47 protein-coding genes and 1 pseudogene (2 of these 48 only partly in view) are annotated in these 57671 nt (G+C 72.1%); 25 read left to right on the forward strand and 23 right to left on the reverse strand.

Annotated elements, in window-relative coordinates; all coding sequences use genetic code 11:
• The 14 genes from ACFQQL_RS06300 to ACFQQL_RS06365 form a co-directional block, all read left to right on the forward strand.
• A protein-coding gene (locus ACFQQL_RS06300) for an HNH endonuclease signature motif containing protein (protein WP_382392371.1) crosses the window boundary here: on the forward strand, positions 1 to 288 show its 3' end. Its footprint begins 1995 nt before the window's first position; 288 of the gene's 2283 nt are visible here — the last part of the coding sequence; its start codon lies off the left edge, out of view; its stop codon occupies positions 286 to 288.
• Positions 289 to 648: 360 nt separating this feature from the next.
• Entirely contained in the window at positions 649 to 1809 is a 1161-nt protein-coding gene (locus ACFQQL_RS06305) for an NDMA-dependent alcohol dehydrogenase (RefSeq protein WP_382392373.1), read from the forward strand.
• Positions 1810 to 1832: 23 nt separating this feature from the next.
• The gene (locus ACFQQL_RS06310) at positions 1833 to 3320 is read left to right on the forward strand and encodes an aldehyde dehydrogenase family protein (RefSeq protein ID WP_382392375.1); all 1488 of its coding nucleotides are present in this window, start codon (positions 1833 to 1835) and stop codon (positions 3318 to 3320) included.
• A 51-nt stretch (positions 3321 to 3371) separates the two neighbouring features.
• Complete coding sequence (locus ACFQQL_RS06315; protein WP_382392377.1) at positions 3372 to 4490, forward strand: NDMA-dependent alcohol dehydrogenase; 1119 nt, start codon at positions 3372 to 3374, stop codon at positions 4488 to 4490.
• Positions 4491 to 4513: 23 nt separating this feature from the next.
• Positions 4514 to 5062, forward strand: a complete 549-nt coding sequence (locus tag ACFQQL_RS06320; protein WP_382392379.1) for a UGSC family (seleno)protein — start codon at positions 4514 to 4516, stop codon at positions 5060 to 5062.
• The gene (locus ACFQQL_RS06325) at positions 5059 to 6177 is read left to right on the forward strand and encodes a hypothetical protein (protein ID WP_382392381.1); all 1119 of its coding nucleotides are present in this window, start codon (positions 5059 to 5061) and stop codon (positions 6175 to 6177) included. The genes ACFQQL_RS06320 and ACFQQL_RS06325 overlap by 4 nt, the downstream gene beginning before the upstream one ends.
• 56 nt (positions 6178 to 6233) lie before the next feature.
• Positions 6234 to 7340: a zinc-dependent alcohol dehydrogenase gene (locus ACFQQL_RS06330; protein ID WP_382392383.1), complete on the forward strand. Its 1107-nt coding sequence runs from the start codon at positions 6234 to 6236 to the stop codon at positions 7338 to 7340.
• 30 nt (positions 7341 to 7370) lie between these two features.
• Complete coding sequence (locus tag ACFQQL_RS06335) at positions 7371 to 8420, forward strand: amidohydrolase family protein (RefSeq protein WP_382392385.1); 1050 nt, start codon at positions 7371 to 7373, stop codon at positions 8418 to 8420.
• Positions 8421 to 8551: 131 nt separating this feature from the next.
• A complete protein-coding gene (locus tag ACFQQL_RS06340; RefSeq protein WP_382392386.1) occupies positions 8552 to 10354 on the forward strand; it encodes an ABC transporter substrate-binding protein in 1803 nt (600 codons plus the stop codon).
• A gap of 40 nt (positions 10355 to 10394) precedes the next feature.
• Positions 10395 to 11363, forward strand: coding sequence for an ABC transporter permease (locus tag ACFQQL_RS06345; protein ID WP_382392388.1), 969 nt, complete (start codon positions 10395 to 10397; stop codon positions 11361 to 11363).
• Positions 11350 to 12240, forward strand: a complete 891-nt coding sequence (locus ACFQQL_RS06350; RefSeq protein ID WP_382392390.1) for an ABC transporter permease — start codon at positions 11350 to 11352, stop codon at positions 12238 to 12240. The genes ACFQQL_RS06345 and ACFQQL_RS06350 overlap by 14 nt, the downstream gene beginning before the upstream one ends.
• Complete coding sequence (locus ACFQQL_RS06355) at positions 12237 to 13391, forward strand: ABC transporter ATP-binding protein (protein WP_382392392.1); 1155 nt, start codon at positions 12237 to 12239, stop codon at positions 13389 to 13391. The genes ACFQQL_RS06350 and ACFQQL_RS06355 overlap by 4 nt, the downstream gene beginning before the upstream one ends.
• Positions 13388 to 14461: an ABC transporter ATP-binding protein gene (locus ACFQQL_RS06360; protein WP_382392394.1), complete on the forward strand. Its 1074-nt coding sequence runs from the start codon at positions 13388 to 13390 to the stop codon at positions 14459 to 14461. The genes ACFQQL_RS06355 and ACFQQL_RS06360 overlap by 4 nt, the downstream gene beginning before the upstream one ends.
• 56 nt (positions 14462 to 14517) lie before the next feature.
• A complete protein-coding gene (locus ACFQQL_RS06365) occupies positions 14518 to 14724 on the forward strand; it encodes a DUF5302 domain-containing protein (protein ID WP_382392396.1) in 207 nt (68 codons plus the stop codon).
• Between the two features lie 68 nt (positions 14725 to 14792).
• On the opposite strand, the gene ACFQQL_RS06370 is transcribed toward ACFQQL_RS06365, so the two are convergent.
• From ACFQQL_RS06370 to mftA, 3 genes and pseudogenes are all read right to left on the reverse strand, one after another.
• Entirely contained in the window at positions 14793 to 16349 is a 1557-nt protein-coding gene (locus ACFQQL_RS06370; RefSeq protein ID WP_382392398.1) for an HNH endonuclease signature motif containing protein, read from the reverse strand.
• 313 nt (positions 16350 to 16662) lie between these two features.
• Positions 16663 to 16950: pseudogene (mftB, locus tag ACFQQL_RS19160) on the reverse strand (mycofactocin biosynthesis chaperone MftB); the annotation flags it as partial.
• The gene (gene mftA / locus ACFQQL_RS06380) at positions 16947 to 17066 is read right to left on the reverse strand and encodes a mycofactocin precursor MftA (RefSeq protein ID WP_382392402.1); all 120 of its coding nucleotides are present in this window, start codon (positions 17064 to 17066) and stop codon (positions 16947 to 16949) included. The gene mftA and the pseudogene mftB, both read right to left, overlap by 4 nt.
• Positions 17067 to 17161: 95 nt before the next feature.
• Here mftA and mftR point away from each other — a divergent pair, with 95 nt between their 5' ends.
• Both mftR and ACFQQL_RS06390 read left to right on the forward strand, forming a co-directional pair.
• Positions 17162 to 17830 (forward strand): mycofactocin system transcriptional regulator, encoded by a 669-nt coding sequence (gene mftR, locus ACFQQL_RS06385; protein WP_382392404.1) that lies wholly within the window; start codon positions 17162 to 17164, stop codon positions 17828 to 17830.
• Positions 17827 to 19467 (forward strand): GMC family oxidoreductase, encoded by a 1641-nt coding sequence (locus tag ACFQQL_RS06390; protein ID WP_382392406.1) that lies wholly within the window; start codon positions 17827 to 17829, stop codon positions 19465 to 19467. The genes mftR and ACFQQL_RS06390 overlap by 4 nt, the downstream gene beginning before the upstream one ends.
• A gap of 15 nt (positions 19468 to 19482) precedes the next feature.
• Here ACFQQL_RS06390 and ACFQQL_RS06395 read toward each other — a convergent pair whose 3' ends face one another.
• Both ACFQQL_RS06395 and ACFQQL_RS06400 read right to left on the reverse strand, forming a co-directional pair.
• Positions 19483 to 20487 carry an SDR family NAD(P)-dependent oxidoreductase gene (locus ACFQQL_RS06395; RefSeq protein ID WP_382392408.1) on the reverse strand — a complete coding sequence of 335 codons (1005 nt, stop codon included), beginning with the start codon at positions 20485 to 20487 and terminating at the stop codon, positions 19483 to 19485.
• A 4-nt stretch (positions 20488 to 20491) separates the two neighbouring features.
• On the reverse strand, positions 20492 to 21466 hold the full coding sequence (locus ACFQQL_RS06400) for a hypothetical protein (RefSeq protein WP_382392410.1): 975 nt from the start codon (positions 21464 to 21466) through the stop codon (positions 20492 to 20494).
• Positions 21467 to 21566: 100 nt separating this feature from the next.
• Between ACFQQL_RS06400 and mftC the strand changes: the two genes are divergently transcribed.
• Complete coding sequence (gene mftC, locus ACFQQL_RS06405) at positions 21567 to 22817, forward strand: mycofactocin radical SAM maturase (protein WP_382392412.1); 1251 nt, start codon at positions 21567 to 21569, stop codon at positions 22815 to 22817.
• Positions 22818 to 22865: 48 nt separating this feature from the next.
• On the opposite strand, the gene ACFQQL_RS06410 is transcribed toward mftC, so the two are convergent.
• Positions 22866 to 23729, reverse strand: a complete 864-nt coding sequence (locus ACFQQL_RS06410) for a GH25 family lysozyme (protein ID WP_382392414.1) — start codon at positions 23727 to 23729, stop codon at positions 22866 to 22868.
• A gap of 215 nt (positions 23730 to 23944) precedes the next feature.
• Here ACFQQL_RS06410 and mftD point away from each other — a divergent pair, with 215 nt between their 5' ends.
• From mftD to mftF, 3 genes are read left to right on the forward strand one after another with little or no spacing between them, the layout of a single operon-like run.
• Positions 23945 to 25192: a pre-mycofactocin synthase MftD gene (gene mftD / locus ACFQQL_RS06415; protein ID WP_382392416.1), complete on the forward strand. Its 1248-nt coding sequence runs from the start codon at positions 23945 to 23947 to the stop codon at positions 25190 to 25192.
• Positions 25193 to 25885, forward strand: a complete 693-nt coding sequence (mftE, locus tag ACFQQL_RS06420) for a mycofactocin biosynthesis peptidyl-dipeptidase MftE (protein ID WP_382392419.1) — start codon at positions 25193 to 25195, stop codon at positions 25883 to 25885. It abuts the gene before it with no gap.
• A complete protein-coding gene (mftF, locus tag ACFQQL_RS06425; RefSeq protein ID WP_382392421.1) occupies positions 25885 to 27294 on the forward strand; it encodes a mycofactocin biosynthesis glycosyltransferase MftF in 1410 nt (469 codons plus the stop codon). Before mftE ends, mftF begins: the two co-directional genes overlap by 1 nt.
• Positions 27295 to 27315: 21 nt before the next feature.
• Here the strand turns inward: mftF and ACFQQL_RS06430 are convergent, their stop codons facing one another.
• The gene (locus tag ACFQQL_RS06430; protein WP_382392423.1) at positions 27316 to 28335 is read right to left on the reverse strand and encodes a LacI family DNA-binding transcriptional regulator; all 1020 of its coding nucleotides are present in this window, start codon (positions 28333 to 28335) and stop codon (positions 27316 to 27318) included.
• Between the two features lie 388 nt (positions 28336 to 28723).
• Between ACFQQL_RS06430 and ACFQQL_RS06435 the strand changes: the two genes are divergently transcribed.
• The 4 genes from ACFQQL_RS06435 (at position 28724) to ACFQQL_RS06450 (ending at position 33717) form a co-directional block, all read left to right on the forward strand.
• Positions 28724 to 29572: an ABC transporter permease gene (locus tag ACFQQL_RS06435; protein ID WP_465254025.1), complete on the forward strand. Its 849-nt coding sequence runs from the start codon at positions 28724 to 28726 to the stop codon at positions 29570 to 29572.
• Between the two features lie 65 nt (positions 29573 to 29637).
• Positions 29638 to 30501 (forward strand): carbohydrate ABC transporter permease, encoded by an 864-nt coding sequence (locus ACFQQL_RS06440; protein WP_382392427.1) that lies wholly within the window; start codon positions 29638 to 29640, stop codon positions 30499 to 30501.
• A gap of 61 nt (positions 30502 to 30562) precedes the next feature.
• Positions 30563 to 32203 (forward strand): extracellular solute-binding protein, encoded by a 1641-nt coding sequence (locus tag ACFQQL_RS06445; protein ID WP_382392429.1) that lies wholly within the window; start codon positions 30563 to 30565, stop codon positions 32201 to 32203.
• A gap of 119 nt (positions 32204 to 32322) precedes the next feature.
• Entirely contained in the window at positions 32323 to 33717 is a 1395-nt protein-coding gene (locus tag ACFQQL_RS06450) for a sulfatase family protein (RefSeq protein ID WP_382392431.1), read from the forward strand.
• A 51-nt stretch (positions 33718 to 33768) separates the two neighbouring features.
• Here ACFQQL_RS06450 and ACFQQL_RS06455 read toward each other — a convergent pair whose 3' ends face one another.
• The 9 genes from ACFQQL_RS06455 to ACFQQL_RS06495 form a co-directional block, all read right to left on the reverse strand.
• On the reverse strand, positions 33769 to 34794 hold the full coding sequence (locus ACFQQL_RS06455; protein ID WP_382392433.1) for a LacI family DNA-binding transcriptional regulator: 1026 nt from the start codon (positions 34792 to 34794) through the stop codon (positions 33769 to 33771).
• Between the two features lie 41 nt (positions 34795 to 34835).
• Entirely contained in the window at positions 34836 to 36413 is a 1578-nt protein-coding gene (locus ACFQQL_RS06460) for an arylsulfatase (RefSeq protein ID WP_382392435.1), read from the reverse strand.
• A gap of 13 nt (positions 36414 to 36426) precedes the next feature.
• Entirely contained in the window at positions 36427 to 37908 is a 1482-nt protein-coding gene (locus tag ACFQQL_RS06465; RefSeq protein WP_382392437.1) for a sulfatase-like hydrolase/transferase, read from the reverse strand.
• Complete coding sequence (locus ACFQQL_RS06470; protein ID WP_382392439.1) at positions 37908 to 39380, reverse strand: extracellular solute-binding protein; 1473 nt, start codon at positions 39378 to 39380, stop codon at positions 37908 to 37910. The genes ACFQQL_RS06465 and ACFQQL_RS06470 overlap by 1 nt, the downstream gene beginning before the upstream one ends.
• Positions 39381 to 39397: 17 nt before the next feature.
• Entirely contained in the window at positions 39398 to 40858 is a 1461-nt protein-coding gene (locus ACFQQL_RS06475; protein ID WP_382392441.1) for an ABC transporter substrate-binding protein, read from the reverse strand.
• 84 nt (positions 40859 to 40942) lie between these two features.
• Positions 40943 to 42790 carry a glycoside hydrolase family 2 protein gene (locus tag ACFQQL_RS06480; protein WP_382392443.1) on the reverse strand — a complete coding sequence of 616 codons (1848 nt, stop codon included), beginning with the start codon at positions 42788 to 42790 and terminating at the stop codon, positions 40943 to 40945.
• Positions 42787 to 44241 (reverse strand): sulfatase-like hydrolase/transferase, encoded by a 1455-nt coding sequence (locus ACFQQL_RS06485; protein ID WP_382392445.1) that lies wholly within the window; start codon positions 44239 to 44241, stop codon positions 42787 to 42789. The genes ACFQQL_RS06480 and ACFQQL_RS06485 overlap by 4 nt, the downstream gene beginning before the upstream one ends.
• On the reverse strand, positions 44238 to 45002 hold the full coding sequence (locus ACFQQL_RS06490) for a carbohydrate ABC transporter permease (protein WP_382392447.1): 765 nt from the start codon (positions 45000 to 45002) through the stop codon (positions 44238 to 44240). The genes ACFQQL_RS06485 and ACFQQL_RS06490 overlap by 4 nt, the downstream gene beginning before the upstream one ends.
• A gap of 173 nt (positions 45003 to 45175) precedes the next feature.
• Positions 45176 to 46138 (reverse strand): carbohydrate ABC transporter permease, encoded by a 963-nt coding sequence (locus tag ACFQQL_RS06495; protein WP_382392449.1) that lies wholly within the window; start codon positions 46136 to 46138, stop codon positions 45176 to 45178.
• Between the two features lie 133 nt (positions 46139 to 46271).
• Between ACFQQL_RS06495 and ACFQQL_RS06500 the strand changes: the two genes are divergently transcribed.
• The gene (locus ACFQQL_RS06500) at positions 46272 to 47885 is read left to right on the forward strand and encodes an alpha-L-arabinofuranosidase C-terminal domain-containing protein (protein WP_382392451.1); all 1614 of its coding nucleotides are present in this window, start codon (positions 46272 to 46274) and stop codon (positions 47883 to 47885) included.
• A gap of 6 nt (positions 47886 to 47891) precedes the next feature.
• Here ACFQQL_RS06500 and ACFQQL_RS06505 read toward each other — a convergent pair whose 3' ends face one another.
• The 7 genes from ACFQQL_RS06505 to ACFQQL_RS06535 form a co-directional block, all read right to left on the reverse strand.
• Positions 47892 to 48737: an SDR family NAD(P)-dependent oxidoreductase gene (locus ACFQQL_RS06505; protein WP_382392453.1), complete on the reverse strand. Its 846-nt coding sequence runs from the start codon at positions 48735 to 48737 to the stop codon at positions 47892 to 47894.
• A gap of 22 nt (positions 48738 to 48759) precedes the next feature.
• Complete coding sequence (locus ACFQQL_RS06510; protein ID WP_382392455.1) at positions 48760 to 49578, reverse strand: alpha/beta fold hydrolase; 819 nt, start codon at positions 49576 to 49578, stop codon at positions 48760 to 48762.
• A 182-nt stretch (positions 49579 to 49760) separates the two neighbouring features.
• Positions 49761 to 52964, reverse strand: coding sequence for a GH116 family glycosyl hydrolase (locus ACFQQL_RS06515; RefSeq protein WP_382392457.1), 3204 nt, complete (start codon positions 52962 to 52964; stop codon positions 49761 to 49763).
• Between the two features lie 199 nt (positions 52965 to 53163).
• The gene (locus tag ACFQQL_RS06520) at positions 53164 to 53634 is read right to left on the reverse strand and encodes a peptidase inhibitor family I36 protein (protein WP_382392459.1); all 471 of its coding nucleotides are present in this window, start codon (positions 53632 to 53634) and stop codon (positions 53164 to 53166) included.
• 170 nt (positions 53635 to 53804) lie between these two features.
• A complete protein-coding gene (locus ACFQQL_RS06525; protein ID WP_382392461.1) occupies positions 53805 to 54848 on the reverse strand; it encodes an ABC transporter substrate-binding protein in 1044 nt (347 codons plus the stop codon).
• A complete protein-coding gene (locus ACFQQL_RS06530; RefSeq protein WP_382392463.1) occupies positions 54845 to 56260 on the reverse strand; it encodes an FAD-dependent oxidoreductase in 1416 nt (471 codons plus the stop codon). Before ACFQQL_RS06530 ends, ACFQQL_RS06525 begins: the two co-directional genes overlap by 4 nt.
• Positions 56257 to 57671: the 3' portion of a dihydroxy-acid dehydratase domain-containing protein gene (locus tag ACFQQL_RS06535; RefSeq protein WP_382392465.1), read on the reverse strand. It continues 280 nt past the right edge of the window; only the last 1415 of its 1695 coding nucleotides appear in the window; its start codon lies beyond the right edge, outside the window — the gene reads right to left on this strand; it ends in the stop codon at positions 56257 to 56259. Before ACFQQL_RS06535 ends, ACFQQL_RS06530 begins: the two co-directional genes overlap by 4 nt.

Here is a 57671-nt window from a genome sequence, read left to right on the forward strand (position 1 = left end):
ACCACCGACGCCGAGCACTGCGAGCTGGACCACACCATCGCCCGGTCCGCCCACGGCCCCACGGCTGCCGCGAATCTCGGCCCGTTGTGCGGGCGGGACCACGCGTTGAAGACCGTCGGCGCCATGCGCGTCACCCAACCCGTCCCCGGCGTCTTCGAATGGGTCACCCCCTCCGGGCACACCTACCGCCGCGACACGACTGGGACCCTCACCTTCCTCGGCCTGACCACACCACCCCAGCAGCCTGGCGAGACGGAGACCGACGACTACGGCGACCCGCCCTTCTGAGCCGACCGCTCCGCCGGACCACGGACCGGGACGGCGACGACGATGCGGACGACGTCGTGCGAACCGCGGCGACTCTCCCGTACCGACGCAGCCTCGCCAACTGGTGACCGTCTCGCGCCGAACGTTTGCAGCGATCTCGCCGGTCGCGATCTCCTTGGCCGCGATGTCGCCGGCTGCGGCCTAAGCCCCGAGCCCCGACGCCGACCCGGCACTCGCTCTTCCGCGTGACGAAACACCCCGGGTCCGGCGCGCCTCCCACCGGCCACGATGGCCCCAGCAACGGAGCTGACCGCCCGCCCGGCGGATCCGACGATGACGTGGCTCCCGCGCGGCCTGGCCCAGCAGGGGAGAAGGGGACACATGAGCAGCACCGCCGCATCCACCGAAACCTCGCCGGCGCCCGCGGCGCCGCAGCGCATCACCACCAAGGCCGTGGTCTGCCGCGCGCCCGCCACGCCGTGGGAGCTGACCGAGCTCGAGCTGGACCCGCCGAAGGCGAACGAGGTCCGGGTCAAGATCCACGCAGCCGGTCTGTGCCACTCCGACGACCACATCCAGAAGGGCGACGCCCCCATGCGCATGCCGGTCGTCGGCGGGCACGAGGGCGCCGGCGTCGTCGAGTCGGTCGGACCTGGCGTGACCCGGGTCGAGGTCGGCGACCACGTGGTGTTCTCCTTCATCCCCGCCTGCGGCAAGTGCCGGTACTGCTCCACCGGGCGGCAGAACCTCTGCGACGAGGGCAAGAACGCCGGCGTCGGCGTGCTCGCGGACGGCACCTTCCGCTTCCACCAGGACGGTGAGGACTTCGGCGGCCTGTGCGTCCTCGGCACCTTCTCGCAGTACACCGTCGTCTCCGAGTACTCGGTCGTGAAGATCCCCGACGACGTCCCCTTCGACGTCGCCTCGCTCGTCGGCTGCGCGGTCCCGACCGGCTGGGGCACCGCCGTGAACGTCGCGGAGGTGCGGACCGGCCAGACCGTCGTCATCTACGGCGCCGGCGGCGTCGGCAGCAACGCGGTCCAGGGAGCGGCCATGGCGGGCGCCCAGCGTGTCGTCGTCGTCGACCCGGTGCAGTTCAAGCGCGACATGGCCAAGGTCTTCGGTGCGACCCATACCTTCGAGACGGCGGAGGAGGCCCACGAGTTCGTCGTCCGGTCCACCTGGGGCGAGCTGGCGGACCACGCGATCATCACCGTCGGGGTCCTGCACGACGAGGTCATCCACGACGCGATCAACGTCGTCGGGAAGACCGGGCAGGTGACCATCACCGCCGTCGGCGGGGGCTTCATCAACGAGAACCCCGGCATGCTCATCGGCTTCCAGCGTCGCGTCCAGGGCCACGTCTACGGCGGGTGCAACCCGCTCTACGACATCCCGAGGCTCATCAGCCTCTACAAGTCCGGCCAGCTCAAGCTCGACGAGCTCGTCACCAAGCACTACACGCTCGACCAGGTCAACGAGGGCTACCAGGACATGTTGGACGGCAAGAACATCCGCGGCGTCGTGATCATCGACCACTGAACCGGGCCCACCAGGAGCGAGCCATGACTCTCACATCCGAAGACACCGCCCTCGACCCCGACCTGCTGCTGGACGGTGTGCACCTCATCGGCGGCGACTGGGTGCCGGCCCGGTCCGGGCAGACCATCGACGTCGTCAACCCGGCCAACCGGGCCGTGCTGGCCCGCGTGCCGCGCGGCGGGGCCGAGGATGTCGATGCCGCAGTCGCCGCGGCGGAAGGCGCGCTACCCGCCTGGCGCGACCTGGACGCCGCCTCCCGCGGCCGGCACCTCTTCGCGTGGGCGGACCTCATCGACGCCCACGGCGCCGAGCTGGACGAGCTGGAACGCCAGGAGATGGGCCGGCCGAGCTGGGGACCGCCACGGATGGGCGGCCAGCTGCGGTACACCGCCGGGCTCGCGGACAAGGTCCAGGGGCAGTCGCTGCCGACCTTCTCCCCGGACGCCCTCGCCCTCACGCTGCGTGAGCCGTACGGGGTCGTCGGCGTCATCATCCCGTGGAACGCGCCCGGGCCACAGTTCGTCATGGAGGTCGGCGCCGCGATCGCCGCCGGCAACACCATCGTCGTCAAGCCCGCCGAGGACGCGCCCCTCACGCCGCTGGCCCTGGCGAAGCTCGCCCTCGAGGCGGGGATCCCGCCCGGCGTCATCAACGTCGTGACCGGCTACGGGGCCGAGGCGGGCGCCGCGGTCCCCAGCCACCCGAAGATCCGCCGGGTCGGCTTCACCGGCTCACCGGTCACCGGGCGGGCGGTCATGGAGGCCTGCGCGAAGAACCTCACCCCGCTGCACCTCGAGCTGGGCGGCAAGTCCCCGCAGGTGGTCTTCCCGGACGCGGACCTCGAGGCCGCCGTCCCGCAGATGACGTTCAGCATCACGCTCAACACCGGGCAGGTCTGCGCGGCCGGCTCCCGCATCGTGGTGCACCGCTCCGTGCACGCCGAGCTCGTCGACCGGCTCGCCGCCCAGATGCAGCAGGTGACGGTCGGGCCCTGGCACCGGCCGGTGGCCATGGGTCCGCTCATCAACGCCACCCAGCACGAGCGGGTGCTCGGCTACATCGACGTCGGCAAGGAGTCCGGCGCCGAGCTCGTCGTCGGCGGCGGGGTGCCGCGGGGCGACGGGCTTGCCGACGGCTTCTTCGTCGAGCCGACCCTGTTCGACAAGGTCGACCCCGCCTCCCGCATCGCCCAGGAGGAGATCTTCGGTCCGGTGCTGTCGGTCATCCCGGTCGACGACGAGGAGGAGGCCCTCGCCGTCGCGAACGGCACCGAGTACGGCCTCGTCGCGTCCGTCTGGACGCGCGACGTCGGCACCGCCGTGCGCATGAGCCGGCGGCTGCAGGCCGGGCAGGTCGGGGTCAACAGCGTCCTCGGCGCACCCGCGATCGGCGCCCCGTGGGGCGGCTACAAGAGCTCCGGCTTCGGCCGGACGATGGGCGCCGACGCGGTCCTCGAATGGACCCAGGTCAAGACCGTCTCGCTGCGCGACGCCGCGCCGCCCGGCCGCTGACCCCAGCCCCGACCAGCCCGCACGCACGAGCAGACCAGAGAAGAGGAACGCATGGCCACGCTGACCACGAAGGCCGCCGTCCAGCACGAGTACGGGCCGTGGGAGATCACCGACCTCGAGCTGGACGACCCGAAGGAGCACGAGGTGCGCGTCAAGTTCGCCGCCTCGGGTCTGTGCCACTCCGACCATCACATCTCGGCCGGTGACGCCCCGGTGCGCCTCCCCGTCGTCGGCGGGCACGAGGGCGCCGGAACCGTCGAGTCGGTCGGGGAGAACGTCACCCGGGTCAAGCCCGGCGACCGTGTCGTGTGCTCGTACATCCCCGCATGCGGAGCGTGCCGGCCGTGCTCCACCGCGCACCAGAACATGTGCGTCAAGGGCCTGAACGCGGGCACCGGCATGTTCCTCGACGGCACCTTCCGGTTCCACAAGGACGGGAAGGACTACGGCGGCTTCTGCACGCTGGGGACGTTCTCCCAGTACGCCGTCGTCTCCGAGTGGGCGGTCGTGCCGCTCCCGGAGGACATCCCGTTCGAGATCGGCTCACTGGTGGGCTGCGGTGTCCCCACCGGTTGGGGCTCCGCGGTCTACGCGGCGGGCGTTCGGGCCGGGGACACCGTGGTCATCTTCGGTGCCGGCGGCGTCGGCTCCAACACGGTGCAGGGTGCTCGGTACGCGGGCGCGAAGAACGTCGTCGTCATCGATCCGGTCGAGCTCAAGCGGGACAACGCCAAGACCCTCGGCGCCACCGCGACCTTCGCCGACGCCAAGGAGGCGCACGAGTACGTCGCCGCCACCACCTGGGGGCAGCTCGCGGACCACGCGATCATGACCCCCAACGCGGTGACCGAGGAGATGGTGAGCGCCGCGGTGATGATGACCGGCAAGGGCGGCAAGGTGACGATCACCGCGGTCGGGCACCTCAAGGAGAAGGCCGTGCACTTCCCGGCAGGCTTCCTCATCGGGTACCAGCGGCAGATCCGCGGCGCCCTCTTCGGCGACTGCAACCCGCTGTACGACATCCCGAAGCTGCTCGGCCTGTACCGGGCGGGTGACCTCAAGCTCGACGAGCTCATCACCCGCACCTACACCCTCGACCAGGTCAACGAGGCCTACCGGGATCTCGTCGAGGGCCGCAACATCCGCGGCGTCATCGTGCACGAGCAGTAGCCCGGCGGCAGGAAGGAGCAGCCATGCCCAACAGCATCCTCGACCCCACCGGCCAGCCGAACGGCCGGGACGCCGCGGCGCGCGAGCTCGCCGAGCGCCGCCGCGACCTGGCGGGCGTCCGCGTGGGTCTGCTCGACAACACCAAGCACAATGCGATGCTCTTCCTGCAGGAGGTCGGCAAGCTCCTGGTGGCGGAGCACGGCGCCGCCGAGGTCAGCGTCGTGGAGACGAAGCGGAACTTCTCCGTCCCGGTCGACCAGGAGATCGTCGCCCGTTACCGGGACGGCTGCGATGTGGTGGTCACCGGGATCGGGGACTGCGGCTCGTGCAGCGCGGCCGCAGTGGCGGACGGCATCAACTTCGAGCGCGGCGGGCTGCCGGCCGCCGTCGTGCTGACCGACGCGTTCGAGGCGACCGGCCGGACGATGGCAGGCATCCAGGGGGACCCGGACTACGCGTGGATCACGACCGCCCACCCGGTCGCCGTGCTCTCGCCCGACCAGGTGCGCGACCGGGCCCGCGAGCTGCTGCCCCGGGTCGTGGAGAGCCTGACGGCCGGGGCCGCCGCGTGAGCGACGACGGCGCGGTGGACGACGGCGCGCCGATCGACCCCGACGTCACCCAGCGCACGATCGAGCACCTCTACGAGCAGGGCTGGTCCGACGGCCTGCCGCTGGTCTCGGTCAGCGCCCCGTTCGTCGAGCGGTTCCTCGCCACCACGGCACGCGACCCGCAGCACGTCATCGGCCGCATGCCGCAGACCGGCCGCGTGGTCACCGTTCAGACCGCGGCGATCAACGCCGCGATGGCCGGCTGCCGGCCGGAGTACTTCCCGGTGGTCCTCGCCGCGTGGGACGCCCTCATGGCGGAGCGGGCCGCGAACGGCGGCGGCTGGCAGTCCACCTCCGGGCCCGCGCCGCTCATCGTCGTCAACGGACCCGTCCGGCACGAGCTCGGGTTCAACAGCACCGGCGGTGTCTTCGGCCCGGGCTTCCGGCCCAACGCCACCGTGGCCCGCGCCATCGGGCTCATCGTGCGCAACGCGTTCGGGGTCCGCCCGCACGAGCTCGAGCAGGCCACCCAGGGCGTCCCCGGGCGCTGGTCGATCTGCTTCGGGGAGAACGAGGAGGAGAGCCCGTGGCCGCCGCTGGCGGCCGAGCACGGCATCACCGGCAACGCGGTGAGCACCACGCTGCTGCGCACCTGCGAGTACGTCGACAACCGGCACACCGCCGACCCGGAGCAGCTGCTCGGCGACTTCGCGGACACGGTGGGCCGGTCCGGGTCCTGGATCTTCAAGCACGGCATGGCGGGCCTGGTGCTCTGCCCCGAGCACGCCCAGCGCCTGGCCGACGCCGGCTACTCCCGCCGGGACGTCGCCGCCTGGCTCATCGAGCACTCCGGCCGCACGACGGCGCAGCTCGCCCGGGCGGGCAAGGACCACGCGGACGGGCGGGGCGTGCGGTTCCCGGGCGCCGCGGCGGGCACCGACGGCACCGACGGCACCGACGGCACCGACGGCGAAGCGTTCCAGCGCACCCTGCCCCCCGTGGACCCGGAGGCCGTGCTCATCGCTGTCGCCGGGGCGCGGACCGCGGGGATCTCCATGGTGGTGCGGTACTTCGCCGACTGGTCGGGCACGCCCGTGCCGGTGGAGGCGCCGGTGCGCGCCGAGCAGACGGTGTGACCACCGGGCGCACGAGCCCGGCGCCCGTGAGAAGGACGAGAGGAACGAGGAGCACGATGGTGCGAGCAGCGGTCCAGACCGGGCCACGTCAGATCGAGATGCGGGAGTTCGACCGCCCGGCAACCGGCCCGGACGACGGGCTGCTGCGGGTCGAGGCCAACGGCATCTGCGGCAGCGACGTGGAGATCTTCCGCGGCCACCTCGGCGGCGGTGGCGGCGGGGAGCGTCCGCCGTTCATCCCGGGGCACGAGCCCATGGGCATCATCGAGGAGGTCGGGGAGCGGGCCGCCGAACGGTGGGGCGTCCAGGTGGGCGATCGGGTCGCGCTCGAGGTGATCGTGCCGTGCCGGGCGTGCAAGGACTGCCTCGTCGGCCGGTACCAGGCGTGCCGGTTCCGCAAGTACGGCCACGGCGTCACCGGGATCGACGTCGCGCCCAGCCTGTGGGGCGGGTTCGCCGAGTACCTCTACCTCTCGCCCAACGCCGTCATGCACAAGATCGACAGGTCACTCCCGGTGGAGATCGCCGCCATGTACAACCCGCTCGGGGCGGGGGTGCGGTGGGCCGTCGACCTCGGCGAGGTCGGCCTTGGTGACACCCTCGTGGTGCTCGGCGCCGGGCAGCGGGGCCTCGCCGCCGTCATCGCCGCGAAGGCCGCGGGCGCCTCCCGCATCATCGTCACCGGGTTGGAGTCGGACGAGCACAAGCTCGCCATCGCCCGCGAGCTCGGCGCGGACCACGCGGTGGTGGTCGACGGCCCCGAGGCACGGGACGTCGTCGAGACCGTCCGGGAGGTGACCGACGGGGAGATGGCCGACGTCGCCTTGGACCTCACGCCGATGGCCGCCGCGCCGATCACCGACGCGTTGAAGGCCGTGCGGCACGGCGGCCGGGTGGTGCTGGCCGGGCTGAAGGGGCACCGAGAGATCCCGCTCGTCACCGACCTCATCATCAACCGGGCGCTCACCGTGAAGGGCGCGTTCGGCGTCGACGCGTCCGCCAACCGGCGCGCGATCGAGCTGCTGGAGTCCGGCCGCTTCCCGCTGGAGAAGCTCCACACGCACACCTTCGGCCTCGACGAGGTCGGCCTGGCCATCGACACGCTCGCCGGCGAGGCCGGCGACGGGTCGGCCATCCACGTGTCCGTCCACCCGAACGCCTGACGTCCACCCGAACGCCTGAAGGAGGCCGACGTGATCGTCGACGCCCACGCCCACCTGCTCCCCAAGGACTACCCGGCGGACGCCCCCGAGGGCTTCCCGCACATGGAGCCGGTCGAGGGCTCCGCCGACCGCGAGCTCGTGTTCGGCAAGATGCGGTTCCGCGCCAAGGAGGTCTTCTTCGAGGCCGAACGGCGGATCGAGGCCCAGGACGCCTCCGGCGTGGACGCCGAGGTGCTGAGTCCCATGCCGCCGCTGCTGCGGTACGACCTGCCCGCCGGCGACGGGATGACCCTGGCGCGGCACGTCAACGAGTTCACGGCGGAGCTGACCGCCCACGACCCGGCCCGGCTGATCGGCATCGGCCTGGTGCCCATGCAGGACCCGGACGCGGCGACGGCGGAGCTGGCCGCCGTCAAGGACGCCGGGCTCGTCGGCGTCGAGATCGCCTCGAACATCCTCGGCAGCTCCATCGGCGAGGAGAAGTTCCGGCCGTTCTTCCAGGAGGTCGAGAGGCTCGGGCTGTCGGTGTTCGTGCACGCCATGCCGGCCCCGATGGACCGGCTCCCGATGTCCGCGATGGGGACCTACGTCGTCGGGATCGAGGGCACGCTCGCGGCGGCCTCGATGATCCTCGGCGGCACCGCCGCCGCATGTCCCGACCTGCGGATCTCCTTCAGCCACGCCGCCGGCGGGCTGGCCCTGATGCTGCCGCGCGCCAACTACTTCTGGGGCGGCTCGTGGAACGAGGAGCCGCGGGACCTCGAGCGCGCCGTCATGCCCGACGACGGACCCTCGCCGATCGAGTACGCGCGCCGCTTCTACTACGACTCGATGGTCTTCGACCGCCGGGCCGTCAGGTTCCTCATCGACCTGCTCGGCGCCGACCGGCTCCTCGTCGGATCCGACTTCCCCGCGATGCTGCGCGAGGATCCGGCGGCCCGGACGCTGCGGTCGATGGACCTGCCCGCCGAGCAGTGGGAGGACATCTCCTGGCGCAACGCGTTCCGGTGGCTCGGCCGAGACTCCGACGCGTCGACGACGGAGCCGGCCGGACTACCGGCCGAGGCCACGAATCGATAACCGACGGAACTGATCCTTTCGTCACACGGAAGTGGCCCGGAGGGTGTGCGCGCGGCTCAGCGACACTCCACAGGTCGGCACGGCGCCGACGCGGACAGCTTCTGTGGCCATCGTTCAAAGGGGAACATGACATGAGAAGGACGACTTCGCGCCCCCGAGGTGTGGCACGGCTGCTCGCTCTGACATGCGCGCTCGCGCTCGCCGCCTGCAGCGGCGGCGGCGGTGGCGGCGCCGGTGGGGGCGGGCAGGGCGGTGGCGGCGGTGACGCCGGCGAGCCGGTGTCCGGCGGTGAGATCACCGTGCTGCTCGAGGCCGGTTTCGCGGGCGGGTGGTCAACGGGCCTGGACCCGGCGACCAGCAACACGGTCGGTGCCAACATGGCGCAGAACAGCGCGATCTTCGGCGGACTGTTCACGCTGGAGCCGGACGGCGAGGGCGGTGGGGAGATCGTCCCGAACCAGGCGGAGAGCTACGAATGGTCCGACGACGGGCTCACCCTCACCGTCACCCTCCGTGAGGGCATCGAGTTCACCGACGGCACCCCGCTGGACGCGAACGCCGTGGTGTGGAACTGGATCCGGCAGATCAACTCCGGCAGCACAGGGGCGCCGACCGGCCTGGCCCTCGACCTCGAGATGGAGCCGCCGGAACTGGACCAGGCGTGGGTGGACGACCTGTTCGCGGCGCTGCCCGAGGACGTGGACCGGGACGCGATCATGGCTCAGCTCGGCGCGATCCGTGCGGTGGACGAGCGCACGGTCGAGATGCACCTGGCGGTGCCGAACGGGGCACTCGTCAACGGCATGCCGGCCTCGAACCTCAACCTCATGGCCTCGCCCAGCGCCTACGCCGAGATGGGCGGCGAGGCGTTCCGGGAGACTCCGGTGGGCGCCGGACCGTTCGTCATCAGGGACAACCGCCCCAGTGACCGGCTCCAGCTGGAGCGGAACGAGAACTACTTCAAGGATGGCCTGCCGTACCTCGACGCCCTCACCTTCCAGTCGGTCACCGGTGACCAGAACGTCTGGAACACGCTGCTGGCCGGGCAGGGTGACGTCATCGAGGGGCTCAGCAACACCACGCTGCTGCAGGAGGCGGAGAACAACGACCAGGTGGAGGTCCACTACGGCAGCCCGTCCTCCCCGTACGTGATCCAGCTCAACACCCGCCGGCCGCCGTTCGACGACATCCGGGCGCGTGAGGCGGCGTACTACGCGACCAACTGGGGGGCCATCAACGAGGGCCTGCTGGGCGGCCGCGGGGAGCCGAGCCAGTCGTTCACCGCCTCCGGAGACCTCATCCACATCCCGGAGGTGGAGGGGTACCGCGAGTACGACCTCGAGGAGGCACGGCGGATCGTCGACGAGCTCGGCGGCATCGAGGTGACGTTCAAGACCACCGACACGGGTATCGCGCGACAGGTTGCGACGGCTCTGCAGACGCAGTGGCAGGAGGCCGGGATGGAGGTCAGCCTCGACGCGAAGCCGCTGAACGACGTCATCACGGACTTCACGGCCGGGGAGTGGGAGGCCATCCTGCAGACCGCCGGGGCGTGGGACCCCGCCGTCGGCATCGGCGTCGGCGTGCGGTTCGGGTCGACGTCGCCGTTCAGCGGGACGCCGCTGCCCGAGGGGGCGTCCACCGCCCAGGAGGCGCTCGACCAGGGCTTGTCGACCGAGCTGGACGACATCCTGGAGCGGGCCGCGGGCACCGTGGACCTGGCCGAGCGTGAGGCGGCCTACGAGGAGGCGGCGCGGCTGATCTCCGACGAGGCGTACGGACCCTTCGGGCCGGCGTTCTCCCCGGCGCAGGTGATCCGGACGGGTATCCACGGGCCCGGCCTGGACGACCCGATCCCGTCGCTCGTGGTGAACGAGGGCGTGCTGTACGACCGGGTGTGGATGGAGGAGGGCACGAGTAGTGGCGGCTACTGACGTAGCGGCACCGGCCGGGGCGCGGCCGCAGCGGGCCCGGTTGACCAGCTCGCCCCTCGTGCGGCTCATCGCCCGGAGGGTGCTGGTCGCCGTCCCGCTGCTGCTCGCCGTCAGCATCCTGACGTTCGTGCTCATGGAGGCGATGCCCGGGGACCCGGCGCGCAACATGGCCGGGATGGACGCCACCGAGGCGGAGGTGGAGGCGGTCCGCCGGACCATGGGCCTGGACCGCCCGGCCCCGGAGAGGTATGTGACCTGGCTCGCCGGCTTCGTCACCGGTGACCTCGGGCGGTCGATCGTCAGCGAGCAGTCCGTGGGCCAGCTCCTGGCGGAGCGGCTGCCGGTCACGCTCGAGGTCGTCATCCTGGCGTTCCTGGTGTCGTTCGTCGTCTCGCTGCCGGTCGCGCTGGCCGCGGCCCGCCGGCCGGGCGGGATCGTGGACCGGGTCGTCATGGTGATGTCGGTGACGTTCCTCGCCGTGCCGAACTTCGTCATGGCGATCCTGCTGGTGCTGGTGTTCGCCGTGCTGCTGCAGATGCTGCCCGCCATCGGCTACGTGCCGCTGTCCGAGGGTGTGATCCCGAACCTCAGATCGGTCACTCTGCCGGTGCTCGCCATCGGCATCCCGATCGCCTGCTTCTACGCCCGGTTCCTGCGCGGCGACCTCGTGGACCAGCTGAACTCGGCGGACTACGTGGACACCGCACGGGCCAAGGGGGCCGGACCGTGGCGGGTGCTGTGGCTGCACGCCTTCCGCAACAGCTCCTACGGCCTGCTCACGCTCGTCGGGCTGAACGTCGGTGGGCTGATCGGCGGCACCGTCATCATCGAGCAGATCTACGCGATGCCGGGCATGGGGATGCTCATGCTGCAGGCCGTCGGCTCGCTCGACACGCCCGTGGTGCAGGCATGCGTGTTCATCTTCGCCGCGGTGGCCGTGTTCGCGAACCTGTTCGTCGACGTGATGTACGCCGTGCTCGACCCGAGGATCCGCTATGGCAGCCACTGACACCTCGGCACCGGAGACGACGGCCGGCGTCGCGCCGGTCGCGCCGGACGCACGAGTCAAGCGCTCGCGGCTGCGGCGGCGGCTGCTCATCTGGATCCCCGCCGGGATGGTGGCGCTGCTGTTCGTCGCGTGCTTCGCCGGGCCAGCCGTGCTGCCGATCCCGCGGCCGGTCGGTGGCGACGTCCTGGAGTCCGCGCTGCCGCCCGGGAGCCCGGGGCACCTGCTCGGCACGGACGTCAACGGCAACGACGTGCTCTCCCGGCTGTTGCACGGCGGCCGCTCGTCCCTGGTGGTCGCCATCGTGGTGAACGCCGTCGGGCTGCTGGTCGGCGGCGTCGTGGGCGCACTGTCGGGCTATCTGGGCGGGCGGGCCGACTCCATCATCATGCGCGTGCTGGACGTGCTCATCGCCTTCCCGTCGCTGGTGATCCTCATCGTTCTCGCCCAGGTGCTCGGCGCGAGCATCTCGAGCACGATCCTCGCCCTGACCGCCTTCTCCATACCCGCCGTCTCGCGCATCGCGCGGGGCGCCACCCTGCACGTGATGAGCATGCCGTTCCTGCAGGCTGCCGAGCTCAGCGGCAGCCCGGGTTGGCGCATCCTGCTCCGGCACGTCATCCCGAACATCGCGCCGCAGCTGACCACCTACGCGATGCTCGGGATGGGGCTGGTGATCGTGGCCGAGGGGGCCTTGAGCTTCCTCGGGCTGGGGATCCCGCAGCCCCGGCCGAGCTGGGGAAACATGATCTACGACGCCCAGCAGTCGCTGTCGGCGGCGCCGCTCCTGGTGCTGTGGCCGACGCTCGCGCTCCTGGTCACGGTGCTGTCCTTCAACCTGCTGGGCGAGAACCTGCGAAGCGAGGCCTCCAGCCGATGACGACACCGCTGACCGCCGAGCACAACGGGCCGACCGCGACCGGCTCGCGCCCCGTCCTGCGGGTCGAGGACCTGCGGGTGCGGTTCTCGACCGGGGGACGGACGATCCACGCCGTCAATGGCCTGAGCTACGAGCTGATGCCGGGCAGGACGTTGGCCATCATCGGGGAGTCGGGATCCGGGAAGTCGGTCAGCGTGCGCGCCCTGACGGGCCTGCTGCCGCCCAGCGCCGAGATCACCGGGTCGGCCCGACTGGGTGAGACGGAGCTGGTGGGGCTGGACGAGCGGAGCCTGCGCGGCATCCGGGGGAACGACATCGCGATGGTGTTCCAGGATCCGGCCCGGTCGCTGAACCCCACGATGAGCATCGGCGCGCAGATCGCCGAGGCCGTGCGGATGCACGACCGGGTGCCGAAGAAGGTGGCGATCGAGCGGGCGGTGGAGCTGCTCACGCTGGTGCGGCTGCCCGCGCCGGAGCGACGCATCAAGGAGTACCCGCACCAGCTGTCGGGCGGCATGCGTCAACGGGTGATGATCGCGATCGCGCTCGCCGCGGACCCCAAGGTGCTGATCGCGGACGAGGCGACGACGGCCCTGGACGTGACCACGCAGGCGCAGATCATGGAGCTCCTGGTGGACCTGCAGGAGCGGCTCGGTGCCGCGGTGGTCATGATCAGCCACGACCTGGGCCTGGCCGCGTGCTACGCGCACGAGGTGCTCGTGATGTACGCGGGCAGAGCCGTGGAGCATGCCGAGACCCGGACGCTGTTCAGCAACGTCCGGATGCCGTACACGCACGCGCTTCTCGGGGCGATCCCGCAGCTGACGACGCCGAGTCACGCCCGGCTGACCGTGGTCGGCGGGCATCCTCCGGATCTGGCGTCGTTGCCCGACGGGTGCCCGTTCGCACCGCGGTGCCCTCGGGCGACGGAGCGATGCCGGGTGGAGATGCCGCCGCTCGAGGAGCACGAGCCGGGGCATCTCTACGCGTGCTGGCACCCGGTGGAGGGGCCGCCGGGCGTGGGGCCGGGGGCGGCGGAGACGTCGGGTCGCGCGGAGGCGTCGGGCCATGCCGTGGCCGGGCCAGGCGGCGGAGCCGTCCCCGCGGCCGCCTCGCCGAACGGGGACACCGGTGGGAAGGAGCTGACGTGACCGCCGCCGAGCACGTCGTGGCCTCGAACGGGGTGGCCGAGTCCCAGAAGCAGCCCTTGCTGTCCGTGCGGAACCTGGTCCAGGAGTACGAGACGCGCGGGCCCGGTGGCGTGAAGACGGGTGTCGTGCACGCGGTGACCGACGTGTCGTTCGACCTCATGCCGGGGGAGACGCTGGGGATCGTGGGTGAGACCGGGTCCGGGAAGTCGACGCTGGCGCGCGCCATCATCCAGGCCGAGGCGCCGCGGTCCGGTGCCGTGATGTTCCAGGGGCGCGACCTGGTGGGGCTCCCCAGGCGGGAGCTGAAGAAGGCCCGCGCCGACATGCAGATGGTGTACCAGGATCCGTTCGGCTCGCTGAACCCGCGGTGGCGGGTCGGGGACGTGGTGGCGGAGCCGCTGCTGGGCCATACGAGGATGGACCGGGACGAGCGCCGGGCCCGGGTGGACGAGCTGCTGGACCGGGTGGGGCTGAAGCCGGAGCTGTACCGGAACCGTCGCCCGATGGAGCTCTCGGGCGGGCAGGCCCAGCGGGTGGCGATCGCACGGGCCATCGCGCTGAACCCCGCACTGATCATCTGCGACGAAGCCGTGAGCTCCCTCGACGTGCTCATCCAGGCCCAGGTGCTCAACCTCTTCGAGGAGCTGCGTGCCGACCTGGGGCTGTCCTACGTGTTCATCTCGCACGACCTGGCGACGGTCAAGCAGGTGAGCGACCGGGTCGCCGTCATGCACCTGGGACAGCTGGCCGAGATCGGGCCGGTGGACGTGCTCTACGAGGCGCCGCGTCATCCGTACACCTGGGCGTTGCTCGACTCGATCCCGGTGCTGGACATCGAGACGGGGCTGGCGCGCCGGCCCGTGCCGCTCCCCGGCGAGCCGCCCTCGCCGCTGGACCCGCCGAGCGGCTGCCGCTTCCGGACGCGGTGCCCGCTGGCGCAGGACGTCTGCGCCGAGGTCGAGCCGAGGCTGGTGGACCTCGGCCGCGGTCAGCAGGCCGCCTGCCACTTCCCTCTCGAGCCAGGAGAGGCGTTCGGAGCCCGGCAGGCGTCCGCCGCGTCCAGCCGCTGAGTCGTGTGCCGAAAATGGTCTGGCCGTGCCGACCCTGGTGACCTAGGTTGACGAGCATGACTGGTCGAAAGAAGGCACAGAAGAAGGACCCGAAGGCGGGCTCGGCCAGCGACGAGGTCAAGGCCAAGTTCCGCGAGGCCCTCGAGAAGAAGCAGGCACGCGCGCGTGGTCCCGAGCTGAATCCCGAGGACGGCCGGGGTGTGGGTGTGACGCCGCACGGCCCGGTCGGGGTCAAGCGCGAGTTCCGCCGTAAGTCGGGCTAGCTCCCGGCAGCAGGCCGGGTTGGCGCCCGGCGGCAAGCCGGGCTCATGACCGGCACGGGCCATTTCCGTCAGAACGGTGGTGGCCTGCCGGGGTCGTCGCCGTGCGGTGGCGACCCCGGCGGTCGAGCACCGGGCGGCGGCTGGGGTTCGTACCGGTAGGTGTGACCGGTGGGTGCGCGCCAGCGCAGCGCCCCGCCCTCCCGGCGGGCCGCCCAGCGTCCGGAGGTCTTGAGGTTGTGGTGCCGCCGGCACAGCGGGTGCAGGTTCGCCTCTGTCGTCTGCGGGGCGGTTCGCTCGTCCCGTGCGCGGGCATGGTCGTATGCGGTGATGTGATCGAGGTCCGTGTACCTGGCCGGCTGGCGGCAGCCCGGAAAGGTGCACCGCACGTGTCGGGCCTTCACCGTCCGCTCGAGCACCACGCCGGGGCGGTACGCCCTCGTGCCGAGTGCGGCGAACTGACCGGCGGCGTCGGTGAACAGGCCCCGCCAGGTCGCGTCGGCCGCGAGCTCGCGGGCCAGCTCGGCTGGGATCGGGCCGTGGCCGGCCAGCACCGCGGGCTCCTCGTCCAGGCCGAGCAGCGTTCCCGCGCCGACCGTGACGTGGAGCTGAGTCCGTGACCTGCCCGGCCGTTCGGTGGCGAGTCCGCCAGACGCGGGCTCCTCCTTGATGCGCGCGGCCGGCTCGGCAGGTCCAGCGGCGACGGCGCCGGTGAGCACGTCGACGAACACGTCGGCGCGCCGTTGGTCCACGTTCCGGTCGTCCCCGTCGGTGCGCGCGGCGTCCGCGAGCGAGTCCAGGCTCGCCTTGACCCGCTGGGCGTCGTCACCGCGAAGGTATGCGGACACCCGTGCCATCGCGTCCGGAAGCGCCTCGACGCTCACGCAGCGCCGGGAGTGCTCCTGCTCGCGGCGCAACCGGCCCGCCTCCGGGTCGGTGGCCAGGGCGTGTGAACGGATCCGGTCCCGGAGCCAGGTGGTCGTCCGCGTGCTCGCCTGCGGGAGCAGCTCTTTCGTGAGGGCTCGGTGGTCGCTCTCGGACACGCCGGACTGACGGTCCACCAGCACGGCCGCCTTGCGTGCATCCACCTCTCCGGCTGCCAGCGCGTCGGCGACCTCCGGGTAGGCCTCGAGCTGGATCGCGAGGCCGACCGTGGCCTGGGCGGCCACGCCGGTCTGCCCCAGCCGGGCGCGGACCTCGTCCACCACGCCGTCGGCCGCGCGCGAGCTCGTCCCTCGGCGGGCCAGCAGCTCGCTCAGGCATCGGGACCGGCCCGCCACCGCGGCCGAGGTCAACCGCTCGAACCCGGCGACCGCCTCCAGCAGGGCCGCGTCACTCAGCTCGGCCGGCTCCAGCCCGAACAGCTCCTCCGCCAGCCGGTCCCCGCCACGCAGCGACTCGAGGCGGCACGCCGCCTCGTCGGTCAGGCCGAACCGGGAGAACAGTGGGGCGGCGGGAGCTGGACTCGCGCCGGGGTCGGAGTGGGACGCCCGGGCATCGGCGGGGCGGGCGTCATCCGAGGTGGGGGATGCCGAGGCACGAGTGTCTGACCCGTGCGGCACCGTCGCGGTCGCCGCACGCCCAGCGCCGGCGTTCCCGGCGAGCCACTCCTCGAGCTCCTCGAACATGTGTCCAAACTAGAGGAGGGGTCTGACACCGGCGCCGCGGACCACCGCTGCTGGGGACAGAGCGTCACCTCAGGGCGCCGCACGAGGCGGCGGCCCGGGAGGCCGCCGAGGCAGCCGCCCGGAAGAGCATTGCGCGAGGCACGCCGGCGCCTTATAGCACGCATCGTCACCGCTCGGTGCGACTCATACCGCGTAGCGCGGGCACGCGTACCGATGACTCGGCACGCGATCGACGACTCGGCGCCGGGTTGAGGACCGCTGGTCTCAGGCCCTCACGCACCTTCCTGCACCGCTGCCCCGCGGCTGTTTCGACGTCGTCCCGCTCGACGACCATCTGCGACGCGGCGAGCGTGCTCACGGCCCGGATGTAGGTCGCGGTGGCCTCGGGCGCCACGCCCGCCGCCTCGACCGCGGCACGGACGCTGGGCTGGGCGCCGAGCGAGCGCACGACCTCGAGCAGCGTCCGGTCCTTGAGGAAGGAGAGCTTGCGGGTGCCGAAGTGGTACAGCAGCGCCCCGAACGGCTCGGGACGCACGGCGACCTGCGGATGCAGCTCCCAGGGTCGGTCCGGGTCGAACAAGGCGGGCGCGGGCGCGATCAGTAGACCCCGCACATGCCGTCGATCGAGACCTCTTCGACCAGTGCGTCGGCCTCGACGGGGGACTCGTCCGTCTGCGGCGCGGTCTCGTGCTGCGTGGTGGTCGGCTCAGCCGTCATTGGCTCTCCTCCTGCGCGGTGCGCGCGGCCCCTGGCGGTCCGCGGCGATGCCGACCATGCTAATGGCACCGAGTGCCGATCGAAAGGGGTCACTGGTGACCCGGGACGCCAGCGAACGCGCCCGCGGGCGGGCGCGCTCGACCAGCGCCGCCGAGCTCGGTCGGGTGGGTCTGGACCTGTTCATCGACCACGGATTCGACGCGGTGACGGTGGACGACATCGCAGCCGCAGCCGGCATCGGCCGCCGCACGTTCTTCCGGTACTTCGCCTCCAAGAACGACCTGCCGTGGGGTGATTTCGACGTGCTGCTCGTCAGCATGCGCCTCCACCTGGCGGCCGTCCCGGCGCAGGTACCGGTCTTCGACGCCCTTCGAGACGCGGTCGTCGAGTTCAACACCTTCTCCCCGGACGAGGTGCCGCTGCACCGTCGCCGCATGGAGGTCCTGCTGCGCACCCCGACCCTCGTCGCGCACTCGGCCCTGCGGTACGCGTCCTGGCGCCAGGTGATCGCAGAGTTCGTCGCGGAACGCCTCGGTGTCGCGGCGGACTCGCTGCGCGCCCAGACCGTCGGCTGGGCCTGTCTCGGCGTCAGCCTCGCCGCCTACGACCAGTGGCTCGAGCACGACGGCGAGTCGCTCACCGAGCTCATCGACGCCGGCTTCGCGGAGCTGCGCGAGGTCCTCACCGACACCGACACCGACACCGACACCGGCACCTCCACCGACACCGACACACACGACGGCGGACGGGCCGGCCGTCGATGACCTACGACGTCGTCGTGGTCGGCTCCGGCTCGGCCGGCTCCGCGGTCGCGGCCCGGCTCAGCGAGGACCCGGGGGTGCGCGTCCTGCTGCTCGAGGCCGGGCCGGTCCCGGCCACCGACGACGCGTTCCCGGAGGAGGTCCGCGACGGTGCGACGCTCCGTGCCTCGGTCCCCGGGCACCCGCTCAACTGGTCCTACCTCGGGCACCTCACGCCCGACCTGCCGTACACGATCGCCCGAGGTCGCGTGCTGGGCGGGTCCAGCGCGATCAACGGCGGGTACTTCGTCCGCGCCCGACCCGAGGACTTCGACGCCTGGGCCGCGGCCGGAAATCCCGAGTGGGCCTACGAGCGGGTGCTGCCCGCCCTGCGCGACCTCGAGCACGACCTGGACCACAGAGGCACGGAGGTCCACGGCGGCGCCGGCCCCATGCCGGTGCGCCGCGCCCCGCAGCGCAACCCCGCGGCCCGGGCGTTCACCGCCGCCGCGCACGAGCTCGGGTTCCCCGCGGAGCCGGACAAGAACGCCCCGGGTCCGCCCGGCGTCGGGCCGATCCCGCTCAACGTCGTCGCCGGCGTCCGGCGCAGCACCGGGATGCAGTACGTCAACCCGGTCCGGCACCGTCCGAACCTCGAGGTCCGCGGCCACGCCTTGGTGCTCCGGATACGGTTCGACGGCGCACGCGCCGTGGGCGTCGAGGTCGCCACCGACGCGGGTACCGAGGCGATCACCGCCGGGCAGGTGGTGCTCGCCGCCGGCGCGATCGGCAGCCCGCACCTGCTGCTGCGCTCCGGCGTCGGGCCGGCCGCGGAGCTGGCCGCGCACGGTGTCCCCGTGGTGGCGGACGTGGCCGGTGTGGGGCGGGACTTCAGCGACCACCCGGACCTGACCGTCGGCTGGCGCAGCCGCCGGGACGTCGTCGCCCGTCGTCCGGAGTCCTTCGTCACGGCCCTGAACCTCTCCTCGCCCGACGGCCCGCCGCAGGGTGACCTGGAGATCCTGCTGTGCGTCCGGCCGCTGTCGATGCTGCTCACCGGCGAGGGGGCCGGCAGGCTGAGCACGGTTCGCGCCGGGCTCCGGGCCGGGCTGAGCCATCCCGCCCGGTTGGTGGGCGCGCTGCGCGGGGTGTCGTTCCGACGCCTCGCCCGGCAGGCCGCGCACGCCCGTGACCTCATGCTGCTCGTCGGGCTGCAGGCGCCCGTCTCCCGCGGCCGGATCACGCTCGTCTCCGCCGACCCGGCGGTCCACCCCCGGATCGACTACCACCACCTCGCCGAGCCGGCCGACCGGGAGCGGATGCGCTACGGGCTCCGCACCGCCGTCGCCGTGCTGCGCTCGCGGGCGTTCGAGCGACTCTTCGGGGGCCTCACCGAGCTCGACGACGCCACGCTCGCGGACGACGCCGCGCTGGACGCGTGGATGCTGGGTCACCTCGGGACCGCGATCCACCTGTGTGGCAGCGCACGGATGGGGCCGGCCGACGACCTGGGCGCCGTCGTCGACCAGTACGGACGCGTGCACGGGGTGAGCGGCCTGCGGGTGGCGGACACCTCGATCCTGCCCACCGTGCCCAGTCGTGGGCCCGCGGCGACGGCGGTGCTCGTCGGCGAGTTGGTGGCCCGCTTCATGCGCGGATGAGCCTGAGATCAGGGACTACGCGGGATCGGTGACCGGTGGCGTCGGCGCCGGCAGCCGGTTCTCCGCCGCGTAGACGGGCGAGGTCAGCAGGAACGGGATCGCTGCCCTGCGCACCTCGTCGAGGGGCTCGTCGGGGAACGCGTCCTCGATCGTCCGGTGGCGCTCGATCAGCCCGTCCTTGAACTCCGGGTGGGTGAGGATGAACAGGTCGCCCCTCCGCACGCCCTGCAGCACGCGCTCACCCGCCTCCTCGGCGGACATGTACGGCTGCTGCTTGGCCCGCTCAGCCCACGCCGGGTCCGGCGGCCGGTAGCCGGAGTCGGCGTACCTGGCCGGACGGTCGGCGGTGCCCATCGCGATGTTGCTGTGGGTCGGGCCGGGGCAGTAGGCGGAGACGCCGATGCCCTCGCCGCGCAGCTCGATGTGCAGCGCCTCGGAGAGTGCGATGACGGCGGCCTTCGTCATGGAGTACAGGCCGGCGACGATCGGCATGAGGCCACCCATGGAGGAGGTGTTGACGATGTGCCCGCCCTCGCCGTGGGCGCGGATCTTGGGCAGGAACGCCTGGATCCCGTGGCCGACGCCGCGGATGTTCACGTCGATGACCCAGTCCCAGTCGCTCGGCGTCGCGTCGACCACCGGCCCGGTCAGCCCGATCCCCGCGTTGTTGACCAGCACGTCGACGCGGCCGTGCCGGGCCTCGACCTCGTCGGCGAGGTCGCGCATGGCGTCCAGGTCCGTGACGTCGACCCGCCGGCCCTCGACGCCCAGGCCGTGCGCGGCCAGCTCCGTCTCGGTCTCCCGCAGGTGCTCCTCGCTGCGGCCGGTGACCACGACCGTCGCGCCGGCCCGGGCGAGTGCGAGCGCGATCCCGCGGCCGATGCCGCTCGAGCCACCGGTGACGACGGCGACCTTGCCGTTGAAGTCGTCCATGGCGCCGATGTCAGCATGTTTCGGCACGACGGCGGGGGTCGCCTTCCGTGGCACAGAAAGGAAGTCGAGGTGCTTGCGAGCGGTCACCCGCTCACTCGCACGACCACACGTTCGTCAGCTCGAACCACTGCGCCAGCAGGCCGGTACCCGGCTGGCTCTCGGTCAGCTCGACCACCGTCCGGTCTCCGTCGACCTGCGGCTCGCCGACGTCGAACGCCTCCGCGATCCCGGGCCGCTGGTCCAGGGCGGGCTGCACGCCCGCACCGATGAACGTCACCTGCGCCGTGCCGGTGAACGAGTCGCCGACCACGAGGCTGTCCACGCAACCAGGCGGGCCGCCGCCAGGTTCGGCCTCGACATACGCCGCGGCGGTCTCTTCCAGCTGCTCGGCGGCAAGCTCGACCAGCTCACCGCCCTTCCCGCCCTGCCCCACCGCGTCCTGCACCCGAGAGACGTCCGCCTCGGGGTCGGAGGTCAGCGCGAGCAGGCCGTCGCGGTAGGCAAGGTGCGAGTAGGAGGCGTGCAGCCCGATCCGGCCGTCCCCGACGTAGCTCAACGTGTCGCCGGCGCGCTCGTAGTCGCCGTCGGTGAACCCGGCGGCGATCTCTTCGAACGGCTGCTCCGTGCGCAGGACCGTCAACGACCCAGGGATAAACCTCGTCGTCGTCGCGGCGGCCATGACCGCACCCAGATCGATGGCCTCGATCGCCGGATCGACGTCGTCCGGGGCGATCTGCGGAACGTGCGGGATCGCCACGGCCACCGAGCTGAAGTACGCCCGCCAGGCGTCGTCGTCGTCGGCCGGTAGCGGCCCGAAGAGGTCCACGTCCTCCGGCACGCCGAGGTCCTCCCGCACGGCCGCCAGGTCGACGGCGACCAGTCCGCGTCGGGCGTCCCCGTGCGTGGCCACGCGGTCCGCCAGATCCGCGACGCCCCGATAGGTGTCAGGGAGCAGGACCGTCAGGACGACGGCGACGACGACCACCACCGCCACGACCGCCGCCACCACCACGACCGGCCTGCGACCACGGCCCGGCCCCACCTGTGATCCCCCCGGAACGCTCACGGCGCCGAACGTAGCAAGGGCTTGCCCGGCCCTAGCATTCGGCACCCAGTGCCATTAGTGTGGCCGAGGTCACGACGTGGTGAACGGGAGGAGCCGACGGATGAGCGTGCTGGAGACAGCGCGACCGAGGCCGACGAGGCTGGTCGACCACTTCGAGTACGGCCTGGACGCCCCCATCTGCCTGACCTGGGAGCTGACCTACGCCTGCAACCTCTCGTGCATCCACTGCCTGTCCGCGTCCGGCCGGCGCGACCCGCGTGAGCTGTCCACCGCGGAGTGCCGGGCCATCATCGACGAGCTCGAGCGGATGCAGGTCTTCTACGTCAACATCGGCGGTGGCGAGCCGACCGTGCGCAGCGACTTCTGGGACCTCGTCGACTACGCCACCGCGCACCACGTCGGGGTGAAGTTCTCCACGAACGGCGTGAAGATCACGCCCGAGATCGCCGCGCGGCTCGCCGCGAACGACTACGTCGACGTCCAGATCTCCCTCGACGGCGCGACGGCGGAGGTCAACGACGCCATCCGCGGCGGGAAGTCCTACGACATGGCCATCCGGGCCATGGAGAACCTGTCCGCGGCGGGCATGAAGAACTTCAAGATCTCGGTGGTCTGCACCCGCCAGAACATCCCTCAGCTGGACGAGTTCAAGGCGCTCGCGGACCGGTACGGCGCACAGCTGCGCCTGACGCGCCTGCGCCCGTCCGGCCGCGCCGTGGACGTGTGGGACCAGCTGCACCCCACCCGCGAGCAGCAGCGCGAGCTCTACGACTGGCTCGTCGCGCACGGCGACGGCGTCCTCACCGGCGACTCGTTCTTCCATCTCTCCGCCTACGGGGAGTCGCTCCCGGGGCTGAACCTGTGCGGGGCCGGCCGCGTCGTGTGCCTCATCGACCCGGTCGGTGACGTCTACGCCTGCCCGTTCGCCATCCACGACGAGTTCCTCGCGGGCAACGTGCGCGAGCCCGGCGGGTTTGCCGGCGTGTGGCGCGACTCGGAGCTGTTCGCCCGGCTCCGCAGCCCGCAGGCGGGCGGCGCCTGCACGTCCTGCCAGTTCTTCGACAGCTGCAAGGGCGGCTGCATGGCGGCGAAGTTCTTCACCGGCCTGCCGCTGGACGGGCCGGACCCCGAGTGCGTGCGCGGTTTCGGCGAGGAGGCGCTCCGGGCGCGCGGCGGCGCCGCCCTGCCCAAGCCGTCCGGGGACCACTCGCACCGCACGAGCCCGCCCCGGCCCCGAAGCCGAGGGCCGGTCCCGGTCACCATCGGGCGCCGTCGTGAGGACGTCTCCGCGCCGCCGGTCTCGGCGTGCCAGGAGAGCCCGCTGGCGGGATTCGACCCCCGAGGCGGCTGAGCGGCGATCGCCGCACACCATCCGTCGCCAGGGACGCGGCGGTCGCAGTCACCGGGTGTTGTTCGCCAGCGCCAGCAGCCGCGTCCGGGAGCCGTTGAAGACGTTCCGGTCCACGTTCCCGGAGATCCCCGCCACGGAGCCGGTCGAGGTGTACTGCCATGTCGTCCACACGGTGAAGCCCGAGGGAAGGGTGGGCCTGGACGCGGAGGTCCAGTGGGCGACCCAGAGCGGGCTCCGGTTGGCCATCCCGCCCCAGTTGTCCGTGCACCGGTTCCAGAACGAGCGCGAGGTGTAGATGACGACGTCGCGTCCGGTCCGCTCCTTGTACCGGTTGTAGAAGCCCAGGATCCAGCTGCGCAGCTGAGACGGACTCATGCGGTAGCAGGGACGGTCCGGGTTCGAGGGGTTCGCCTCGATGTCCAGCACCCCGGGGAGCGTGCGGTTGTCGCGCGACCACGCCCCGCCGTTGTTGACGAAGAAGTTCGCCTGGACGCGCCCGCCGGAGACGTCGGGCCGGGCGAAGTGGTACGCCCCGCGGATCACGCCGCGCTGGTACGCACGCGTGTAGTTCCGGTCGAACTGCGGGTCTCGCCAGCTGTGCGCCTCGGTCGCCTTGATCCAGGCGAACTGGATGCCGGCGTTGCGGACGGACGCCCAGTTGATAGTGCCCTGCCAGTGCGAGACGTCGATGCCGCGGGGACCGGCCGGCAGCGCCAGTGGTTGCGCCGTCGTGGCGGTCCGCTCCCGGGCGGCCTCGGACCCCGCACCCATGTAGCCCGTGCCGATGTCGTCGCCGCCGCTCCGCGCCGAGGACGCCGCCGGCTGGCCGGCGAGCGCGAGCGCGGCAGTCAGCAGTGCCGCCACGGCGAGACGGGCGCCTCGGCGGGCACCGAGGGAGATGGTCGATGGCATCGCGGCCTCCTTGCGTGGACGACGCTGCGGCGCGTCGGTCCCTCCGGCGGGACAGAACAGGACAGAACCTAGCGGCTGCCGGCCGTCATGGGGGTCCGGATCTGCGGTGTGGCGCGGGCGGAGTCCGCCCGGCGGAAACCTCCCTCGCCAGTGGCACCCAGTGCCATTACGATGGCTCTCACGGGTCGACGACGCCCCGGAAGGGACAGTGAGACATGGGCAACGGATGGTTCGAGACCGTCGCGGAGGCGCAGCGACGTGCCCGGCGTCGGCTCCCGCGGTCGGTGTACGGCGCTCTGGTCGCCGGGAGCGAGCGCGGCATCACCGTCAGGCAGAACACGGACGCGTTCTCGCAGATCGCGTTCGCCCCCCACGTGGCGGGCCACCACGCCGAGCGTGACCTCTCCACCACGGTCATGGGGATCCCGGTCTCCTTCCCGGTGCTGATCTCGCCGACCGGCGTGCAGGCCGTCCACCCGGACGGCGAGGTGGCGGTGGCCAGGGCGGCGGCCGCCCGCGGCACGATCATGGGCCTGAGCTCCTTCGCCTCGAAGCCGGTCGAGGAGGTCGCCGAGGCGAACCCCGACACCCTCTTCCAGGTGTACTGGACCGGCTCACGCGAGGACATGGTCCGGCGCATGGACCGCGCCCGGGCCGCGGGGGCCAAGGGCCTCATCGCCACGCTCGACTGGTCCTTCTCGAACGGGCGGGACTGGGGGAGCCCGTGGATCCCGGAGCGGATCGACCTCAAGACCGCGGTCAGGCTCGCCCCGCAGGTGCTGCCCAGGCCCGCGTGGCTGCTGGACTTCCTCCGGACCGGAGCCGTCCCCGACCTGACCACCCCGAACCTCGAGCCTCCGGGCGGCAAGGCCCCGACGTTCTTCGGCGCATACGGCGAGTGGATGGGCACTCCGCCACCCAGCTGGGAGGACGTGGCGTGGCTGCGCGAGCAGTGGGGCGGCCCGTTCATGCTCAAGGGCATCACCCGCATCGACGACGCCCGCCGCGCCGTGGACGTCGGCGCCACCGCCATCTCGGTGTCGAACCACGGCGGCAACAACCTCGACTCCACACCCGCCACCATCCGGGTGCTCCCCGGCATCGCGGAGGCCGTCGGCGACCACGTCGAGGTGCTGCTCGACGGCGGTGTGCGGCGCGGCAGCGACGTCGCCAAGGCGCTCTCCCTCGGCGCGCGTGCGGTGATGATCGGGCGCGCCTACCTGTGGGGTCTCGCCGCGAACGGGCAGGGCGGGGTGGAGAACGTGCTCGACATCCTCCGCGGCGGCCTCGACTCGGCCGTGCTCGGGCTCGGCAAGAGCTCGGTGCACGAGCTGAACGCCGACGACCTGTACGCGCCGGACGGCTTCTTCCTACGCCTCGGCGACGACAAAGGACTCGGCGACGACGAGCGAGGCGCCGAGGCCGCGACCGGCACCACGAGTGCGATCGGCGCGAGGCGCTAGGTGTCCGAGCGGCTCGTCGACCGGGTCTCGCCCAACGTCGGCGCGCCGGTGGTGCTGCTGCCGGTGGGTTCCACCGAGCAGCACGGCCCGCACCTTCCGCTGGACACGGACACCGTCGTCGCCGAGGCCGTCGCCACGGCGCTGGCGAAGCGGGCGGGCGCGACGGGGATCGACGTCGTCGTCGCGCCGCCGATCGCCTACGGTTCCAGCGGCGAGCACGAGGCCTTCCCCGGGACGGTCTCGATCGGCCGGGAGGCGCTCGAACATGTCCTGGTCGAGTACGGGCGCTCGGTGTGCGGCTGGGCCGCGCGGCTGGTGCTCGTCAACGGGCACGGCGGCAACGTCGAGGCGCTGGCGAGCGTGGTGTCGCGACTGGTCGCCGAGGGACGCGACGTCACCTGGATCCCCTGCGAGCACGACGGCGGAGGGGACGCGCACGCCGGCCGCACGGAGACCTCGCTCATGCTGCACCTCGCGCCCGACCGCGTCCGCCTCGACGCCTCGGTACCGGGCAACCGTGCCGACCTCGCGACGCTGATGCCCGAGCTGCGGCGCGGCGGCGTCGCCGCCGTCGCGCCCAACGGGGTGCTCGGGGACCCGAGCGGCGCGAGCGCGGAGGAGGGTGCCCGCCTGCTGGAGGGCATGGTCGAGCGGGCCTGGCGCCGCTGGTCCCCGACGCGGCAGGCCACCTGATGGCCGGCCTGCCCGACGGTGCGGAGCTCGTCCTGGGCCGCCACACGCACGTCACCGACGGCGGACGCGTCCTGGTCGGCGGGACGCCGGCCCGCGTGGCCCGGCTGCGGAGCGCGGCCGCCGCCCGGATCCGCGGCCGCCGCCTACGGGTGACGGACGCCGCGAGCCGGTCGCTCGCCGACTACCTGCTCGAGGCGGGCCTGGCCGACCCGGACCCGGCGACCCTGCCGGAGGCCGACCTCGGCGACGTCACCGTCGTCGTGCCGACCCTGGACCGCGCCCCGCAGCTCGACCGGCTGCTGGCCAGCGTCCGCACGCATCTCGGCGAGGTGCGCGTCGTCGTGGTCGACGACGGCTCCCGGGACGCGGCCGGCGTCGCCGCGGCCGCACGGCGCCATCGCGCGGACGTCCTGCGCCTGCCGCACAACCGTGGCCCCGCGGACGCCCGCAACGCCGGCCTCGCCGTCGTGCGGACGCCGTTCGTGCTCTTCGTGGACACCGACGTGGTGCTCCGGCCGGGCGCCGTCCCGCTCCTGCTGCGCCACCTCGCCGACCCGGTGGTGGCCGCCGTCGCGCCCCGGGTGGTCGGGATCGTCGGACCGGACGACAGCTGGGTGCTGCGCTACGAGAACGCCCGCTCCTCGCTCGACCACGGCCGCGACGCCGCAGCCGTGCGCCCGCACTCGCCGATGGCGTGGGTGTCGACCACGTGCCTGCTCGCGCGGGTGGCCGCGCTGGGGCCGGGCTTCGGCGCCGGGATGCGGGTGGCGGAGGACGTGGACCTGGTCTGGCGCCTGGTGGGGGAGGGATGGCGGGTGCGGTACGAGCCGCGCGCCGTCGTCGAGCACGAGCACCGCGACTCCCTCCGGTCCTGGCTGGTCCGCAAGGCGACCTACGGCACCGGTGCCGCCCCGCTGGCCGCGCGGCACCCGGGCCTGGCCGTCCCGGCGCTGCTGTCCCCGTGGGCCGCCGGCGTGCTCGTGGCGCTCGCGGCGCAACGGCGCTGGTCGCTGCCGGTAGCGGGGGCGCTCGCGGGCTGGACCGCGGTGGACATCGCACGGCGGGCGGGCACGAACCGGCCCTACCGGCTCGCGGGCCGGCTCACCGGCTACGGCCTGGTCTCGGCGGTCAACCAGGGGTTCGCGCTCGTCCTGCGGCACTCGTGGCCGGCCTGCGCGGCGGCGTGCCTGGCCTCCCGGCGCGCGCGCCGGGTCGCGGCCGTGGCCGCGGTCGCGGACGCCGCCTGGGAGTACCTGCGACTGCGGCCCCCGATGGACCCGGTCCGCTTCGCCGTCGCCCGCCGTCTGGACGATCTGGCGTACGGCGCCGGCGTGTGGTGGGGAGCCTGGCGCGCCCGCTCTGGTGCCGCGCTGCTGCCCGGGATCCGTCGGTCCGTCCGGCCCCGCTGAGCGCCGCGGCCGGCGAGTCTGTCAGCGCGGCGTCGCCGGGCCCGTCGAGCCACGCCAGATCACGGTGTGCACGGAGCCCTCGACGGGCGGGGGAGCGGTGGCCCCGAGCGTCGCGATGAGGCGTGACATGGCGGCGTGGCCGAGCTGCATGTGGTCGACGTCGACGGTGGTGAGGGTCGGCTGCAGATAGGCGCCGAGGCCGAGGTTGTCCCAGCCGGTGACGCTCAGGTCTCGCGGGATCTCCCAGCCACGCTCCCGGGCGGCCTCGATGACGCCACCGGCGACGAGGTCGCTGCCGGCGATGATCGCCGTCGGGCGGTCCTCCTCCGGGAGAGCCAGCACGGCCTCGCGCCCGGCCTCGGCCGCCCACCTTCCCTCGTGCAGCCGGGCCGGACCGAGGCCCAGGCGCTCGACGGTCTCGACGAAGACGTCCCGGCGTGCACGGGCGGAGGCGAAGTCGAGCGGTCCGGTGATGTGCAGGAATCGTCGGTGCCCGAGGTCGGCGAGACCCTCGACCAGCTCGGCGGCGGGGGACCCGTCCGCGAGCTCACCGATCCCACGGCTGCGCTCGTCGTAGTCCTCTGCGACGACGATGGCGGCCCGCCCCGGGGACCCGTGCCCGCTCTCCGGCGGGATCGGAGCCAGGGTCAGGACGCCGTCGACCTGGCCGGAGTCGGCCGTCTGCAGCACCCGTTCGAACCGCTCGTCCGGCGTCCCCTCGACGCTGAGCACCTCCAGGGCGTACCCGGCCTCGTGGGCGGCGTCGACGGCGCCGCTGAGGATCCGCGCCAGGCCGGGATGGGTCACGGGCGGCAGGAAGACGGCGATCCGCCCACTCCTCCGGGTCCGCATGGACCGGGCGGTGAGGTTCGGCCGGTAGTCGAGCTGCTCCACGGCCCTGCTGATCCGCGTCACCGTCTCCGAGCGCATCTTCGGGTCGTGGCGCAGGTAGCGGGAGACCGTCTGGTGCGAGACGCCGGCGGCCTTCGCGACCTCCCAGATCGTCGCGCGGCGGCCGGCCCTCGGGTTCTCGTCCGTCATCCTTCGTCCATCGTCGGTCGGGACCGGACACCTCCGCCGTGCGAGCGCCCCCTGCCCGCTCGCACCGGAAAGTGATCGATCACCCTAGCGTACCGGTGCGGTCCTGACGAGCCTTGCAAGGTGATCGATCACTCCCTACCGTGAGCGCTGAAAGTGATCGATCACTCTGCGATGGAGCACCTGTGGAACGAAGAGGTTCTCCCATCCGCGTCGGCGTCGTCGGCGGTGGGGAGAGGTGACCGTCGTCGGTCTCCGCAGAGATCGTCGGACCTCCTCCGGGGGCACCACGCGCGAGAGCGGAGCGCAACCCGCACCGCCGCGCCGGCAACTGCCCTGGTGGCGCCGGCTGGCGCGGGACCGGACAGTCCTGCTGCTGGCGCTGCCCGGGATGGCGGTCATCGTCACCTTCCAGTACGTGGCACTCGCCGGCAACGTCATCGCGTTCCAGGACTACCAGCCGTACCTCGGCGTCGAACGCAGCCTGTGGGTGGGCCTGGAGAACTTCGAGATCCTCGTCGACGGTGACCCGGAGTTCCTCCGCGCGCTGCGCAACACGCTCATCATCACGGCCCTGCAGACCGTCTTCGTCTTCCCGGCGCCGATCATCCTCGCGCTGGTCCTGAACAGCCTCGTCTCGAACCGGGTCCGGCAGACCGTCCAGTCGATCCTCTACCTGCCGCACTTCCTGTCCTGGGTGATCGTCGTGGCGGTCTTCCAGCAGGTGCTCGGCGGGGCCGGACTGGTCAACAACTTCCTGCGCGCACGCGGGTGGGAGCCCATCGACATCATCGGCAACTCGGACGCCTTCTTCGCCCTCATCACCTCCCAGGTCATCTGGAAGGACACCGGCTGGGCCACCATCCTCTTCCTCGCCGTCCTGGCCGGCATCGACAAGTCCTTGTACGAGGCCTCGGCGGTCGACGGCGCGACCCGGTGGCGGCAGACGTGGCACATCACGCTGCCGGGGCTGCGGCCGATCATCATCCTGCTCTTCATCCTCAAGCTCGGCGACTCCCTGACCGTCGGATTCGAGCAGCTCCTGCTCCAGCAGGACGCGGTCGGGCTCGGCGTGGCGCAGGTGCTCGACACCTACGTCTACAACAACGGCGTGGTCGGTGGTTACTGGGGTGTGGCGGCCGCGGTCGGTCTGGCCAAGGGTGCGGTCGGGCTGGTGCTGGTGCTCGTCGCGAACAAGGCGGCGCACGCCTTCGGTGAGGAGGGGGTGTACCGCGCGTGAGCGTGACCCGAGAGCCCCACGTTCGCCCCCGGCGTCGCAGGCGACCCGTGATCGACGGCGTGCCCATGCCGGGACCCGTCGAGCGGGTCACCAAGGGCGTCTTCCTGACCATCGCCTGCGCGCTCGTCGTCCTCCCCTTCCTCGGAGTCGTCTCGACGAGCCTCGCCAGCCCCGAGCGCGTCGTCGACGCGGGCGGCTTCGTCCTGCTGCCGGTGGACGTCGACCTGACGGCGTACCGCATGATCTTCGCCGGAGGCGTCGTCACGCAGGCGATCCTCGTCAGCACGTTCGTGACCGGTGTCGGCACCGTGCTCAGCCTGACCCTCACGGCCACGCTCGGCTGGGCGTTGAGCCGGCGGGGCACCTTCGGCAACCGTCCGCTGCTGATCCTGGTCCTGGTCAGCCTGCTGTTCAGCCCGGGGATCATCCCGAGCTACCTCGTGGTGCAGCGGCTCGGGCTGCTGGACAGCCTGTGGGCGCTGATCATCCCGACCTCGGTCTCGGCCTTCAACGTCATCGTGGTGCGGGCCTTCTTCGTGCGGCTGCCCGGCGAGCTCATCGACAGCGCCCGCATGGACGGCGCGTCCGAGTGGCAGCTCTTCACCCGGATCGGGCTGCCGCTGTCCCGCCCCGTCCTGGCCGTCGTCGGGCTGTTCTACGGAGTCGGCTACTGGAACGCCTTCTTCAACGCGCTCCTGTACATCTCCGACGCGAGCAAGTGGCCGCTGCAGCTCGTGCTGCGCACGTACGTCGTCGACGGGAACCAGCTCGGGGCCCAGGATCTCGGTGCCGCGGCGGACGCCATGCCACCGCAGACCTCCATCCAGATGGCGATCCTCGTGGTCTCCGTCATCCCGCTGCTCGTCATCTACCCGTTCCTGCAACGCCACTTCGCCAAGGGCATGCTCACCGGCGCCGTCAAGGGCTGACCGCCGCACCGAGCCCGTCCCGATCCATCCGTCAGCACCAGCCACTCGACGAGGAGCAGTCATGAAGGATCCCACCACGAGGCGCCGGATCACCCGTCGCCACGTCCTGCAGGGCGGCCTGGGAGTGGGTGCGCTGGCCGCCCTCGGCCTGGCTGGCTGCAGCAACGAGGGTCGCGGCGGCGCGATGGCCACCTCCGGCGGACCGGGCGAGCTGCCCGCCTACATCCCGTTCGACGGCGTCCCGGCCGACCTGACCGGCTCCGACGGCGTGAGCGACACGATGCTCGCCTACCCCGAGGATCCCGTCACGGTGACCGACCGCCCGCCGGGTGACGGTCGCGACGTCGGGGTCTTCGCGCTGACGCACACGCCCGTGCCGCCCGCCCTGGGGCGCAACGCCTACTGGCAGGCGCTGCACGAGCGGCTCGGGTTCGGCCTGGACATCGCACTCGTCCCGAGCGGCGACTTCGCCGACCGGTTCCAGACCGCCGTCGCCGGAGACCAGCTGCCGGACCTCGTCACGGTGTTCCCGGAGAGCGTGCCCGGCCTGCCGGGGCTGCTGGCGGAGCGCGCGACCGACCTGACCGATCTGCTGGCCGGGGACGCCGTCGAGCAGTTCCCGTTCCTGGCGAACATCCCGTCGGAGAGCTGGCAGGCGACCATGTACGGGGGCCGCATCTTCGGTGTGCCGGTGCCACGCGGCGCGCAGACGAGCGAGGTGCTCTTCTTCCGCGCGGACATGCTCGAGGCGGAAGGGCTCGCACCCGAGCTCGGGTCCGCGGAGGATCTGCACACGCTGTGCACCGAGCTGACCTCGCCGGCCGCGAGCCGGTGGGCGCTGGGCCACGTCCCGATGCCGTTCATCCGCCAGATGTTCGGGATCCCCAACGGCTGGGCCGAGGACGGCGGGAGTCTGACCAGCGCGAACGAGCACGAGCGCCAGGAGGAGGCGCTGGAGCTCGGCCGCCGTCTCGTCGCGGACGGCCTCGTCCACCCCGATGCTCTCTCCGCGAACATCACGCAGCGCAAGACCTGGGTGGTCAACGGGACGACGCCGCTGCGGCCCGACACGTTCAGCGCGTGGTCGGCGTTCTCGGAGTACCCGATCGGCGAGGACTTCCGTCTCGACGTGCTCGCGCCGCCGCTCGCCGACGGGGGCGGGCAGGCAGCCATCTGGCGGGGGTCACCGACCCACAACATCACGGTGATCAGCGCCAGGTCGGCCGATCGTGCGGAACCGCTCCTCGAGGTCCTGAACCATCTCGCCGCACCGTTCGGCAGCAGCGAGCACCTCTTCAAGACGTACGGGGTCGAGGGCGTGCACCACGAGCTGCAGGGCACCGACCCCGTCCTCACCGAACGGGGCCGGAGCGAGATCCAGCTGTCGTTGCGGTACCTGGCCGAGGGGCCCTGGGTAAACTACCTGGCGGGCGAGCCCGACGTGGCCCGGGCGCAGCACGACGCGCAGAGTGACTTGGTGCCCGCGGCGGTGCCGGACCCGACCGAGGGCCTGTACAGCGAGACCGCGAGCCGCCGCGGGAACCAGATCGGCACGGCGCTGGCGGACCTCGAGACGGACATCCTGCAGGGGCGTGAACCCGTCAGCGCCTGGGCCGAGGCGGTCGCGACGTGGACGTCGGAGGGTGGCGACGACATCCGCGCCGAGCTCGAGGAGGCGCTGGCGGCTGCGGAGGACCGCTGACGCGCCCGGACGTGGAGCGACCGATCCGCGCCCGACGTGAGATCGTGCACGAAGCGGCCGCCGCAGCCGATCCGCGGCTGGTGCACCGACCGAGCCGCCGAGAAGGGCCACCGTTGACGATGGACCGACCCAATGTCCTCCTGATTGTCTCCGACGACCACGGCTACGGGGACTTCACCCGATTCGGCCACGACGAGCGGATCCGGACGCCGAACCTCGACCGTCTCGCCGCATCCGGCGTGAGCTGCACAGACGCCTACGTCACCGCGCCGATCTGCAGCCCGTCGCGGGCGGGGCTGATCTCGGGTACGTACCAGCAGCGGTGGGGCGCCCGGTGGTTCGACACGAGTCGCTTTCCCGACCACCTGCCCTCCCTGGCCGAGCGGTTCGAAGAGCTCGGGTACGCGACCGGCTACTTCGGGAAGGTCCACTACGGGCCGGAGGAGCCGGGTGACCGGGCCTGCCCGCCGCACCACGGGTTCGCGGAGACCTTCTACGGGCTGGCCGGGATGCAGGAGGGCCGCCTGAACTACATGCGCCGCTCGCGCCGGGACATGGCGGAGTACGGCGAGGAGGGGTCCTGGCGGATGGCCGTCCACCCGTTGCGCGACGGCGACACGGAGGTGGAGCCCGAGGGGTTCCTCACGGCCGAGCTGGGTCGCCGGACGGCCGAGTTCGTCGAGACCCATGCGGACGAGCCGTTCTTCGCGATGGTGGCGTTCAACGCGGTGCACAACTTCACGTTCCAGCTGCCGCAGGAGGAGCTGGAACGCCGTGGGCTCCCCGCCTACGCCGACTGGAAGGACGGGGACGGGAAGTACACCGACTGGTACGACCGAGCCATCTGGCCCAACCTGCCCAACGGCCGGGAGTACTACCTGGCCCAGCTGGAGCTCATGGACGCCGAGGTCGGCCGGCTCCTGGACGCGCTCGAGGCGCGCGGGCTGAGCGAGAACACCGTGGTCGTCTACCTCACCGACAACGGCGGCTCGACGTGCAACTTCGGCGACAACGACCCGCTGCGGGGCGGGAAGTACACGCTGTGGGAGGGCGGCATCCGCGTGCCGTTCCTGGTCCGCTGGCCGGCCGGCGGCATCGGCGGGGGAGCCGAGCACGGCGCAGTGGTGAGCGCGCTCGACCTGTACCCGTCGCTGCTGTCGGCCGCGGGCGCCGCGCCGGAGACGTGGTCACACGGCGACGGGATCGACCAGGTCGGCGCCTGGCGCGCGAGCGCGGCCGGCAGGCACGACCCTGCCGGCCGTACGCTGCACTGGGACACGGGCTTCCAGTGGGCGATCCGCGACGGCGACTGGAAGCTCCAGCACGTGGACGACCACCCCACCGTCGCCCATCTCAGCAGCTACGAGCACGCCCCGATCGCGCCCGGACGGCGTCTGACCAACCTCGCCGAGGACCCCGGCGAGCAGCGCGACCTCAGCCCCGACCACCCGGAGATCGTGCGCCGCCTCGCCGAGCGGCACGCCGCCTGGCAGGCCGAGGTCGCACAGCATTGACGAGTCGGCACAACATCGACGAGACGGCACAGAGTTGACGAGTCGCCGGGTTCAGGGCGGAGGGGCCGTGCTCTCGCGCACCACCAGCTCGAAGTCGGCGACGACGTGCGTCGCCCGCCGGTCCGTGCCGGCGATGCGCTCCACGAGCATCTCGATCGCCGTCCGGGCGATGCCGGCCTTGTCGGGCGCCACCGTCGAGAGCGACGGCGTGGACATCCGGGCGGCCTCGACGTCGTCGATGCCGATGACCGCGACGTCGTCCGGGACCTTGACCCCGAACGTGGCGAGCGCGCGCATCGTGCCCAGCGCGACGCGGTCGTTGAACGCGAAGACCGCGTCCACGTCTCCTGCCCGGTCCAGCAGGTCGCCGATGGCGCCGGCCACCGCCTCAGGCGTGTGATCGCCGCCCGGGTGGACGACCAGGTCGGGATCGACGGGCACCCCGTGGTCGGTGAGGGCGCTCTCGTAGCCGCTGATCCGCCGGCCGGGCTCCACCGTCGGCCACCTGCCGCCGCGCTTGCGCGGCCGGGCACCGATCGCGGCGATCCGACGTCGTCCCAGGTCGAGGAGGTGCTCGACGGCGGTGTAGGCGGCGGCATGGCTGTCGATGGCGACACCGTCCGCCGTGTCGACGGCGCGTTCCCCCAGCAGCACGAGCGGGGTCCGGTCGCTGCGCGACCGGAGGTACTCCTCCGAGATCGACCAGGGCTGCAGGATCATGCCGTCCAGCAGCCGGCTGCGGAAGCCCTCGGCCACCAGGGTCTCCCGGGCCAGGTCCCCCTCGGTCGCGTCCACCAGCACGGTCAGGTCTCGCGCTGCGGCCTCCTTGACGATCCGGTTCGCCATCTCGCCGAAATAGGGGTTGTCCAGGCTGGGCACCGCCAGCGCGATGACGCCGGACCGGCCGCGGCGAAGGTTGCGTGCCGTGATGTTGGGGCGATAGTCGAGCTCGGCGATGGCCCGCTCGACCTTCGAGCGCGTCTCGTCGGTGAGGTACGGGTAGCCGTGCAGGACGTTGGACACGGTCTTGATCGAGACACCGGCCAGCTTGGCGACGTCCTTGATGGTGGCTCCCACCCGCACCTCCCCAGCTCGCCGTGCCCGTCCCGGCCGTGCCGTCAACGTCCTGCGACGAGGATGCTCTCACGTGCGATGACGCCGCAGCGGTCCGCCCATCCCTCGTAGGCGTCGACGAGCTCAGCCACCACGTCCGGGTTCGCCTCGGCCCGGTCGTGCAGCTCGGTCCGGTCGGTGGAGAGGTCGTAGAGCTCCCACGGCTCGCCGAACTTCCGGACCAGCTTCCACCGGCCGCGCCGCACCGCCGCGTTGCCCTCGTGCTCCCAGAACAGCATCCGGTCCGCCGGCGCCGGCTCCCCGTGCCAGGTGGCGACCATGCTGACCCCCTCGAGGGGCTGCGGGTCTCGCCCCGGGAACTCCTCCGGGTAGGTGACACCGGTCGCCTCGAGCACCGTCGCCATGACGTCCGGAAGCTGGTGCGGGACGTGCCGGACCGCGCCAGCCTCGAGGCCGCCGGCCGGCCAGTGGGCGATGAACGGCGTCGCGATGCCGCCCTCGTGGACCCAGTGCTTGTACTCCCGGAACGGGGTGTTGGAGAGGTTGGCCCAACCGGTGCCGTAGCTGGCGTACGTGTCCTCGCCGCCCGGCATGACCTCGGGGACGTTGCCGCGAAAGACGCGCCGCCCGTCGCGCGTGGCACCCGGGAGGAACTCGGGCAGGTGCGGCAGCTCGTCGGTGTAGGCAGGCTGGAATCCCTCGGCGCAACCGCCGTTGTCGGACAGGAACAGCACGAGCGTGTCGTCGAGCTGTCCGGTGGACTCGAGCGCGTCGAGGATGCGTCCGACGCCGGCGTCCATGCGGCGGATCTGCGCGGCGTAGACCTCCATGCGCCGCGTCTGCCACTCGTGGTCGGGGGTCTGGTCCCAGGCCGCGACATCCGGGTCGCGGTCGCTCAGTCCCCACGCGGGGTCGAGCACGCCGAGATCGACCAGGCGTCGTGCGCGCTCACGGCGCAGCTCGTCCCACCCGGCATCGAACAGGCCCTCCATCGCGGCCACGTCCTCCTCGGGCGCGTGCAGGGGCCAGTGCGGCGCGGTGTACGCGGTGTACAGGAAGAAGGGCCGAGAAGGGTCCTTCTGGTGGGCCTCGATGAAGCCGACGGCGTTGTCGGTGATCGCGTCCGTGTAGTAGAAGTCCGGCGCCGACGTCTCTTCCTGCACCGAGGTCTCGCCGCGGGTGAGGGTCTTCGGGTAGTAGTAGCTGCCGCCGCCGGCGATGGTGCCGAAGAACTGCTCGAACCCGCGCCGGGTGGGCCAGGCGTCGTGGGGCTCGAACATCTGGCCGCACAGGTGCCACTTGCCGGACATGGAGGTCGCGTAGCCGGCCGCGCCGAGGACCTCCGCCATCGTCAGGCAGCGGTCGTTGAGGGTCCCCGCGTAGCCGTGCGGCCGCTGGTCCTCGGTGAGGATCCCGATCCCGGTCTGGTGCGGGTGGAGCCCGGTGAGCAGGGACGCGCGGGACGGTGAGCAGCGGGCGGTGTTGTAGAACTGCGACATCCTGACCCCGCCGGCCGCGAGCCGGTCGAGGTTCGGGGTCGGGATCTCGCTGCCGTAGCAGCCGATGTCGGAGTACCCCATGTCGTCGACGACGATCAGGACGACGTTGGTGCGCGGGGCCATGGCTTCCTTCCAGCTAGGCGGTCAGGGTGCGCGCGACGTCCGGGTAGACATCGCCGATCTCGTCGGCCAGCAGGCGTCGTAGCGCCAGCCGGTCGGACGTGCGAGCCGGGTCACCGGCGAGGTTGACGAGCTCGTCGGGGTCGAGGGCGTGGTCGTAGAGCTCGTCGACGTCGCGGGAGCGGTAGACGTACCGGACCCGGTGGGTACGGACGGACAGGTTCATCCCGTCACGGTCGGCGTCCCACGTCGCCGGGTCGACGTGCTCGCCGTTCGCGTCCGCCTCCATGCCGTACAGCACCGTCTCGGCCGTGACGTGGTTCCGGGTCGGCGTGGGCGCCGCCTTGGCGAGCATCGCCGCGAAGGAGGTTCCGTCGTCGTCCTCGGTCCAGGTGACGCCGGCCAGCTCGGCGAGGGTACGGGCGATGTCGACGACGGAGACGAGGTTGGTCGTTCTCGTCCCGCCGGTCTGGTCCGGGTGGCGGACCAGCAGCGGCACCCGGAGCGCCTCCTCGTAGTGGAGCAGATGCCCCTTCTCCATCAGCCGGTGCGCGCCCATCATGTCGCCGTGGTCGGAGGTGTAGACGACGATCGTGCGGTCCAGCTCGCCGGCACGGCGGAGGTGGTCGAGGATCCTCCCGACCTGGGTGTCCACGAGCGCGCACAGCCCGAGGTAGTGGGCGATCATGTCCGTCCAGCCGGCCTCGTCGAGATCCGCGTACTTGGTCGCGTACGACGACGTGGCGACCTCGCGCGGTCTCGTCCCGGGCCCGGCGGCGAAGCTGGCGGGCAGGCGGACCCGGCGCCGGTCGATGATCCGGTCGTAGGGCGCCGGGACCACCATCGGGAAGTGCGGGGCGTTGAAGGAGCAGACCGCGAACCACGGTCGGTCGTCGGGCCGCTGGTGGAGCGCCCGGAGGAACTGGTCCGTCTGCCACGTCTCCAGGAAGTGCTCCTCCGGGATCGCGGCCGTCGCCCGGTGGGGTGCGGAGCGGAGCGTCTCGACGTCCGCCCGGGTGAGGTTCTCGATGTGCCCGTCGACCAGCTCGTAGCCCTGTCGGCCGGCGTACTCCCGGTACGGCTGGATGTAGCGGCCGCGGTCCCGTCCGTCCAGCACGGCCGGGATCGCCGAGGTGGCGCGGAAGCCCATGCGCCGCGGTGTGGTGCCCGGGACGTGCCACTTGCCGCAGTAGAGGGTGTGGTAGCCGGCGTCCCGGAACGCGGTGCCCAGCCCGGCGTCCCGGAGCCGGGGGTCGATCGCCCGCCAGTTGCCCAGCACGTGGTGGTGCCGCGGCATCCGGCCGGTCCACAGGCTGGTCCGGGACGGGCAGCACAGCGGGAACGGCGTGTAGGTCCGCTCGAGGACCGTGGAGGTCTCGGCGAGCTCGTCCAGCACGGGGGTGCGGGCGGCCGGGTTGCCGGTGTGACCGAGGGTGTCCCAGCGTTGCTCGTCACTCATGAGCACCAGGACGTTGAGTCGCTGCTTCCCCGCCGCCATCAGCCGTACATGTCAGCCGTGAAGTCCTGGCGGGGCTGCCAGTCCGGGAAGGCCCAGTCCTCGAACTCGACCTGGGCGCCGGCCTCACGGGCGGTGGCGAGCGCCTCCTCGCGGGCCGCCTCGGAACGGTCGCTGAGGTCCCGCAGGGCGGTGCGCACGTCGCCGAGCTCGCCGGCGAACAGACCCTGGATCGTCATGCCGAGGTCGGGCTCGATGAGCGGCATCTCCGCGTTGACCAGATCGATGTCCGGGTTCTGGCTGACCGGGAGCGGTGCCAGGTACACCTGGTCCTGGTACCAGTCGATCAGCTTGGCGTACGCGGGATGGACGTCCGCCTCGGCCACGGCGGCGAGGTCGAGCGGCGGCTGGTCCATGTGCGCGGCCAGCTGCCGGTAGTACTCCGGCGTGGTCAGCATGCTCAGCAGCTCGCTGACGTCCTCCCGTCGCTCCGACGGGCCGGAGAGGTAGAACGCGCCGCCCTGCGGGCCGCGGTAGGAGACGACGTCCATGCCCGCCTCGGGGACCAGCATCGGCCCGACGTCCAGCTTGTCGGCGAACTCGGCGAGGTCCTGGACCACGACGCCGGCGCACCACGGACCGTCGAGGTAGTATCCGGCCTGCCCCGCCGACCACCGGGCACGTGCGTCCGCGTCGCTGAAGGCCTCGGTGCCGGGGACCAGGAGGCCGTCGTCGCGCAGGGAGAGCCAGAACTCGACGGCGGCCACGTACGCGTCGTGGTGGTAGGCGAACTCCCCGGTCCGGAAGTCCAGGCCGTTCAGGCCCTCGAAGCCGCCGGCCTGGGCGAGCATGTTGATCTGCTCGCCCAGCCGGGGCGGCTGGCCCAGGGCCACCATCCACCCGTAGGTCCCGTCCCCGCCGGTGTCGGCGACCGCCCGCGCCGCCGCGCGGAACTCGTCGTACGTCCGCGGGGGCGCGTCCGGGTCGAGGCCGGCCTGCTGGACCAGGTCGCGGTTGAACCACGTCGCCGCCCAGTACTGGCGGAAGTTGAAGATCGGGAACGTGTAGGTCTCACCGCCGAACGTGTGCACGCCCTCCGCCAGCGCCTCCGGAGGCAGGGCGGCGAGGGCGTCCTCGGTGAGGGTGATCGGCTGGAACCAGTTCTCTGCGATGAGCGCCGGTACCGGGAGGTTCAGCCCGACGTTGGTCAGCACGTCCGGGAGCTGGTCGCTCTGCTTCGCCACCCGCAGCGCCTCGCCCATCTCGGCGGTCTGCTGCGGCGTGTACTCGACCGCGATCCCGGTGTCCGCCTGGAACTGGGCGAAGACCTCCTGGTGCAGGTCCTGCAGCGGGTTGAAGTGGTCCCACCAGGTCAGTGGTCCGCCGCTCCCTCCGGTGCCGTCGCCTCCGGCGGGCGGCGCGGTGTCGCACGCCGCGAGCACGCCGGCGACGGCGCCCGCACCGGCCGCCTGGAGCAGGCGGCGCCGGGTCAGATGTCTCGAGATGTCGTTCATGCGTCCGCGCTCCCGGCTCAGTACATGTCCGGCGTGTAGTCCTGACGGGGCTGCCAGTCGGGGAACGCCCAGTCGTCCATGTCGACATCGACACCCTCTGACTGCGCCGCGGCGACGTTCTCCTCGCGCTGCCGCATGGACTTGTCGCTCAGCTCGCGCAGCGCGCCCCGCCAGTCCGGCACGTCACCGCTGAACGCGCCCTGCACGATCATCCCGAGGTCCGGCTCGATCAGCTCGGCCCGAGCGTTGACCGCGGAGATCGACGGGTTCTTCGCGGACGGTGCGGGCGCGAGGAACACCTGCTCCTGGAACCAGCCGACCATCTCCGCCCAGGCGGGGTGGACGTCCGCCCGGGAGATCACCGAGACGTCGAGCGGCGGCTGCGCCATGCCGTTGGCGATGTCGATGTAGTACTGCTCCTCGGTCTGCATCGCGATCAGCTGGCTGGCCGGCTCGACGTTCTGCGACGAGCCGGAGATCCAGTACATCCCGCCCTGGGGCGCGCGGTAGGCGACGAGCTCCGTGCCGGAGTCGGGCACGAGCATGGGCGCCACGCCGAGCTTCTCGTGGAACTCCTGGGCGTTGGACGTCACGAGGCTGCCCGGGCACCACGGACCGTCCATGTACAGGCCCGCGCCGCCGGCCGCCCACCGGATCCTGGCGTCCGCGTCGGCGAGCTGTCCGGAGCCCGGGTACAGCAGGCCGTCCTGCTGCAGCGAGAGCAGGAACTCGACCACCGTGAGGTAGGCCTCGTGGTGGTACTGGATCTCGCCGGTCTCGTAGAGCTCGCCGCCGAACCCGGGGAATCCCGCTGCCTGGGCGAGGAAGTTGACGTGCTCCGCCACGCGCGGGACCTGCCCGAGGTTGAAGATGGCGCCGTAGGTCCCCTCGCCCCCGTCGTCCTGGACCGCCCGGGCCACCGCGCGGAACTCGTCGTAGGTCGTCGGCGGCTCGACGCCGGCGCCCTCGAGCATCTCGGTGTTGTACCAGGTCAGCGCCCAGTACTGGCGGTCGTTGAAGATCGGAAAGCTGTAGACGTCGCCGTCGAAGACGTGGATGCCTTCGATGAGCGCCGTCTCGGGCAGGCGGGCGAGGACGTCGTCCGGGAACGCCGCGGCCTGGAACCACCCCTCGTCGATGAGTGCGGGCACGGGGAGGCGCAGGCCGACGTTGGTCAGCACGTCCGGAAGCTGGTCGCTCTGGTTCGCCAGCTGCAGCGCCTCACCCATCTCGTTCGTGAGGTGGTAGCTGTACTCCACCTGCGTCCCGGTCTCCTGCGTGAACCGCTCGAAGATCCGGTTGTTCGCGGCCTGGAGGTTCGGCGTGTGGTCCCACCACGTGAGCGGCCCGCCGGCGCCCCCGCCACCGCCGCCACCACCGCCACCCCCACCACCGCCGGGCGGCGCCGTGTCGCAGGCCCCCAGCAGTGCTGCCGCGCCGAGGGCTCCGGCGCCCTGCAGCATTCCCCTACGTGTCATCGTCATGGTCGTGCCTTCCTCGGTGAGGGCTCATGCGTTGCTGTCTGCATCGGTCGAGATCGGATCTCCGCTGACCCGGGGAGGTCAGACTCGCTCCTTGGTCGCGCGGCGGTAGGCGTCGACCTCTTCGGCGGGGATGGCCGCGGACGGCCGGGTGATGATCCGGCGGATCTGCTCGACCGGGAGCTTCGGCTCCCGGTCCTCGGTGAGCAGTCCGTTGCGCTCCTGCTGGGTGTCGGTGAGCTGGGTGTAGCAGAACCCCGCGACGCGGGGAGCGTCGAGGATCGCCGAGGTCAGCTCCTCGAGCCGGTCCTGCAGGTCGGCCGCGCTGGTCACGGTGCTGTAGCCGGCCCACCGTCCGTCCAGGTCGTCGACGTAGGCGAGTCCGCCGTACTCGGTGATCATGACGGGCTGTCCCGCGTGCTCGACGTCGTGCACGAAGATCTTCCGACGGCCGGGACCGGGGCCGTGCAGCGTGTGCTCCAGATCCGGCACGGCGTGGTAGCGCCGGCGGATGCTCTCGCCGCTCGGGGTGTAGTCGTGGACGGACCAGATGTCGCTGACCGTGTGCTCCCAGCCGTCGTTGGAGATCACCGGCCGGGTGGGGTCGAGAGCCTTGGTGAGGTGGTACAGCGCCGTGGCGAAGCTCTGCTGCTGGGGCGAGGTGGCGATCCGCGGGACGCCCCAGCTCTCGTTGAGAGGCACCCAGGCGACGACGCTCGGGTGGCTGACGTCGCGCTCGACGGCGGCCTGCCACTCCTGAACCGTCCGGGTGACGGCCGTGGGGGAGTAGGCGAACGCGTTGGGGAACTCGCCCCAGACGGCCAGGCCGAGCCGGTCGCACCAGTAGAGGAACCGCGGGTCCTCGATCTTCTGGTGGATCCGCGCGCCGTTGAAGCCCAGCTGCTTGATCAGCTCCACCTCGCGCCGCAGCGCGTCCGGGCCGGGAGCGGCCAGGTGGGACGTGGGCCAGTAGCCCTGCTCCAGCACCATGCGGAGGTAGTACGGGCGACCGTTGAGCAGGAAGAGACCGTCCCGGAAGCCGGCACTGCGCACCCCGAGGTAGCTGTGGACCCGGTCGGCCGGCCCGGCGGTGCCGGGTGCCTCGAGCAGGATCTCCGCGTCGATGAGCGTGGGCGACTCCGGCGACCACAGGATCGGCTGACCGGTCTGCAGGTCCTCGAGGGCGAACGTGACCGTGGCACGGTCCTCGCGAGCCCGGGCGCTGTGCTCGGCGAGCAGCACGCCCTCCAGGCTGAGCCGGACGCGGACGGTCAGGCCGGAGACGATCGTGCCGCAGAGCGCGAGATCGAGGCGGACCTGTCCGGCGTCGATGTCGGTGGTCCACCGCAGGGAGCTGATGTGCGTCTGGGCCACGGTCTCCAGCCACACCGGCTGCCAGATGCCGCTGGTGCGGTCGTAGAAGATGCCGCGGGCACCCTCGGAGGTGACCTGTTTGCCGCGGGGCTGGTGCAGGTCGGTGGGGCGATCCTCCGCACGGACCACCACGGCCTGGACGCTGCTGTCCGGGTCGAGCGCGTGGGTGATGTCGAGGGTGAACGGGGTGTGCCCGCCGGTGTGCTCGCCGACATGCCGGCCGTTCACCCACACGACCGCGTGGTAGTCCACCGCGCCGAAGTGCAGCAGGACCCGCCGTCCGTCCTCGGGGACCGCCACCTCGACCTCCCGCGCGTACCAGGCCACCGGGTGGAAGGACGTGTCGGCGACTCCGGACAGCGGCGACTCGGGCGGGTAGGGCACCTGGATCCGCGCCCCGAAGGGGTCGGTGCCGAGCCGTGCGCCGTCGTACCACCGCTCCTGGACGCCGCGGTCGTCGTCGTCGAACGCGAACTGCCACGTGCCGGTCAGGTCGTGCCACGTCTCGCGGCGTAGCTGCGGCCGGGGGTGGAGCTGGTCTGGTTCGCCTGTCACCAAAATGCCTCTCGTCGTGCGCTGCGGTCCTCGGTCGCCACGAGGACGTCGAGCAGGCGCTCCTGCATCCGAGCCCTCGTCGCGGCGTGGGCGGGTTCGTCCCACAGGTTGTTCAGCTCGTCCGGGTCGCGGGCGAGGTCGTACAGCTCACCGGTCCGTGCCCGGCCCGTGGCGGGCTCGCCGTGGTGGACGACGACCTTCCAGCTCTCGTGCCGGAGCATGGTGGTGTGCACCGGCGGGTCGTAGGGGTGGCCGCTGTCGCGGTACTCCGCCAACGCCCAGTCCCGGGTCCAGCCCGCCTGCCCGGTGGCGAGCCCCAGCAGGCTCTCGCCCTGGTGGGCGGGGGAGGCGTCCAGCCCGGCGATCTCCAGCAGCGTCGGCGCCAGGTCGACCCACTGGACCAGCTCGCCGTGCCGCTCGCCGGCCGGCACGTGGCCCGGCCACCTGATGAGCAACGGCACCCGGACGGCCACGTCGTAGAGCATCGGGCCCTTGAGCATGAGCCGGTGGTCGCCGAGCATCTCGCCGTGGTCGGAGGTGAAGACGACCACCGTGCTCTCCGTCAGTCCCTCCTCCTCCAGCGTGTCGAGGATGCGTCCGACCTCGTCGTCGACGAGGCCGACCATCGCGTAGTACGCGGCCTTGACCTCCTGCAGCTCGTCGGCCGTGTACTCGGCGTAGCCCTTGGCGTGGCCTGCGTAGGACCGCTGGGACGCCTCGGTGTAGATCGGGGGCTTGCCGTCGAGCTCGTCCGGCGTGGTGACCGGGCGGCTGAGGCGCGCCGGGTCGTACCGGTCGAGGTACTCCTGCGGTGCGCCGAAGCCGTGGTGGGGGTCGAAGAAGTTCGCGATGAAGCAGAAGGGCTTGTCGCGCTCCCGGTCCTGGCGCAGGAACGAGATCGTCTCCTCGGCGATCCACCGGCTGTAGTGGGCAGACGTGGGCATCGTGTCGAACGTGAGGTCCGAGCCGGGGTCCGTCGCGGCCTCGTAGAGGTCGGGTCGGTGGGCCCGCAGCCACCGGTGGTAGGCGTTCTCGGACGACCCGCGGTAGGGGTCGTGCGCCCAGCGGAAGACCCGGAAGCCGTCGTCGAGGCGTGGCTCGGTGCGCCCGCCGAAGCAGGCGGCCAGGTGCAGCTTGCCCACGAGACCGCAGTCGTAGCCCGCCTCGGCGAGGTCCTTGGTGAAGAGCCGCTCGTGCGACGGCAGGGCGACGCCGTTCGCCCACAGACCGTGGGAGTGGACGTACCGCCCGGTCATCAGGCTTGCGCGGGACGGCCCGCACACGGGGTTCTGCACATAGCAGTTCTCGAACAGGGTGCCCTCGTTCGCGAGCCGGTCCAGGTTCGGGGTCTCGATCTCGGCGTTGCCGGCGGCGCCGAGCGCGCTGAAGCGCTGCTGGTCGGTGCAGATGAGCAGGATGTTCGGGCTGCGGCGGCCCGTGGCGGTCGTCATTGCTTGATCGCTCCCGCGAAGCCCTTGACGAACTGGCCCTGGAGCAGCACGAACAGGATGACCAGCGGGATCAGGGAGATGGTCGCCGCGGCCGCCATGCCGCCCCAGTCGGTGGAGTTCTCGCCCACGAACGCCTTCATGCCGACGCTGAGGGTGCGCAGCTCCGGCCGGGAGAGGGAGAAGACCAGCGGGATGAAGAAGTTGTTCCAGGTGGCGAGGAACGTCATCAGGGTGGCCGTGGCCGTGATCGGCCCGGACAGCGGCAGCATGATCCGGAAGAAGACGGAGAAGAACCCCGCGCCGTCGATGACGGCGGACTCCTCGAGCTCGCGGGGGATGCCGCGGAAGTACCCCGCGTAGAGCAGGATCAGCGCGACGTGCCCGCCGCCGGACATGGCGAGGACCATTCCGGACAGGGAGTTCAGCAGGCCGAGCTGCTGCGAGATCTCGACGACGGGGATGATCGTGTAGCCGGTCGGCACGAAGAAGGTGGCGACCAGGACGATCACCACGACCTTCTTCCCGAAGAACTGGTAGCGGCCGATCACGTAGCCGGCCATGGCGCACCGCACCACCACCAGCACCACGCTGGCGACGGTGACGAGGATCGTGTTCCACGTGTAGGTGCTGAAGTTCGCCTCGGTCCAGGCCCGGGCGTAGTTCTCCCACACCGGCGTCTCGGGGAGCAGTGACAGCCCGGCGCTGAAGATCTCCAGCTGGTCCTTGAGCGACGCCGAGACCATCCAGAGGAACGGATACACCCACAGGAACGCACCGCCCAGAAGGAACAGGGCCAGCAGCCACCACGGCAGGCGCCGCAGGAGGCGGCCGGGCCGCCACCGGCCTCGCCGCGCGGGCCTCCGGCGCCGTGCGGGTGCGGTCCACCTCGGGCCGGCTGGAGGTCGTCGTCGTCATGCTGCCGTGCTCCTCGCGCTCATGCGGACCTCGCTCTCTGCACGGCGCGGACGCCGAAGAGCTGGAACAGGCCGACGGCGCAGACGAACAGACCGAAGACGACGGCCGCTGCGGACGCGTGGCCCAGCTCGGGGACGGTGGCGGCGAAGGCCCAGCGGTAGATGTAGATCTCGACGACCTCGGTGGCGTAGTACGGCCCGCCGTTCGTCATGGTCAGCATGAGGTCGAAGACCTTCAGGGCCGACTCGAAGGACAGCAACGTGATGATGATGAGGAACGGCTTGATCAGCGGCATGGTGATCGAGCGCAGCAGGTGCCAGGCGCCGGCACCGTCGATCCGGGCCGCCTCGTAGACCTCGTCGGGGATCGTCTGCAGGGCGGCCAGCCAGTAGATCATCGTGATCCCGAACCACTTCCACACGTAGACGGCCGCGGCCGTCCACAGTGCGTAGGAGGAGTCGCCGAGGAAGTTCACGCCGGCCTCGACCAGCCCGAGCCGCTGCAGGGTGAGGTTCACCGGCCCGGACGCCGGGTCGAACACGAACTGCATGACGACGCCGACGATGGCCGCCGTGGTGACGACCGGCAGGAAGTAGGCGGTCCGGAAGAACGTGGAGAACGGCAGCTTCGGCGAGTTCAGCGCGAGCGCCAGCAGCAGTGTCAGGAGCACCTTGAACGGCACGACGGCGAGCATGAACAGCACGGTGATCTTGAAGGAGTTCCAGAACAGCGGGTCTGCGAAGACGTCCCGGAAGTTCTGCAGCCCGACGAAGGTCTTCTCCGCCTCGAACCCGTTCCACTCCAGGAACGCGTACCAGTAGCTGGCGATGATCGGGTAGACGGTGTAGGCCCCGTAGAGCACGACCGTCGGCGTCAGCATCAGCCAGATCCACAGCTGCTGCCGGCTGAGCCGGGGTTTGCGCCCGGGCGGTGATGCGTCGGGCGCGAGGACGTCCTGGTTGCTGTCGACGGCGACGGTCATCCGGGCGCGCATCCTCTCCGTCGAGCGTTCCGCCGGTAGTACGACGTTGTAGGGCCGCGCGTAGTATTACGTTGTACACGCCGTCGGGACAAGACCCTGGACAAATCTGACGCGGCCGCCGACCGGAGAGACCGTGACCGCCACCATCGAGATCGACACCGCCGAGCTGACGCGCATCGACCGGAACATCTACGGACACTTCCTGGAGTCCGCGTTCTTCGGGAACATCGACGGCGGCGTGCTCGACGAGCGCGGCGAGGTCCGCGGCGATGTCGTCGACCTGTGCGCACGGCTCGGCGTGCCGAACGTGCGCTGGCCCGGTGGGAACTTCACCTCGCCGTACCACTGGGAGGACGGGATCGGGCCGCGCGAGCACCGGCCCCGGCGGCTCGAGCTGGCCTGGGGGTCGGAGGAGTCCAACGCGTTCGGCACGGACGAGTTCCTCGCCTGGTGCGCACTGGTGGGCGCCGAGCCGTTCCTCGTGCACAGCTGCCGCGACGTCGACGAGGCCGTCCGGTGGCTCGAGTACACGAACTACGACGGCGACACCGAGTACACGCGGCGGCGAACGGCGAACGGCCATCCCGACCCGTACCGGGTGCGGTACTGGGGCATCGGCAACGAGGTGTACGGCCACTGGCAGATGGGGTACCGCCCCGCGCGCGAGTACGCCGCGGCCGCCCGGGAGCACGCGCTCTTCATGCGGCGCGTGGACCCGTCGATCAAGCTCATCGCCGTCGGCGCGCCGCCGGAGCAGGTGGTCCGTGGCCCGGGGGTCCGGGGCGCCGAGCAGCATCACGAGGAGTGGACCCGGCCCCTGCTGGACCGGGCCGGGGGCCTGATCGACTACGTCTCGACTCATCTGTACGCGGCGAGCACGCACCTGGTGGCCGACGACTACGACGCGGTCGTCGGGCAGCCGCAGTTCTTCGAGCAGCGCATCCAGGACTACGCGCACCTCGTGGCCGACACCGCACGCGACCTCGGCGTCGAGCGGCCGCTGGCCCTCGCCCTGGACGAGTGGAACATCCGCCACCTCGAGCCGGCCTCGTGGCCGGAGCCGCGCCCCGGTGAGGACGGCGGCGTGGCGCCCCGCGAGACCGACGGCGGCGACGTCTCCCGCCTGCGCGTCAACCGGTGGAGCCCTCGTACCCTCGCCGACGCCCTGTTCTACGCCGGCGTCTTCCACGTCCTGCACCGCGGGGCGACCCTGCCCGTGCCGCCGACCATGGCGAACACGGTGAACCTCGTGAACGCCAACGCCCTGGTGGTGGCCCGGCCCGGCGGGGTGCTGCCGTCCGCCTCGTACCACGTGTGGGACCTGTACCAGAACCACACCGGCCCGATCGCCCTGGCCAGCCGGGTGGAGGGGCCCGCGCGGACGGCACCGGTCCGGCAGGGCGTCCAGCGCGAACCCGACGGGACGTTCCGCTCCGTCCCGGACGTGGTGCCGTCCCTCGACGTCAGTGCGTCGGCGTCCGCCGACCGCAGCCGGCTCCACCTCGCGGTCATCAACCGGCACCGTAGCGCCACCGTGGAGGCCCGCCTCGTCCTCGACGGCCGGACCGGCAACCTCCCGCGCCGCGCCGAGGTCCACGACATCGGCGCCGACGTGGCGGACGTGTTCGCCGTCAACACCCTCGACGACCCCGATCGGGTCGCCCTGCGTCACCGCGGCGACGTCGACCTCGACGGCCGCTACGGCTTCCCGCCGCACTCCGTCACGCTGCTGACCTTCCGCCGGTGAGGCGCCTCAGTGCGAGGGCACGAGATCGCGGACGATCTCGCCGGAGAGGACCTGCGTGAGGGCGCTCGCGCCGCCGTCGATCACGTACGTCCCGCCGGTCATGTAGGAGCCCGCGTCCGAGGCGAGCAGCAGTGCCAGGCCGGTCAGCTCGTCCGGGTCGCCGAAGCGGCGCATCGGGATGCTGCGCTCCCACAGCGCGGTCTTCTCCGGGTGCCGCGGCCGGCGCCCGCCGATGTTCGTGTTCACCGGGCCCGGCGCGATCGAGTTGACCCGCACCCCGTAGGCGGACAGCTCGACGGCGGCGGCGCGGGTCAGCGAGACCACCGCCGCCTTGGCGGTCTGGTACGCGTAGCTGACGAGCGGCTCCGTCCGCAGCCCGGCCGAGGAGGACGTGGTGACGATGCTGCCCGAGCGCTGCCGCTTCATCACCGCGGCGACAGCCTGCATGGTGCTGAACGTACCGGTGAGGTTGATCGCCATGACCCGGTTCCAGGTCTCCAGGTCCAGCTCGTCGATGCCGCCGCCCGGCTGCCCGATGCCGGCCCCGGCGTTGATGCCCGCGTTGAGGAACGCGGCGTCGATACGGCCGTGCTTCTCGGCAGCCGCCGCGACGGCCGCGTGCACCGCGGGGGCGTCGGCGATGTCCACGACGGCGGCGTCCGCCGCCGGGGCACCGTCCGTGCCGGCCACCTCCGCGCGGACCTCCTCGAGGTGCTCGGCGTCCCGGTCCAGCAGCACGACGGCGGAGGCCCCGGCCGCGGCGGACGCCTTCGCGATCGCCTCGCCGATGCCGCTGGCGGCGCCCGTGACGAGGACGACGCGGCCGTCGAGCGAGAGGGTAGGTGCGGTCATCGGTGCTCCGTCCGGTGGTCGGTCACGCGGCCGCGAGGCGGTCGCGCAGGAGGGATGTGACGAGGTCGGGGTGGCTGACGTTGAGGATGTGGGCGCCGTCGTCCACCACGGTGAGGGTGGCTCCTGGGATCGCCGCGGCGAGGATCTCCCCGTGCGACGCAGGAACCGCCACGTCCTGTGCGCCGGCCACGACGGTGGCCGGGCAGGTCACCTGGCGGGCCCGGTCGCGCACGTCCGCACCGGCGATCGCCTCGCAGCAAGCGGCGTACCCCGAGGGGCGCATCGCGCGCAGCGGCGCGACCACCCGTTCGGCGGCCTCCGGATGTGCCTCGAGGAACGTGGAGGTGAACCACCGGCCGGCGACGCCGCCGCTGACCACGTCGATGCCGCCGTCCCGGACCGCGGCGGCGCGGTCGGTCCAGAACTGCGGGTTCTCCTGGTAGGCGGGTGCGCTGAGCACCGTCGCCGAGGCCACCCGTTCCGGGTACCGGGCCGCGAGGTCGACCGCGACCATGCCGCCGAGCGAGAGGCCGCACACGTGGACCCGGTCCGCGCCGGCCGCGTCGAGCACGGCCACCGCCTCGTCCGTGACGGCCTCCAGCGTCGGGCGGGGAGGCGGGTCGCCGCCCTCGCCGTGCCCCCAGTAGTCCCACGTGAGGCACCGGGCCTCACCGGCCAGCGCCTCCACCTGCGGCCACCACGAGTCCTGCGCGGTGCCCAACGAGTTCGCGAACAGCACCGTGGGCCCGCCGTCTCCTCGTGCTCCGCTCGTCCCTCGCTCGCGCTCGTCGACAGAGGTCCACGGGGTGCCGGCCGCGGTGCGGCCAGAGCTGGCAGTCACGGTGCGTGCGTCCTCCTCGACGAAGCGGCGTGCGGGCCCGACCGGACGCTCCCACCGGACGCCGGCCCGGACAATGCGCCTTTCCGATCAGCGGAAGCGCCCGCCGCTGGTGCCTTCAGCCCCTAGCCGGGTCACGCGACGGCGCAGGCTGCGCACCGTGGCGGGTCACCGGACCGTGAGGGTCACCGGACCGTGACCACCAGCGTCTGCCCCGCGCTCAGCTCGACCTCCTCGGCGAGCGTGACCGTCACTGCCGCACCGTCGACCGTGACGTCCTCGACGTCCACCCGCCGCCGGCCGCCGTGCCCGTCCACCACCTCGGCGTGCGCCGGTCGGTTCCCGGGCCGGTCGGGCACCTCGGTGGCGAAGGTCCGCAGCCGCAGCCGGCCGTGGCGCAGCTCCAGCTCGCTGCGCTGCTGGTGGCCGGTGCGGCGCTGCCGGTACAGGCCCCAGCCCTCGGCGACGGTGAACGCGGCGGCGACCTCCGCCGGGTCACCCAGCCGCGGCGCGAGCCGCAGATACCCGCGGGGCCCGTGGTAGCCGTAGCCGGTGGCGGCCAGGTAGGCGGCGTGGCTCATCATGGCCCGCGTGTAGTGGTCCGAGCACTCGACCTCGTTGTAGGGGTTGCGACTCCCGGCCGAGTACCGCTCGTGCACCGCGTGCACGACGGTGAGCGCCTCGCCCACCATGCCCTCGGCGAAGAGGTGGGCCGCGAGCTGGTACTCCTGGCCGGTCCACACCTCGTTGAAGTAGGCGACCAGGGTGGGCTCGCCCTCACCGGGCGCGATGTCGGAGCCGCCGAACGGCCAGGTGCACATCACGGTCCCGGGCTCGCCCTCGGTGCTGTAGGTCCGGCCGCCCTCGATGCCGGACTCCTCCATGTACGACTGGGCGTCCGGCAGGTGGTTGTTCCGCACGATGCTCTCCAGCGCCGTGCGGGCGTGGGACTCGTCGACCACGCGCGGCAGGCCGAGCTGGTGGGCATAGGTCTGCCCGAACATCTGGTCGATGTGACAGCCGCGGTTCGAGCTCGTGGCCTCGGCGTGCGCCGGATCGGTGACGTGCTCGTAGTAGCCGTACTCCTCGTTCCACAGCGAGGTGTCCAGGTACGCGGTGCCCGCCTCGGCGATCGTGCGGCACCGGGACGCGAAGGCGGCGTCGCCGACGTCGTCGGCCATCTCGGCCGCGGCCCGCAGGGCGGCGACGTACAGGCCGGTGATCCACGGGATCTCGCCGTACCAGGTGGCGTCGAGGGTGTTGTACTGCGCGCCCTCCAGGACGCCGTCGGGCTCGCCGTCGTGGCCGATGAGGTACTCGGTCGCCTTCCTGACGCGCGGCCAGACCCGTTCGAGGAACGCGCCGTCCGGTGACATCTGGTGCTCGCGGTAGGTGCGCAGGACGTTGCCGCACTGGCCGTCGTGCGCGACCCTGCGGTCCGCCTCGCCGCGATAGTCGATGGCCCCGGTGTCGGCGTGGAAGGAGAGGCCGAGGTCCACCCGCTCCCGGGTGTCGCGCTCGAGCTCCGGGAAGAGCCGCGCGACCGACTGGGCGTAGTTCCACACGTGCGTGCACGTGCCGTCGCAGCAGTAGATCCCCTCCCACGCGTAGAAGCGCCCGTCGTGGAACCGCAGGCATGTGCCGGTGGCGAGGGTCGAGGCGGGGGAGAGGGTCCGCTCCAGGAACCACACGGGCAGCGTCGCGTCGTCGTACCACGTCCGCACGAACGCGTGCGTGTCCGCTGAGAGGTCCGCACCGCGGTCCGCGAGGTCGGCGACGACGGCGGAGACGTCGGCGTACCTCTCGCCGTAGTGGCGGCGGAGGTTCTCGGAGCCGTCGATGTAGCCGAACCGGTTCCCGCTGATCGTCGGGAAGTGCCACGCGAGTGCGAAGCGGACGGTTCGCTCCTCCCCGGGTGCGAGGTCGACGGCGACCGTGACCGTCCCGGCGAGCGAGCCGTTCCCGGCGTCGGCCTCCGCGGGGCCGTCCTCGGCGTCGAACCATGCCTCGGGGGTGTCCCACGCCGCGATCGACGGACGGACGCGGGCGGCCGGGTCGAACGCGGCGAGCGCGAACGTGCCGCCGTCGGGAAGCTCCTCCACGGGCCGCGGGTCGAGGGGGGTGTCGGTCTGCCAGATCCGGTCGCAGTTGACGTGCGCCCAGCCGCCGACGCCCTCGTCGACGAGCTCGATCCGCGCCGTGCGTCCCGCCCACGCGCTGACGTCCACGGCCTTGGCCCGCATGATCTCGGAGTTGTTGCCCGTGAGTCGGGCCACGACCTCGCCGTCGACGACGACGTGGAGGCCGGCGTCGACGCGGTTCCCGCCGCCGATGCTCGCCGCGAGGTACCTGCGTTCGAGCGTGAACGGCTCGCTGGTCAACCGGCCGGTGTGGTCGTCCGCGGGTGCGGAGGCGTCCCGCCAGTTGTGCGAGGTGACGAAGCGGCCGTCCGCGCCGAGGTCACCCTCGCGGACGAAGTAGTCGGGCGCCTCCGCCTGGGTGACCGGCCCGTCACCGAACGCCGCGCCGGTGGCCGTCCAGGCCCCGTAGCCGTCCTCCCAGTTCTCGACCGCGACGTCGGGGCGCGGCTCGGGCAGCTCGGCTCCCCGCGCGCCGTGCTGCAGACCGGGCGCGCCGGCGTCCGCACCCAGCGCGGAGGTGGTGAGGACGATCGGCTGGCCGCGGCGGCTGTCGAGGCAGACGGGGTTCTCGGCGATGCCGAGGAGCTCGGCGCTGACCGGGTCGGGCGAGGTGTTGCGCAGCGTGTACTCGAAGACGGTCGCCGGCAGGGACGAGTCGGCCACCCGGGTGGGGACGAAGGGAGAGAAGGCGTCGAGGTCCACCTCCAGGGGGCAGGCGGCGTCCCGCAGCTCGACGTGCCCGATCGGGTAGCGGCCGCGGAAGCGCACGTCGGAGAACCCCTCGGCGTCGAGCCGGCGCGTGTGCGCGCCGTCGCCCCACCGCAGCGCGAAGCCGGTGGTGAAGACCGGGTCCAGGTCGAGCGGCTCGGCGTAGTGCCGGCCCTGCCAGTCGTCGCCGCCGTAGCGGAAGGCGTCCGCGTTGAACACGTCCCACAGCCAGGTCCGGCCGTCGCCGGCGAGGTAGACCTGGCCCGTGGTCAGGCCGCCGACGGGCATGCCGATGCGCGACAGCGCCTCGCCGGTGTACTCGGTGGGCGTGCCGCGGGCCGAGATCCGCTCCAGCCACGCCGGGTCGAGGTCGGTGCGTGCCGGCACAGGGCGGGTCTCGGCGCCGGCCGGGACGCCGGGTCCGACGGCGAGCGTGCCGGTCGCGGCCGTCAGAGCGATGAACGAGCGGCGGCTCACCTCGCCCGGGCCGCAGCAGGTGGTGTCGGGCAGGTCGGCGCTCATCAGGTCTTCGGACGTCATCGTCCCGCTCGCTCGTCTCGCTCGTGGTGGGAAATCGATTACTGAACGATACGGACGCTAGAGGTGTGGTTGCGGCATGTCAACGGGCTACGGCGCGATCGGACGTGGGCCCAGCCGTGACGTATGCGTCACAGCTGGGCCCACGAAAGGCGGATGTGCTGCGGGAGGGCTCAGGCGGAGGCCGAGGCAGCGGTCGTCATCAGCGCATTCCGTCTCCGACGCAGGCTGCCCCTGCGCCGACTTGGTGAGCCATGAACGACGAGACCTGGTTCTTGAGGCCGATAGCGGCGAGATTACGGGTGGCGCCGGGGTTGATCTGTCTCGAACGCCCGGTGCACTGGGTCCCGTCAGAGAGGAATACGGCGTGGCCCGTGCGGTTGATCACGGATGCGGCGTTGTTGCCGACGGGAACTCCGACCCCGTTGCCGGGCCGGTAGCCGGAGCCGCGCCGGAACCGGTCGTTGCCGAGGAAGCCGTCGACCGGGCGGTAGAAGTTCGCCTGAGCGCCGTTCCAGTCGCTGTTGAAGTAGAAGCAGAGCGCTCCGCGCGGGCACCGGTCCGCAGGGGAGGCGGCCTGGGCCTCCGGCGCGACGGTGACGATGCCGAGTGTCAGGCCTGCGACGGCGAGCAGGCTGGCGAGCAGCCGTCGGATGGGCTTCGCCTCATTCATGGTTACGTCCGTTCTGTGGTCGTCTGACGGGTTCGGGGTACCAGCAAATATCGATGACGGCGCGGGAGGGAAGGGCGCTGGATGGGGAGGAGTCCCCAACAAGCCTTTGCAGGCTGGGACGCTCACAGGCAAAGGTCGAGCGCCTGGAGGCAGCGATCGAGTGGCAGGGCTCAGGGCGTCAGGAGCTCGTTGGTCGCCCAGCTCTCGGCGTCCTCGACGCCCGAGACGAAACCGACTCGCTCCAGCTCCTCGAGGCCCTCGAGCCAGAGGTCCATGTCGGTGACGAGGAGCTCCGGCGCGGCGCCGCCGTCGGTCCAGCCGTCGGCCTGGACGGCGAGACCGTCCCGCGCGACCGCGTCGTCGTCGAGGGTCGCGAAGGTGTACTCCTCGCGCAGCGTCGCCACGGTCTGAGTGAAGCCCTCGTCCTCGAGGACCGAGCCGCAGGCCGACCGGACGGCGGCGAGGTAGGCGCGGATGGGCTCCGCGTGGCTCTCCAGCGCCTCCTCGGTGGTGACGTAGAACTGCGTGTCCGACGGCATCGGCGCGACGTCCCCGGGGTTGAGCGCCGCCGCGTCCTCGTGCTGCGCCTGCACCAGCAGGCTCATGTCGGTGCTGGAGATGTACCCGTCGAGCTGTCCCCGGCGGACCATCTCCCAGGACGCCGGGGTCTGGGCGACCACCTGGCGCGTCACCTGCTCCGGGTCCACACCGCCGTTCATGAGCATCAGCAGCAGGCTCTTCTCGCTCGTGCCGCCCTCGGACGGGATCCCGATCGTCAGCCCGACCATGTCCTCGGCGGTCTCGATCGGCCGGTCCAACGAGTAGTTCAGCCGCAGCATCGGCTGCCGGATGATGGTGCCGACGTTGACCAGCGGCTGATCCTGCTCCGTGCGCGCGGTCGCGAGGTCGATGGTCGCGCAGCGGGACAGCGGCGCGACGCCACCGAGCACGCTCTGCAGCGCCTGCGGGGTGCCGCGCGCGACCTGGACCGTTGTCTGCAGGCCCTCCGCGGCGAAGTGGCCGCCGGCGATGCCGACCATCTCCGGGGCGAACGTGAGGGTGTCCATCGGCAGGAAGCTGACGAAGGTGAAGTCCTCGGTGGCGCCGCCCTGCCCGCCGCCTGCGCCGTCGTCGGCGCAGGCGGCCAACGCGCCGCCGCCGAGCAGTGTGAGGCCGGAGGCCCGCAGGAAACCGGCACGGGTCAGGTGCGTCATCGTTCCTCCGCCGCCGTGGTGACCGACTCCTTGTCGGGCGCGAGCTCGGTGCCCAGGTAGGCGCCGTCGCGCAACAGACGGCGCTGCAGCTCGGCGACGTCGATCTCCCCGACGGCGCAGTCCGCGCTCAGCGCCAGGTCGGCAGCCGTGCCGGCAGCCTGGCCCATCACGAAGCAGGGCCCGGAGACCCGTGCCGAGGACTGCCCCCACTGCGTCATCGAGGCGGCCCGGCCGACGGCGAAGAGGTTGCGCACCCCGCTGGGCAGGATCATCCGGAACGGCAGCTGGTTGAAGCCGCGGCTGTCGGCCGCCCGCGGGAAGCGGAAGTCCACGTCGCCGGCCACGTGCGCCTCGACCGGCCACCCGTTCACCCCGATGGCGTCGGGGAAGTCCACGCAGTCGAGGATGTCGTCCTCGCTGAGCTGGTACGGCCCGACCACGCGGCGGGTCTCGCGGATCCCGATCTGCGGCGCCAGGTCCACGATGTAGGCGTCCTCGAAGCCGGGGGTGACCTGGCGGAGGAAGGCGAAGGTCTCCCACGCCTGCCGTCGCCCCTGGATCTCCCCGTGGGTCAGCTGGTGGACGTCGGTGCCGTCCACCGGTGAGCCGTCCTCGTTGCTGAGCTGGGTGAGGTTCGAGCGCCACTCGATCGGGTGGCGCTGCGGCCGCACGATCGGCTTCTTCCGCGGGAACCGGTGCGTGCCCGCGGCCTCGGCCTCCTCCATCTTCTCCACGACCGTGCGCCAGGCCGGCCCGGCCCGCTCCGGGTCCACCCCGTTGATGCGGAACATGAGCGACGGGTACAGCAGCTTCTCGGAGGTCTCGGTCGGCGCGCCCGCCCAGTGGGCGAGGTCGGCGTCGCCCGAGCCGTCGACGAACACCCGCCCGCGGATCGCGGCACGGCCGGACTTCGACTCCACCACGACGGCGTCGATGACCCGGTCCGCGGTCAGTGCCGCGGTGTGCGCCTCCTCGCGCATGATCAGCCCGACCGCCATCGCGTGGAAGAGGAGCTCACCGCCACCGGAGAGCACCAGCTCGTCGGCGGCGATCTTGTAGGCGGAGATGTCGAAGGCCTGCGCCTGGATGCGGTCCGCCACGGTCAGGTGCGGCGCGTTGAGGCCGTCCATCGCCTCCAGCCGGTCCAGCAGCTCGTCGGCATAGCCGTGGATCACTCGGGTGTCCTCGCCGTGCACCCGGGCGTGCAGACCGCAGAACGTCGACAGCCCGCCCATGGTGCCGGCGCCTCCCAGGAACCCGTAACGCTCGATCAGCAGCGTCGAGCGACCGGCGCGGGAGGCGGCGGTGGCCGCCATGAGGCCGGCGGGCCCGCCGCCGACCACCACGACGTCGTACTCGCCGATCACCGGGATGCGGCGTGCCGGCTCCTGGACCGTCGGGCCGGGGCTCACGGCGCCTCCCCGGTGAGCCCGGCACGGGCGCAGAGCACGGCTCCGCAGGCCAGGGGCTGGACGGTGGCGCGGTACTGGTCGAGGATCCCGTTGGTCTCCACCTGCGTCTGGGGCGTGAAGGCGGGGCGGGCGGCCAGCTCGGCCTCCGGCACCAGCAGGTCCACGCGCCCGGCGTCGAGGTCGATGTCGATGAGGTCGCCGTCCTGGACCAGGCCGAGCGGTCCGCCGGTCGCAGCCTCGGGGGAGACCTCGCCGACCACGATGCCCTGGTTGACCAGGCCGGACATCTGCCCGTCGGTGATCACGGCCACCGAGCTGCCGAGCCCGCGGCCCTCGAGGGCGAAGATGAACGCCGAGGTCATGCCCATGGCCGGCCCGCCGACCAGCCCGATGCCGCGGATGATCGCGACGTCTCCCGGTTGGATGCGGCCGTCGGCGACCGCGTCCACGCCCTCCTCTCGGGAGTGGAAGACCTTGGCTGGGCCCCGGAAGCGGCGGGGACCGGGATCCGGGACGGGCCGTTTGACGACGGCGCCCTCCGCGGCGAGCGAGCCGCGCACGACGACGATCGCCGGGTCCGTGGAGAACGGGTCCGCGAGCGTGCGGATCACGGTGCCGTCGGCCGGCCGGGCCGCGGCGAGGTTCTCCGCGAGGGTGCGGCCGTCGACGGTCCGCTGGTCGCCGTCGAGCAGGGGGAGGAGCTCGCGCAGCACGGTGGCGGCGCCGCCGGCGTCCTCGAGGTCCTCGACCAGGTGCGGGCCGTTGGGTCGCACCGAGCACAGCATCGGGGTCTCGCGTCCCAGCGTGCGGTAGCTCTCCCAGACGTCGACGTCGACGCCGGCCTCGATGGCGACCGCCTGCAGGTGCTTGATGGTGTTGATCGATCCGCCGACAGAGAGCATGAGCCGGACCGCATTGGTGACCGAGCCGGCCGTGATGATGTCCCGGGGGCGCGTGCCCGACTCCACGAGGGCCGCGAGCGTACGGGCGGAGCGGCGGACCGTGTCCCACATGCGTTCGCCGGCGGCCCGGACGGGGGCGGCACCGCTGACCGCCATCCCGAGCGCCTCGGCCACCATGTGCATCGAGTTCGCGGTCGCCAGGCCGGCGCAGACACCCGGGCCGCGGATGGCCTGGTCGGCCAGCCGGATCACCTCGGCGTCGACCGTGTCCCCGTCGAGGACCTGCTGCGAGGCGCGCAGGAACACCTCCTCGACGTCGGCGTCGCCGTCCGCCGCGAGCCCGTTGTGCTGGTACCCGCACGGCACGATCACCGTGGGGATGTTCAGCCGACCGGCGGCCATGAGATGGGCGGGGGTGGTCTTGTCGCACGAGCTCAGGCAGATCATCGCGTCCAGCTGAGCCCCCTCGACCATGACCTCGACGTCGTTGGTCATGAGGTCCCGGGTCG

Source organism: Georgenia alba, from assembly GCF_042665525.1.
Lineage (GTDB): Bacteria > Actinomycetota > Actinomycetes > Actinomycetales > Actinomycetaceae > Allobogoriella > Allobogoriella alba.

Bases quoted from the DNA above. Each gene is read 5' to 3' on its own strand.
- ACFQQL_RS06305 (WP_382392373.1), top strand. From the start codon at position 649: ATGAGCAGCACCGCCGCATCCACCGAAACCTCGCCGGCGCCCGCGGCG.
- ACFQQL_RS06310 (WP_382392375.1), top strand. From the start codon at position 1,833: ATGACTCTCACATCCGAAGACACCGCCCTCGACCCCGACCTGCTGCTG.
- ACFQQL_RS06315 (WP_382392377.1), top strand. From the start codon at position 3,372: ATGGCCACGCTGACCACGAAGGCCGCCGTCCAGCACGAGTACGGGCCG.
- ACFQQL_RS06320 (WP_382392379.1), top strand. From the start codon at position 4,514: ATGCCCAACAGCATCCTCGACCCCACCGGCCAGCCGAACGGCCGGGAC.
- ACFQQL_RS06330 (WP_382392383.1), top strand. From the start codon at position 6,234: ATGGTGCGAGCAGCGGTCCAGACCGGGCCACGTCAGATCGAGATGCGG.
- ACFQQL_RS06340 (WP_382392386.1), top strand. From the start codon at position 8,552: ATGAGAAGGACGACTTCGCGCCCCCGAGGTGTGGCACGGCTGCTCGCT.
- ACFQQL_RS06350 (WP_382392390.1), top strand. From the start codon at position 11,350: ATGGCAGCCACTGACACCTCGGCACCGGAGACGACGGCCGGCGTCGCG.
- ACFQQL_RS06355 (WP_382392392.1), top strand. From the start codon at position 12,237: ATGACGACACCGCTGACCGCCGAGCACAACGGGCCGACCGCGACCGGC.
- ACFQQL_RS06365 (WP_382392396.1), top strand. From the start codon at position 14,518: ATGACTGGTCGAAAGAAGGCACAGAAGAAGGACCCGAAGGCGGGCTCG.
- ACFQQL_RS06370 (WP_382392398.1), bottom strand. From the start codon at position 16,349: ATGTTCGAGGAGCTCGAGGAGTGGCTCGCCGGGAACGCCGGCGCTGGG.
- mftA (WP_382392402.1), bottom strand. From the start codon at position 17,066: ATGACGGCTGAGCCGACCACCACGCAGCACGAGACCGCGCCGCAGACG.
- ACFQQL_RS06390 (WP_382392406.1), top strand. From the start codon at position 17,827: ATGACCTACGACGTCGTCGTGGTCGGCTCCGGCTCGGCCGGCTCCGCG.
- mftC (WP_382392412.1), top strand. From the start codon at position 21,567: ATGAGCGTGCTGGAGACAGCGCGACCGAGGCCGACGAGGCTGGTCGAC.
- ACFQQL_RS06410 (WP_382392414.1), bottom strand. From the start codon at position 23,729: ATGCCATCGACCATCTCCCTCGGTGCCCGCCGAGGCGCCCGTCTCGCC.
- mftD (WP_382392416.1), top strand. From the start codon at position 23,945: ATGGGCAACGGATGGTTCGAGACCGTCGCGGAGGCGCAGCGACGTGCC.
- mftF (WP_382392421.1), top strand. From the start codon at position 25,885: ATGGCCGGCCTGCCCGACGGTGCGGAGCTCGTCCTGGGCCGCCACACG.
- ACFQQL_RS06430 (WP_382392423.1), bottom strand. From the start codon at position 28,335: ATGACGGACGAGAACCCGAGGGCCGGCCGCCGCGCGACGATCTGGGAG.
- ACFQQL_RS06435 (WP_465254025.1), top strand. From the start codon at position 28,724: ATGGCGGTCATCGTCACCTTCCAGTACGTGGCACTCGCCGGCAACGTC.
- ACFQQL_RS06440 (WP_382392427.1), top strand. From the start codon at position 29,638: ATGCCGGGACCCGTCGAGCGGGTCACCAAGGGCGTCTTCCTGACCATC.
- ACFQQL_RS06445 (WP_382392429.1), top strand. From the start codon at position 30,563: ATGAAGGATCCCACCACGAGGCGCCGGATCACCCGTCGCCACGTCCTG.
- ACFQQL_RS06450 (WP_382392431.1), top strand. From the start codon at position 32,323: ATGGACCGACCCAATGTCCTCCTGATTGTCTCCGACGACCACGGCTAC.
- ACFQQL_RS06460 (WP_382392435.1), bottom strand. From the start codon at position 36,413: ATGGCCCCGCGCACCAACGTCGTCCTGATCGTCGTCGACGACATGGGG.
- ACFQQL_RS06465 (WP_382392437.1), bottom strand. From the start codon at position 37,908: ATGGCGGCGGGGAAGCAGCGACTCAACGTCCTGGTGCTCATGAGTGAC.
- ACFQQL_RS06470 (WP_382392439.1), bottom strand. From the start codon at position 39,380: ATGAACGACATCTCGAGACATCTGACCCGGCGCCGCCTGCTCCAGGCG.
- ACFQQL_RS06475 (WP_382392441.1), bottom strand. From the start codon at position 40,858: ATGACACGTAGGGGAATGCTGCAGGGCGCCGGAGCCCTCGGCGCGGCA.
- ACFQQL_RS06485 (WP_382392445.1), bottom strand. From the start codon at position 44,241: ATGACGACCGCCACGGGCCGCCGCAGCCCGAACATCCTGCTCATCTGC.
- ACFQQL_RS06495 (WP_382392449.1), bottom strand. From the start codon at position 46,138: ATGACCGTCGCCGTCGACAGCAACCAGGACGTCCTCGCGCCCGACGCA.
- ACFQQL_RS06505 (WP_382392453.1), bottom strand. From the start codon at position 48,737: ATGACCGCACCTACCCTCTCGCTCGACGGCCGCGTCGTCCTCGTCACG.
- ACFQQL_RS06515 (WP_382392457.1), bottom strand. From the start codon at position 52,964: ATGACGTCCGAAGACCTGATGAGCGCCGACCTGCCCGACACCACCTGC.
- ACFQQL_RS06520 (WP_382392459.1), bottom strand. From the start codon at position 53,634: ATGAATGAGGCGAAGCCCATCCGACGGCTGCTCGCCAGCCTGCTCGCC.
- ACFQQL_RS06525 (WP_382392461.1), bottom strand. From the start codon at position 54,848: ATGACGCACCTGACCCGTGCCGGTTTCCTGCGGGCCTCCGGCCTCACA.